Origin of the sequence: Aeromonas sp. A600620 (assembly GCF_029479985.1) — a bacterium.
GTDB lineage: Bacteria > Pseudomonadota > Gammaproteobacteria > Enterobacterales > Aeromonadaceae > Aeromonas > Aeromonas veronii_A.
In genome coordinates this window covers 1-56,814 of record NZ_JAAKXB010000017.1, presented here as the reverse complement: position 1 = coordinate 56,814, position 56,814 = coordinate 1, and the positions used below count along the sequence as shown (strand labels likewise).

50 protein-coding genes, 4 tRNA genes and 1 riboswitch (1 of these 55 only partly in view) are annotated in these 56,814 nt (G+C 60.2%); of the genes, 25 read left to right on the top strand and 29 right to left on the bottom strand.

The features are described from left to right. Window positions 1-2,990, top strand: partial view of a S41 family peptidase gene (locus G5533_RS18135; RefSeq protein WP_441255195.1) — the 3' portion only. The gene continues 190 nt to the left of window position 1, outside the view; the window shows 2,990 of its 3,180 coding nt (coding positions 191-3,180); the start codon falls outside the window, past its left edge; its stop codon occupies window positions 2,988-2,990. Between the two features lie 6 nt (window positions 2,991-2,996). Here G5533_RS18135 and G5533_RS18130 read toward each other — a convergent pair whose 3' ends face one another. Next, entirely contained in the window at window positions 2,997-4,289 is a 1,293-nt protein-coding gene (locus G5533_RS18130; RefSeq protein WP_441255194.1) for a ferredoxin reductase family protein, read from the bottom strand. A gap of 181 nt (window positions 4,290-4,470) precedes the next feature. Here G5533_RS18130 and G5533_RS18125 point away from each other — a divergent pair, with 181 nt between their 5' ends. Beyond that, window positions 4,471-4,830 carry a hypothetical protein gene (locus tag G5533_RS18125; RefSeq protein ID WP_421255256.1) on the top strand — a complete coding sequence of 120 codons (360 nt, stop codon included), beginning with the start codon at window positions 4,471-4,473 and terminating at the stop codon, window positions 4,828-4,830. A 99-nt stretch (window positions 4,831-4,929) separates the two neighbouring features. Here the strand turns inward: G5533_RS18125 and G5533_RS18120 are convergent, their stop codons facing one another. From G5533_RS18120 to G5533_RS18105, 4 genes are all read right to left on the bottom strand, one after another. Further along, window positions 4,930-5,979 (bottom strand): HlyD family secretion protein, encoded by a 1,050-nt coding sequence (locus G5533_RS18120; protein ID WP_216952122.1) that lies wholly within the window; start codon window positions 5,977-5,979, stop codon window positions 4,930-4,932. Beyond that, window positions 5,979-7,319, bottom strand: coding sequence for a glycosyltransferase family 2 protein (locus G5533_RS18115; RefSeq protein ID WP_421309660.1), 1,341 nt, complete (start codon window positions 7,317-7,319; stop codon window positions 5,979-5,981). Before G5533_RS18115 ends, G5533_RS18120 begins: the two co-directional genes overlap by 1 nt. Continuing rightward, window positions 7,312-8,655, bottom strand: coding sequence for a diguanylate cyclase domain-containing protein (locus G5533_RS18110; RefSeq protein WP_227341458.1), 1,344 nt, complete (start codon window positions 8,653-8,655; stop codon window positions 7,312-7,314). Before G5533_RS18110 ends, G5533_RS18115 begins: the two co-directional genes overlap by 8 nt. Window positions 8,656-9,276: 621 nt before the next feature. Then, window positions 9,277-11,121, bottom strand: coding sequence for a M3 family metallopeptidase (locus G5533_RS18105; RefSeq protein WP_441255193.1), 1,845 nt, complete (start codon window positions 11,119-11,121; stop codon window positions 9,277-9,279). 273 nt (window positions 11,122-11,394) lie between these two features. Here G5533_RS18105 and G5533_RS18100 point away from each other — a divergent pair, with 273 nt between their 5' ends. Continuing rightward, window positions 11,395-13,077, top strand: coding sequence for a methyl-accepting chemotaxis protein (locus G5533_RS18100; protein WP_216952126.1), 1,683 nt, complete (start codon window positions 11,395-11,397; stop codon window positions 13,075-13,077). Between the two features lie 265 nt (window positions 13,078-13,342). Further along, window positions 13,343-13,428: riboswitch (cyclic di-GMP riboswitch) on the top strand. Window positions 13,429-13,493: 65 nt separating this feature from the next. Continuing rightward, complete coding sequence (gene gbpA, locus G5533_RS18095) at window positions 13,494-14,915, top strand: N-acetylglucosamine-binding protein GbpA (protein ID WP_441255191.1); 1,422 nt, start codon at window positions 13,494-13,496, stop codon at window positions 14,913-14,915. Window positions 14,916-15,065: 150 nt separating this feature from the next. On the opposite strand, the gene G5533_RS18090 is transcribed toward gbpA, so the two are convergent. The 11 genes from G5533_RS18090 to G5533_RS18040 all read right to left on the bottom strand — a co-directional run bounded on the left by G5533_RS18090 (window position 15,066) and on the right by G5533_RS18040 (window position 25,272). Next, window positions 15,066-15,902 carry a transporter substrate-binding domain-containing protein gene (locus tag G5533_RS18090; RefSeq protein ID WP_257686871.1) on the bottom strand — a complete coding sequence of 279 codons (837 nt, stop codon included), beginning with the start codon at window positions 15,900-15,902 and terminating at the stop codon, window positions 15,066-15,068. Beyond that, the gene (locus G5533_RS18085) at window positions 15,899-16,660 is read right to left on the bottom strand and encodes an amino acid ABC transporter ATP-binding protein (RefSeq protein WP_441255189.1); all 762 of its coding nucleotides are present in this window, start codon (window positions 16,658-16,660) and stop codon (window positions 15,899-15,901) included. The genes G5533_RS18090 and G5533_RS18085 overlap by 4 nt, the downstream gene beginning before the upstream one ends. Beyond that, on the bottom strand, window positions 16,657-17,319 hold the full coding sequence (locus tag G5533_RS18080) for an amino acid ABC transporter permease (protein WP_159142968.1): 663 nt from the start codon (window positions 17,317-17,319) through the stop codon (window positions 16,657-16,659). Before G5533_RS18080 ends, G5533_RS18085 begins: the two co-directional genes overlap by 4 nt. 92 nt (window positions 17,320-17,411) lie before the next feature. Then, the gene (locus G5533_RS18075) at window positions 17,412-18,077 is read right to left on the bottom strand and encodes an amino acid ABC transporter permease (RefSeq protein ID WP_441255187.1); all 666 of its coding nucleotides are present in this window, start codon (window positions 18,075-18,077) and stop codon (window positions 17,412-17,414) included. After that, window positions 18,074-19,285, bottom strand: coding sequence for a threonine synthase (locus tag G5533_RS18070; RefSeq protein WP_040096709.1), 1,212 nt, complete (start codon window positions 19,283-19,285; stop codon window positions 18,074-18,076). Before G5533_RS18070 ends, G5533_RS18075 begins: the two co-directional genes overlap by 4 nt. A gap of 194 nt (window positions 19,286-19,479) precedes the next feature. Next, entirely contained in the window at window positions 19,480-20,427 is a 948-nt protein-coding gene (gene cbl / locus G5533_RS18065) for an HTH-type transcriptional regulator Cbl (RefSeq protein WP_216979557.1), read from the bottom strand. A 123-nt stretch (window positions 20,428-20,550) separates the two neighbouring features. Further along, complete coding sequence (locus G5533_RS18060) at window positions 20,551-21,618, bottom strand: sulfate/molybdate ABC transporter ATP-binding protein (protein ID WP_042030337.1); 1,068 nt, start codon at window positions 21,616-21,618, stop codon at window positions 20,551-20,553. 22 nt (window positions 21,619-21,640) lie between these two features. After that, window positions 21,641-22,531, bottom strand: a complete 891-nt coding sequence (gene cysW, locus G5533_RS18055) for a sulfate ABC transporter permease subunit CysW (protein ID WP_041209036.1) — start codon at window positions 22,529-22,531, stop codon at window positions 21,641-21,643. Next, the gene (gene cysT / locus G5533_RS18050; protein ID WP_441255186.1) at window positions 22,528-23,367 is read right to left on the bottom strand and encodes a sulfate ABC transporter permease subunit CysT; all 840 of its coding nucleotides are present in this window, start codon (window positions 23,365-23,367) and stop codon (window positions 22,528-22,530) included. Before cysT ends, cysW begins: the two co-directional genes overlap by 4 nt. Before the next feature lie 271 nt (window positions 23,368-23,638). Next, on the bottom strand, window positions 23,639-24,214 hold the full coding sequence (locus G5533_RS18045; protein WP_245148106.1) for an RBBP9/YdeN family alpha/beta hydrolase: 576 nt from the start codon (window positions 24,212-24,214) through the stop codon (window positions 23,639-23,641). A 56-nt stretch (window positions 24,215-24,270) separates the two neighbouring features. After that, complete coding sequence (locus tag G5533_RS18040) at window positions 24,271-25,272, bottom strand: sulfate ABC transporter substrate-binding protein (RefSeq protein WP_058056498.1); 1,002 nt, start codon at window positions 25,270-25,272, stop codon at window positions 24,271-24,273. Between the two features lie 217 nt (window positions 25,273-25,489). Between G5533_RS18040 and G5533_RS18035 the strand changes: the two genes are divergently transcribed. The 4 genes from G5533_RS18035 (at window position 25,490) to G5533_RS18020 (ending at window position 28,091) form a co-directional block, all read left to right on the top strand. Then, window positions 25,490-26,752 (top strand): MgtC/SapB family protein, encoded by a 1,263-nt coding sequence (locus tag G5533_RS18035; RefSeq protein WP_245148107.1) that lies wholly within the window; start codon window positions 25,490-25,492, stop codon window positions 26,750-26,752. 86 nt (window positions 26,753-26,838) lie between these two features. Then, the gene (locus G5533_RS18030) at window positions 26,839-27,429 is read left to right on the top strand and encodes a sugar O-acetyltransferase (protein WP_245148108.1); all 591 of its coding nucleotides are present in this window, start codon (window positions 26,839-26,841) and stop codon (window positions 27,427-27,429) included. Beyond that, a complete protein-coding gene (locus G5533_RS18025) occupies window positions 27,426-27,764 on the top strand; it encodes a DUF1294 domain-containing protein (protein ID WP_076494508.1) in 339 nt (112 codons plus the stop codon). Before G5533_RS18030 ends, G5533_RS18025 begins: the two co-directional genes overlap by 4 nt. A gap of 114 nt (window positions 27,765-27,878) precedes the next feature. Further along, entirely contained in the window at window positions 27,879-28,091 is a 213-nt protein-coding gene (locus G5533_RS18020) for a hypothetical protein (protein ID WP_040067337.1), read from the top strand. An 85-nt stretch (window positions 28,092-28,176) separates the two neighbouring features. Here G5533_RS18020 and yrfG read toward each other — a convergent pair whose 3' ends face one another. After that, window positions 28,177-28,857, bottom strand: a complete 681-nt coding sequence (yrfG, locus tag G5533_RS18015; protein ID WP_421255267.1) for a GMP/IMP nucleotidase — start codon at window positions 28,855-28,857, stop codon at window positions 28,177-28,179. Window positions 28,858-29,001: 144 nt separating this feature from the next. Here yrfG and nudE point away from each other — a divergent pair, with 144 nt between their 5' ends. The 3 genes from nudE (at window position 29,002) to G5533_RS18000 (ending at window position 32,169) form a co-directional block, all read left to right on the top strand. Next, window positions 29,002-29,610, top strand: a complete 609-nt coding sequence (nudE, locus tag G5533_RS18010) for an ADP compounds hydrolase NudE (RefSeq protein ID WP_168769989.1) — start codon at window positions 29,002-29,004, stop codon at window positions 29,608-29,610. A gap of 37 nt (window positions 29,611-29,647) precedes the next feature. After that, window positions 29,648-30,460 carry a 3'(2'),5'-bisphosphate nucleotidase CysQ gene (gene cysQ / locus G5533_RS18005; RefSeq protein ID WP_421255268.1) on the top strand — a complete coding sequence of 271 codons (813 nt, stop codon included), beginning with the start codon at window positions 29,648-29,650 and terminating at the stop codon, window positions 30,458-30,460. Window positions 30,461-30,897: 437 nt separating this feature from the next. After that, window positions 30,898-32,169 (top strand): aromatic amino acid transport family protein, encoded by a 1,272-nt coding sequence (locus G5533_RS18000; RefSeq protein ID WP_441255183.1) that lies wholly within the window; start codon window positions 30,898-30,900, stop codon window positions 32,167-32,169. Between the two features lie 68 nt (window positions 32,170-32,237). Here G5533_RS18000 and G5533_RS17995 read toward each other — a convergent pair whose 3' ends face one another. The 3 genes from G5533_RS17995 to metJ all read right to left on the bottom strand — a co-directional run bounded on the left by G5533_RS17995 (window position 32,238) and on the right by metJ (window position 33,748). Further along, the gene (locus tag G5533_RS17995) at window positions 32,238-32,576 is read right to left on the bottom strand and encodes a tRNA-binding protein (protein ID WP_441255181.1); all 339 of its coding nucleotides are present in this window, start codon (window positions 32,574-32,576) and stop codon (window positions 32,238-32,240) included. A gap of 84 nt (window positions 32,577-32,660) precedes the next feature. Next, window positions 32,661-33,383, bottom strand: coding sequence for a helix-turn-helix domain-containing protein (locus G5533_RS17990; RefSeq protein ID WP_441255180.1), 723 nt, complete (start codon window positions 33,381-33,383; stop codon window positions 32,661-32,663). A gap of 41 nt (window positions 33,384-33,424) precedes the next feature. Continuing rightward, on the bottom strand, window positions 33,425-33,748 hold the full coding sequence (gene metJ / locus G5533_RS17985) for a met regulon transcriptional regulator MetJ (RefSeq protein WP_005340251.1): 324 nt from the start codon (window positions 33,746-33,748) through the stop codon (window positions 33,425-33,427). Window positions 33,749-33,953: 205 nt separating this feature from the next. Here metJ and metB point away from each other — a divergent pair, with 205 nt between their 5' ends. Further along, on the top strand, window positions 33,954-35,126 hold the full coding sequence (gene metB, locus G5533_RS17980; protein WP_216952142.1) for a cystathionine gamma-synthase: 1,173 nt from the start codon (window positions 33,954-33,956) through the stop codon (window positions 35,124-35,126). Beyond that, complete coding sequence (locus tag G5533_RS17975; RefSeq protein WP_421255271.1) at window positions 35,126-37,582, top strand: bifunctional aspartate kinase/homoserine dehydrogenase II; 2,457 nt, start codon at window positions 35,126-35,128, stop codon at window positions 37,580-37,582. The genes metB and G5533_RS17975 overlap by 1 nt, the downstream gene beginning before the upstream one ends. Window positions 37,583-37,675: 93 nt before the next feature. Here the strand turns inward: G5533_RS17975 and G5533_RS17970 are convergent, their stop codons facing one another. Both G5533_RS17970 and G5533_RS17965 read right to left on the bottom strand, forming a co-directional pair. Next, on the bottom strand, window positions 37,676-38,941 hold the full coding sequence (locus G5533_RS17970) for an inorganic phosphate transporter (protein ID WP_441255178.1): 1,266 nt from the start codon (window positions 38,939-38,941) through the stop codon (window positions 37,676-37,678). A 25-nt stretch (window positions 38,942-38,966) separates the two neighbouring features. Beyond that, on the bottom strand, window positions 38,967-39,647 hold the full coding sequence (locus tag G5533_RS17965) for a TIGR00153 family protein (RefSeq protein ID WP_005340244.1): 681 nt from the start codon (window positions 39,645-39,647) through the stop codon (window positions 38,967-38,969). Between the two features lie 169 nt (window positions 39,648-39,816). On the opposite strand from G5533_RS17965, the gene G5533_RS17960 reads away from it, so the two are divergent. After that, the gene (locus tag G5533_RS17960) at window positions 39,817-40,785 is read left to right on the top strand and encodes a CYTH domain-containing protein (RefSeq protein WP_421255272.1); all 969 of its coding nucleotides are present in this window, start codon (window positions 39,817-39,819) and stop codon (window positions 40,783-40,785) included. Between the two features lie 78 nt (window positions 40,786-40,863). Here the strand turns inward: G5533_RS17960 and dapA are convergent, their stop codons facing one another. Then, a complete protein-coding gene (dapA, locus tag G5533_RS17955; RefSeq protein ID WP_005357833.1) occupies window positions 40,864-41,736 on the bottom strand; it encodes a 4-hydroxy-tetrahydrodipicolinate synthase in 873 nt (290 codons plus the stop codon). A 280-nt stretch (window positions 41,737-42,016) separates the two neighbouring features. On the opposite strand from dapA, the gene rsmC reads away from it, so the two are divergent. From rsmC to G5533_RS17920, 7 genes are all read left to right on the top strand, one after another. Further along, on the top strand, window positions 42,017-43,045 hold the full coding sequence (rsmC, locus tag G5533_RS17950; RefSeq protein WP_421209293.1) for a 16S rRNA (guanine(1207)-N(2))-methyltransferase RsmC: 1,029 nt from the start codon (window positions 42,017-42,019) through the stop codon (window positions 43,043-43,045). Between the two features lie 151 nt (window positions 43,046-43,196). Beyond that, entirely contained in the window at window positions 43,197-44,414 is a 1,218-nt protein-coding gene (gene glgC / locus G5533_RS17945; RefSeq protein WP_005340236.1) for a glucose-1-phosphate adenylyltransferase, read from the top strand. Continuing rightward, window positions 44,404-45,864 (top strand): glycogen synthase GlgA, encoded by a 1,461-nt coding sequence (glgA, locus tag G5533_RS17940; protein ID WP_421255273.1) that lies wholly within the window; start codon window positions 44,404-44,406, stop codon window positions 45,862-45,864. The genes glgC and glgA overlap by 11 nt, the downstream gene beginning before the upstream one ends. A gap of 128 nt (window positions 45,865-45,992) precedes the next feature. Continuing rightward, window positions 45,993-46,078: transfer RNA gene (locus tag G5533_RS17935), tRNA-Leu, on the top strand. 53 nt (window positions 46,079-46,131) lie between these two features. Beyond that, a tRNA-Leu gene (locus G5533_RS17930) sits at window positions 46,132-46,217 on the top strand. 71 nt (window positions 46,218-46,288) lie between these two features. Continuing rightward, window positions 46,289-46,374, top strand: a tRNA-Leu gene (locus tag G5533_RS17925). Window positions 46,375-46,483: 109 nt separating this feature from the next. Beyond that, window positions 46,484-46,756, top strand: a complete 273-nt coding sequence (locus G5533_RS17920) for a late competence development ComFB family protein (RefSeq protein ID WP_005343036.1) — start codon at window positions 46,484-46,486, stop codon at window positions 46,754-46,756. On the opposite strand, the gene G5533_RS17915 is transcribed toward G5533_RS17920, so the two are convergent. Continuing rightward, window positions 46,751-46,960 (bottom strand): hypothetical protein, encoded by a 210-nt coding sequence (locus G5533_RS17915; protein ID WP_005357820.1) that lies wholly within the window; start codon window positions 46,958-46,960, stop codon window positions 46,751-46,753. The two genes, G5533_RS17920 and G5533_RS17915, sit on opposite strands and share 6 nt — an antisense overlap. Before the next feature lie 301 nt (window positions 46,961-47,261). Between G5533_RS17915 and nhaC the strand changes: the two genes are divergently transcribed. Beyond that, window positions 47,262-48,671, top strand: coding sequence for a Na+/H+ antiporter NhaC (nhaC, locus tag G5533_RS17910; protein WP_005357819.1), 1,410 nt, complete (start codon window positions 47,262-47,264; stop codon window positions 48,669-48,671). Window positions 48,672-48,809: 138 nt separating this feature from the next. Here nhaC and erpA read toward each other — a convergent pair whose 3' ends face one another. The 3 genes from erpA to clcA form a co-directional block, all read right to left on the bottom strand. Further along, window positions 48,810-49,160 carry an iron-sulfur cluster insertion protein ErpA gene (erpA, locus tag G5533_RS17905; protein WP_005340225.1) on the bottom strand — a complete coding sequence of 117 codons (351 nt, stop codon included), beginning with the start codon at window positions 49,158-49,160 and terminating at the stop codon, window positions 48,810-48,812. Between the two features lie 87 nt (window positions 49,161-49,247). Further along, complete coding sequence (locus G5533_RS17900; RefSeq protein WP_201946964.1) at window positions 49,248-49,943, bottom strand: DUF6776 family protein; 696 nt, start codon at window positions 49,941-49,943, stop codon at window positions 49,248-49,250. Window positions 49,944-50,034: 91 nt separating this feature from the next. Continuing rightward, a complete protein-coding gene (gene clcA, locus G5533_RS17895; RefSeq protein WP_421255274.1) occupies window positions 50,035-51,423 on the bottom strand; it encodes a H(+)/Cl(-) exchange transporter ClcA in 1,389 nt (462 codons plus the stop codon). 244 nt (window positions 51,424-51,667) lie between these two features. Here clcA and hemL point away from each other — a divergent pair, with 244 nt between their 5' ends. Both hemL and G5533_RS17885 read left to right on the top strand, forming a co-directional pair. Then, the gene (hemL, locus tag G5533_RS17890) at window positions 51,668-52,954 is read left to right on the top strand and encodes a glutamate-1-semialdehyde 2,1-aminomutase (RefSeq protein ID WP_069554498.1); all 1,287 of its coding nucleotides are present in this window, start codon (window positions 51,668-51,670) and stop codon (window positions 52,952-52,954) included. Between the two features lie 217 nt (window positions 52,955-53,171). Continuing rightward, on the top strand, window positions 53,172-53,987 hold the full coding sequence (locus G5533_RS17885; RefSeq protein ID WP_441255174.1) for a hypothetical protein: 816 nt from the start codon (window positions 53,172-53,174) through the stop codon (window positions 53,985-53,987). On the opposite strand, the gene G5533_RS17880 is transcribed toward G5533_RS17885, so the two are convergent. Further along, window positions 53,902-54,804 (bottom strand): TSUP family transporter, encoded by a 903-nt coding sequence (locus G5533_RS17880; RefSeq protein ID WP_441255172.1) that lies wholly within the window; start codon window positions 54,802-54,804, stop codon window positions 53,902-53,904. The genes G5533_RS17885 and G5533_RS17880 overlap by 86 nt on opposite strands. Before the next feature lie 296 nt (window positions 54,805-55,100). Then, window positions 55,101-55,850, bottom strand: coding sequence for a DsbA family protein (locus tag G5533_RS17875; RefSeq protein ID WP_441255170.1), 750 nt, complete (start codon window positions 55,848-55,850; stop codon window positions 55,101-55,103). A gap of 197 nt (window positions 55,851-56,047) precedes the next feature. Between G5533_RS17875 and G5533_RS17870 the strand changes: the two genes are divergently transcribed. Then, window positions 56,048-56,135: transfer RNA gene (locus G5533_RS17870), tRNA-Ser, on the top strand. Window positions 56,136-56,814 lie beyond the last annotated feature (679 nt).

Below are 56,814 nucleotides of genomic sequence, written 5' to 3'. Positions count from 1 at the left end.
CCACGGCGCTCACCGGCAGCGACTACCTGAGCCAGCGGCCAATCTGGTCACCGGATGGCAAACAGCTCGCCTTAGCCGCCAATCTCTACGGCAACGAAGATGTGTTCGTGGTACCCGCCAACGGCGGCGAGATGGTGCGCCTCACCCGCGATTCGCGCACCGATCTGCCGCAAGCCTTCAGCGCCGATGGCAAACGGCTGCTGCTGAGTAGTCAGCGCCTGGGTGCGCCCGATGCCGACCATTTTGTCGCGGAAGGCTACCAATGGGGCGAGCTCTACTGGACCCCGATCACCGGCGGCACCTTGCAGGCCGATCTGCCGCTGCCTGCAACTCTCGCCCGCCCCCACGGGGAGCGGCTCGCCTATCAGATGCCCGCGGCGGATCAACCCTTTCGCAAGCATCAGCACTCGTTCGCGGTGCCCCGTCTCTGGCTGTTTGATGGCAAGCAGCACAAGCAGCTGACCGAAGATCGGGTGGCGGCCACCGATCCGGTCTGGAGCGACAAGGGAGATACCCTCTTTTACCTGAGCGAGCGCAGCGGCGATTTCAACGTCTGGCGCCGGGATCTCGCCAACGGCAAGGAGCAACAGCTGACCCACTATCAGGGCCATCCGGTGCGGGGGCTCAGCGCCTCTCGCAATGGCGATCTGGTCTGGTCATGGCTGGGTGAACTCTATCGCCTCGACGCCGGTAGCAGCGAGCCACGCAAGCTGACCCTCACCCCGCAAGTGGCGAGCGCGCCGGATGAGGCGAGCGAGGCCCTGACCCTGGCAGACGAAGCGCTGGTCAGCGAAGAGGCGGATGAGCTGATCCTGGTGAGCGAGGGCAACCTGTTTGCCGTCGACCCCGAGCGGGAGCGGGTGCGCCAGCTGACCCGCGATCCGAGCGAGCAGTCCAACCCCCTCTTCGCCGAGCAGGGCCGCGCCCTCATCTATCTGTCGGAGCAGCAGGGGCACGCCGCCCTCTATCGCCTGCGCAAGGGTGATCCGGAGCTGCTGTTCAGCGATCCCAGCACTCTGACCGAGAGTCTGCTGCTGGCCATTCCCGACAAGGGGATCAGCCGTCCGGTGCTCTCCCCCGACGGCAAGCAGCTCGCCTTCGTGGTGGATGGCCAGGCCATCCACCAGCTCGATCTGGCGAACAACAAGCAGCGGGAGCTGGTGCCTGCCAGCTTCAACCCATCGCGCCACGAGGCACATCTCGCCTTTGCCCCCGACTCACGCCATCTGGCGCTCACTTTCCGCCCCGATGCGGCAGAGCAGGAGATCGCGGTGATCGATACGGCCAATCCCAAGGCCAAACCGGTCAATGTCAGCCTCAACGGCTATCAGGATGGACAACCGGGCTGGAGTCAGGATGGCGCCATTCTCTACTGGCAATCGACCCGGTTTGGCGCACTGGGGCCCGATGGCGAACCCCTCGTCACCAACCTGCTCGGCATTTACAGCAGCCGCGCCGCCAGAGCCGATGCCATTGCCGAACTGGAGCCGCCGAAAGGGGGATACGGCTTTGAGAGCGATCGTCTCAACCATAGAGAAGCGCTGCTGCTGCAACCCACCGGCACCCTGCTCGCCAGCCGCATCATCGGCGACCAAGTGATCTATCTGGTGGAAGAGATGGGGGTCAACAGCGAGAGCGAGATCAAGGGCTACAGCCAGGATCTGCGCAAGGGCAAAACCAGCGAACTGTTTGGTGAGCAGCCCGGCCCAGCGCTGGCAAGCCTCAACCAGCAGGGCACCCTGGCTACCCTGGTGCGGGATGGGGAGATCACCCGGATCCATCTCGACTCCGGCGAGGCCACCAGCGCCCCCTTCGCCTTGCAACCCACCAGCCGCTGGCAGGAACGCATGACCGCCGCCTTCGATCAGATCGCCCGCCTAACCCGGGACGAGTTCTATCTGGACGATATGAACGGGGTGAACTGGGATAGCTATGTCGCCGCTTACCGCCGCCTGCTGCCGGGCATCGGCAACCCGCGGGACTTTGGCAACCTGCTGGCGGAGCTGGCTGGCGAGCTCAATGTCTCCCACACCTGGGGCAGCGGCCCCGCCCCCTTCCCGCGCATGGCGGACGAGACCGCCAGCCTTGGCGGCTACTGGCAGGATGGCGAGCCGGGGGTGATGCTCACCGCCCTGCTCTCTGGCGGCCCGCTGGATCAGGAGAGCGATATCGCCCCGGGCGCCCGCCTGCTCGCCATCAACGGCGTCCCGATTGCCAATCTGGCCGAGCTGGATCGGGCCCTCAACCATCAGGCCGGTGCCCGGCTTGCCCTCACCTTCCAGCAGGAGGGCAACAAGCAAACTGACGAGGTGGTGCTCACCGCCATCGACAAACAGCAGGAGTACCAGCTGCAACAGGATCGCTGGATTGAGAAACGGCGGGAGCTGGTGGCCAGGCTGAGCGGAGGACGGGTCGGCTACGTCTATCTGCCGGCAATGAATAGCGAGGTCTACGATGCGGTGGTGGCGGATGCCCTCGGCAGACAGCGCAATCGCGAGGCGCTGATCGTCGATGTCCGCTTCAACAGCGGCGGCTATCTCGCCAATACCCTGGTGGAGTTTCTGACCGGCAGCGGCAGCACCAAGGGAATGGCCAGCAGTTGGCCCCGTCAGGGCAAGGGGGAAACCGACGCCGCCACTCGCCAGTGGACCAAGCCCTCGGTGGTGCTGGTGAACGCTGGCAGCTACTCGGAAGGCTCCGCCTTCCCAGAGTACTACCGCGCCCTCAAGGTCGGCCCCATCGTCGGCGATCCGGTGCCCGGCACCGGCACCATGGTCTACAGCCACGACTCCCGGCTGATCCCGGGCCTCTCCTACGGCATTCCGACCCTGGGGCTGCGCAAACCGGACGGCTCCTTCTACGAGAATCAGGAGCTGATCCCGGATCTGCAGGTGCCCCTCACTCCCGCCGACATGGTGGCCGGGCGCGACCCGCAACTGGAGGCGGCAGTACAGGCCGCCCTCAAGCAGTTGCCAGCCAGCACCAAATAACTGCGCTCAACGAAAGCGAAACAGCTCGCGATGCAGATGCCCGTCCGGCAACAGCCGGGTCAGGGCATCTGCCATCCCCTCCGGCCCGCAAAACCACACCTGCTCAGGCGCATCCTGCGCGATGCGAGCCAGATCCAGTCGCCCGGCCGCCTTGTCCAGATGCAACTGATAGCGCACGCCGGTACGATGACAGAGCTCCGCCAACCGCCGATGGTAAACGGCCCCCGCCAGATCCGGCGCACACTGGATCAGGGTGATCCCCTCGCCCCGCTCGCCACGGGCAGCCAGCCCCTCCAGCCAGGCGACGAACGGCGTGATACCTATCCCGGCCCCCAGCCAGAGGGCTCGGCCTCCCCCTTGCGGGGCGACAAAGGCGCCATAGGGGCCGGTCACCACCACCCCATCCCCGACGCGAGCCTCTGCCACCAGCTGACGGGTATGATCCCCGAGCGCCCGTACCGCGATCACCAGCTGGCGCCGATCCGCCGACACCCGCACCAGGGTAAAGGGGTGCGGCCCCTCTTTGGCGTCAAATTCGAAAAAGGCAAACTGACCCGGGCGGTAATGGGCGAGCGGCCTCTCCAGCTGCATGGTCAGCTCGCAGGTGTGATCCGCCAGCCCCCGCACCGCAATGACACGGCCGGGATGGCGATCCCGCCCCCCCACTTGTCCCAGCAGGGAGTAGAGGGCCCCGATAACACCGATCCCGCCGATCAACCAGATCGCTACCCCCACCGGGGTCATGGCCCCAATCTGAGGCAGCAGGCAGAGCCCGTGTCCCCACCCCGCCAGATAGATGAGCGGCGCCAGCCGGTGGATCAGCCGAAAACGGCCATAACTCACCAGCGCCAGCAAGCTCACCACCACCAGCGCGATCAGCAGATAGAAACTCCACTCACCAAGGGTATTGCCAAGGGCATGGAGCGAGATGCCATTGCCTGTGCCAGCCCCAGCACCGCTGGCCCCACGCCGGGCGGGACGGCTCAGCCAACCCGCCGAGACCGCCCACTTGGGCGCCTCCACCACCAGCCAGTGGGCGGTCAGCGCCAATGCGCCACCGATGGCCGTCTGGCGGTGCCATCGCAACATCCGGTCCAGACCGCCACACCACACCTCAAACTGCGGCAGGCGCAACGCCAGCAACAGCGAAATGGCCATATAGGCCATCCCCAGCAGGCCGGTCAGTAACAACATCTCATGGCGCCAGGGCCACACCCCGTTGGCATCCCCCGCATAACCGAGCCACCAGACTCCGACCGCCAGCAGCGGCAACAGCCACCACACCCGTTTACTCGTCATAACATGCTCCCTGGTTCCATCGCGGCAGGGCCTCATCTCCCTGCTCATGGCACCATTGCACACCCGTCTGGTCACAAGACTTTGCCAGAGGGGGAAGCTTGCGTGGCAATGTGTGACAAACGGCAACAGCAGAGGGGCCCGCCGGCCCCTCTGGTCACCCTTGCTGACTGGCCCTCTCTTCATGGGGAATAGCGCAAAATCCACCTCTGCCGTGATTGACGACCCGCCTGCAAAAGGAATCAAATGGGGACGACACATATCTGCGGCGGAAAACCTGCTGCCCACTCTTCCGGACAAGGAGTCCCCCTTGCTTTCATCCACCGAACAACGCGTCTGCCCGAGTTGTCAGCGCGAAACCAACCATGTCGTGGTACTGGTCGACAAATCCTTTGGCCAGCAGCTGACACCGGCGCAAAAGCGCAAAGCCTTTATCAAGGACTTCATTACCGGCTGGGCCGCCGGCCCCTTTCTGGCCAACATGGAGCGCTTTGAACGACATGCCATCTGCGAGCATTGCGGAAATAAAGTCATTGATGAATGAAAAAGGGAGAGGCAATCGCGGGCTTCCATACACCAGCCACCTTTTATGGCCGAAACCCAAAAGAAGGCGTTGCGATTCAGGATCACAACGCCATAGACGTCAATCAAACAACACGGTCACCGGCAACCCTTCCACTTGCAGGTTCGGGGGTAATTTTTCATCCAGCGAGAGTGCGACCTTGAGGGTTGCTTTCTCCCCTTCAAACGGAGCGGCTAACTGAGCCGGCAACTTGTCCGCCAGCTCGACCTGTCTGGCGACCCTGGCAGCCAGACGCTCCCCGCTGGGCAGCTTGACGACAGCCTTGTGTCCAGGAGCCATTGAAGAGAGATATTTGGGCTGCACATAGGCTATCACCAGCGGGTCTTCTCGCTTCGAGATAAGTGCCAGAGGAGCCCCCGAGAATACCCAGTCCCCCTCCTGTACCAGCACATCTGAAACCTTGCCAGTCGCCGGAGCTCTTGGCTGTTGATGGTACGCCATCGCTTCCATCTCGGTCAGCTCCTGATCGAGCAAGTGACGAGCACTGGCTAGCGGTCCGGTCAGTTGGTCCTCACTGATTTGCAGTTCCTGCGCTATCTTCTCTGCCCTTGCCTTCTGCAGAGCTATGCGTGACTGAGTCCAATTCAGCAGGGCCGTTGCGTACTCTGCACTGGATACCAGCTTCTCTTTTTTATAACCGGCATACTCCTGATAGATGACCTCCTGCTCCCGGCTCCCCCGTTCGGCAATACCAATCTGTTCGTCCAGATTGCGCAAGATAGCCTGTTCAGCCTCAGCCTTGCTCAATTCGATGGCCGCTCTGCGCGCTTTTCGTTCCGCCATGTTGGCCTTGAGGGTTGGAGATTCGAACTGCATCAGGGCATCGCCTTGTGACACCCCCTGGCCGGGAGCCGTGTAGATGTGTCGAATAAAGCCATCCCCATTGGCAACAACCAGTTGCGGCTCGGTGGTAATGATTGCTGGCGCCTGGGTCAGCCACCACTCGCGCCCCAGATACCACAGCAGAATAATAACGGGACTGAATGCCAGTAACAGGATGAGATACCAGCGAGCCTTGAAGGCGACACGCTTGGCGGGGGCATACAATACCCGGATCCCTTCATCCGACGTGGCATCCTGCTTCTTGGGGGGATTGAATGTGACTTTCATCAGAATTTATTTCCTCGTTTTAATACCCACCAGGGGGCCATGCTGCTCTCTTCATGACCGCGTCGGAACATCTCATTCAACAGTGCGATGGCGCACCACAAGCGCATCAGCAAGGTGTACACCGGGTAAAGACACAACCATGGCAGCAGACGTAGATCTGCCTTCGGGCGTTCAGATATAGCCAGCAAAAACACGGCGAAATTAACCAGGGTAAGAAACAGGTAAACCAGATAGAGACAGATCATCAACGCAGCGACAAACTGCCCCGGATAGCTAAGCACCAACCACCAGCTATAACCCATGACCAGCAGGGGCAGCACCACGTTTTGCGCCACCCCGTAGATCAAGGTAAACAAAAAGGTCTTCCAGCCCAGAATACGCGGCGTCAGGGAGAGCTTGTGCTTGCGCAGATAGAGAAACAGCAGATCTCCATCCCAGCGTAAACGCTGCTTGGCAAGCGTGATCACGTCTGCGGGCGCATCGGTGTGACCGATGGCACGAGGGGCGAACCCTATCTTTAAAGCCGGATGGCGTTTGAGGTAATGCTTAATACGGACTGTCAGATCCAGATCTTCTGCGGTATGGGTATCCCACCCACCAATCTGGCGCAAAAAATCACGACGAAACGCACCGAAGGCTCCCGAGATATTGTTGATGAGGTTCCACTCGCTCAGTCCCGTCTTGCCCCCCTGCATGGAGATCATGTACTCAATGCTCTGCATCCGGGTCAGTACGCCATCGTTCAGATTTCGCACCCTTAATGCCCCTCCCACAGCAGGCACATCAGGATCATCGAAACAAGCCACGATCTCATCGATCATGTTGTTGTCAAAGGAGGTATCTCCGTCCGCGTTCATCACTATCTCGCCAGTCGCAGCGGAGAGACCGGCATTGAGAGTGGAGACCCGGCCTCCCCTCTGCCATTTCGGTAGCAGGACCAAACTTCTGTTCTCGCACCCCTCGAATTCACGAACACAATTGAGCGCAGCCTGATAGGTATGCGCGTTGGCCTTGGCGCCATCAATCACAGCAATGATTTCCATTTGACCGCGATAAAGCTGTTCCTTGAGCGTCAATATGGTGGAGCGGATCGCCTCACCTTCCCCATAACAGGTGATGATGCAAGACACTTTGGGACAGCGCCGAGATCGCGGCAGTTCAGATGCCATGGGAAGCTGGCGCGCATACCATTTCAGGATCCCGGTCAACGTCAGCGCCATCAGTGGCACCTCCATCAACAGCAACATGGGCAACAGCAACAGAATCATCCGGGGAGAAAACTGGAGGCTACCCAGTATCTCTATCAGGATGTAGTGCACCGTATTCATCCACTCATGCATCCGGGCTATCTCCATCCAGCCACTGGCCGAGCCATACCGCTGTATCGTCGCCCAACAGGGCGGGCAAAGGTTGTACTTTCACCGCCAGCGTCAGAGCATCCAGTCCTTCGATGAGATTCAATGCCTGAATGCGCTCCTGCAGAATGCGCCAGTCGTCGGCATCAGTATGCGGCAACAGCAATAACAATCGGTCATCGGCATACTGGCAAACGACATCGGTATCACGGAATAGAGCTTGCAAACGGCTGAGCAGAGCGGCCAGTCGCTGCTGAGTCTTTAGCATGCCCAACTCGGCCCGCAACTCAGCCAGATGCTCAACCCGAATAGCCAGCAAGGTATGGCAGCCACCATGGCGTTGCAGCAAGCTATTGTTCCATTGCAGCAACCAGGGGAAGTGCTCCATGGCCATAGGGGTACCCCAGGTCAACGGCAGATGCAGTTGTTGAGTTCCTTCCCGTGCGATGTGGCGGGCCAGCTTGCCGATGCGATATTCATAGATGGGCGCAACCACCAGATCATCGGGTTTGTGCGCCTGGCCACATTCATGGCAACGCGCCTGGACGGCAGCCTCCATAAAACGGGCATGGCATGACAAACAACGGAATTTCTCAAGGGGCCTGTCATAGTCAACACCGATGTGACGCAGAGTCGTGACGCACTTGGGACAACGCAGCACACCCTGTCGCATGAATGCATCCTGATCATCCACGTGCCCGCAGGTGAAGCAGTGCACAGCTGGCTTGGCCTGGATGGCGATATGAGCGCATTCGGGACACACATCGACAAAATTGAGATGTGCCGAGTTGCAACTGTGACAAAGACGTACCCGGTCCACCAGCTGCTCACTCTGCAATAAACGCTCTGCAACCAGCTGCGGGAGGGCATCCCCTGCTTCGCTGCCCAGCAGGCAATCCAGCAGGGGATAGCTGTACCCCTGACGGCAACCAGCCTGCCAACGTGGCAACAAGCGAAAATGGGAGCGAGGCCAGCTGTACCAAGCCAGCTTTTCCATGTCATCCGGATGCTCTCGAGGGGTCAACAACGCCAACCGTTCAAGCATGTCAGAGGCCCGTTCATCCAGCTGTGTCAGGAGACCGTCGGCCAACATGGGAGAGAGCGGGCTCTTCACAACACAAAATACCGGCTGCAAATAGCGTATCGGGTCACGCCGCACAGCCTGCAATACCCTGTCCTGCTCATCTGCAGGCAGGTTGAGCAGTAATACCGGCTGCTGCAATGGATCCCAGCAGGACAGATCGAGAAGTGGCAAGGCAACACGATCCACCGAGCCTCCCAGCAGCGCAATCTGACCGGGGTGTTCACTCGTGCTCATCATGGGGAAATAACCTCTTTCCATTCACTGACAAATAGATACCAAGCCAATAAAACGGACCCGCCTGTTGCCATGCATCGGCAGACTCAGGCAATGTCGCGAGATGCGCATTGCCCTGCACGGACAGCACAACAGCAGTGTCAACGTTATCGACGGATAGCATGAAGCAGGCGAACGCGCAGAAAGAGTTGAGAGCTGACGCCATTTTCATGTGCGGCTCAGCCATCTCGGGGGGAAGAGATCTGAAGCTTTCCGAGCCCGACTCACATCGGGGGTGGCAAGGTGGGCGATTTTGCAGTTGTGGACAATTTAGTCAACCCGGAAAGATGAGAATAACTAGCAGATAGTTGAATGGATCAATCTTTATGCACAAAGATGACTACAAAAAGCACTATTAACAGAAAAGACAAAAGAGCGTAACTCAGTGAATCTACTATCTTGCAGCCTGCAATTCCTATTCATGTTCATATGAATACATATCTGATGGCAAAATGCGGACCCAATCGGCAAGGCGACAAACTGTGTCGCGCACCTGCCAATAATATGGCAGCGTCTGCCACGGTTACGACAACGAATAACCATGAAAAGCACAGCTCCCGGCCTGATCACCGGGAGCTGTGCGGATTATTCGGCTGAAACCGGTTGGTAATGGTTGACGATCCACGCCTCGAAGTCGGCCAGCATGCGGGTTTCCGACTCGTTGTTGTCGGCGATAAGCTCGGCGCCGTGGACCACCCGGATATGGGCATCGAGCGGGCTTCCCTCGCCAGCCGCGGGGCGCTGCTGGGCTGCGGCCATGCAGGCTTGCGCCTGTTGCCACGCCTCAGCGGCGCTCAGGTTGCACGCCTCGGCCAGCGGCACGGCACTGAAGCCTTCACCAGTCAGGCTGCGCAGGGTCTCATCATGAGTCATGCCGTTGCCCGGCCCCCAGTAGTGGGCGGCCAGATCCGGCCCGATGCGCGGGTTGTCGGTGAGGTAGCCATCGCGCTTGAGGAAGTAAGCGCGGGTCTGCTCCACCGCCATCAGCGCCAGCAGGTAGCCGTGATAGGCGCAGGCCGACTCCTGATTAAGGAGGTGCGGAATGGCCAGCAGCGGGCGCGGGCTCTCGACACCGAGGATCTTGCGCTCCCACTTGCGGGCCAGCGCCAGCACAGCCTCGGGAGTACGTTCAGCCTCATCCATGGCGTAGAGATCCCGCTCGAAGTAGGCCACCAGCGCGATCTGACGTTCGTTAAAAGCGCGAAACGGCTGACGGGCGGCGATCATCTCCTTGATAAGCGCATCGGGGATCGCCTCTCCTGCCGCATTTCTGGCGTAGCGTTTGAGCCAGTCGGCATCGTCCAGCAGGCTGTCGCAGAACATCGACTGGGTCTCGGCATAAGCCATAGAGGTGGGCGGAAACTCCTGTGAGAAGCAGGGGGCATTGCCGGTGACATTGGCAAAATGCGCGGCGTGGCCCCCCTCGTGGAACAGGGTGTTGAGCCCGCTCCAGCCGCTGCCCACCTGCGCCGGATCGGCCAGGCTGGTGAAATTGACCACCGCAGGTATCCACTCCCCCTGCTGGAAGAAGCTCGGCACCGGGCCGTGGCAGAAGCCGTTCTCGTATTTCCCCTCCCGGGTCAGCAAGTCCAGGGTGAGGGTCGCCCCGCGATACTGGATGCCGAGACGACGGAAGCTCTCGACCCAATCCTTCAGCGCCCGCGAGAAGGGCACATAAGGATCGAGCTGGCGGGTTACATCACCACTGATGGCGTAGCGCAGGTTATGGGGCAGCAGGGCCGCCTCCCCCTTGGCCGCTTTCAGCTCGGCAAGGCTTTGCTGCAGCCGGGCGTCGGTGCGGGAAATGAAGTCGTCGAGGATGGCGAACAACTGCTCCGGGCTCATCTGCTCGTTCTTGCGCACCTTGTAGGCGAAGTAGTCGCGATAGCCCATGGCGCTGGCAAAGCGGTTGCGCAGCGCCACCACCTCGAGAAAACCATTGCCGACCACCCACTGCTCCAGGGTGTGGAACATGGCGAGCGCGCTCTGGCGCACCGCCTCGCTCGGGCTGGCGGCAAGGGAGGTACTGGCGGCGGGTAGGCTACCAGCCACCTGCTGGCCCTGCTCATCCAGCAGGGTCAGTTTCAGCCCCTTGCGGCGGGCGAACAGCGCCGCCTCGGCAGCCACCAGCTCATCCATCAGGGCGGCAGCGGCGGGATCTTCAATCACATTGCACTCGAAGAAGGCGATCCAGCCTTGCAGACCGCGCTTGATATCATCCTCGTCGGCCTGCGCCAGCATCTCCCGCAATTCGGGCAGACGGGCCGGATTGGCGCAAAAAGCCTTGTAGGCCTGCTCGGCCGCGGTAAAACCGGCCTGATCGTCGCTGGTACCCATATAGGTGGACCAGAAGAGATCCTCCTTGCGCCTGTGTACCTGCAGATAGTCGGCGTTGAGCTGGTTGAAGTAATTCCTGGCAATGGAACTCATAAATTCCCTCTTGTTATGGGGTCACCCGCAGCGGGGCCCACTCCATTTTTAGTGAAATGCCAAATGATTCACACTCTTTGGCAAAAATTGCGCAGGGATGCGCCTGAACACGCTACCAAAAAATGGGGAGTGCTGTCTGCTGGCTATACTGTTGTCAAAACGCTCATTTAAGGGCGCGCGACCACTGGTTAATAGTAAATAAGTTGTTACATCAAGCAATTGGCTGCCGCAGTAACGAGCCATAGAAAATCAACAGGGAATGAGGGTTTCGTCATGTTCAAGCTCGGTGATATCACCGTGAGCCGCAAATTGTTTTTGCTGCTCACGTTGGCGTTTGTCGGTTTTGTCTCGCTGCTGTTCATCTCGGCCAACGCGCTCCAGCGCAATCTGATGAGTGAGCGAGAGGCGCGGCTCAATGCGGTATTAAGCCAGGCCATGAGCCAGATCCAGTTTCTGGCCAGCACCCTGCCTATGGAGCAGGCGCAGCAAGAGGCACGCAAGCTGCTGACCAATATGCGCTTTGACGACAACAACTATCTGTTCGTGATCAATGAGAACCGCCAGATGCTGGTGCACCCCATCCGGCCGGAGCTGGTCGGCCAGACCATGGGGGAAGGAACAGGTGCCACCGCCGGGCAGTTCTGGCTGCAGATGGTCGATATTGCCAAGGGAGGCAAACAGGGCACCCTGCAATATGTCTGGAGCGGCCCATCGGGCGAAACTGCTGACAAGCTCTCCATGGTGTCAGGCTATCAACCCTGGGGCTGGATCCTCGGTTCCGGCATGCTGCTGCAGGATATCCAGCAGACCATCTGGGCCCAGTACATGAAGATGGGTAGCGCCACCGCCATTGTGACCCTGCTGATGGGGCTGCTGGGCTGGCGCATCACCCGCTCCATCGTCTCCCCCCTCAACCAGATCAACAACGCCATGCAACGGGTCGCCCAGGGGGATCTGGTGGTGAGCATCCCGGTACATGGCAAGGATGAGCTGGGCATGGTCGCCCGCTGTACCAATCAGAGTCTCGATGCCATTCGTCACGCCCTGCTGGAGGCCAGTCTGGGTGCCCGCAACGTGGCCGATGCAGCCCTGCGCATCGCCGCCTCCGCCGAGCAAACCAATCAGGCGGTGAGCAGCCAGCGGGATCAGCTGGCCCAGCTCGCCACAGCCATGAACGAGATGAGCGCCACCATCTCCGATGTGGCCGGGCATGCCGAAAATACCGCGCGGGATACCCAGGAAGCGACCGGAGAAGCTGGCCTCGGCAACCGTGACGTTCACGCCAGTGTGCACGGCATCAAGGCGCTGGCTACCGAGGTGGAGCAGGCCACCCTGCAGGTCAACCAGCTCAAAGAGGGGGTCATGCAGATCGGTGAAGTGACCGCCGTCATCAGCTCCATCTCGGATCAGACCAATCTGCTGGCTCTCAACGCCGCCATAGAGGCCGCCCGTGCTGGCGAGCAGGGGCGTGGCTTTGCCGTAGTCGCCGATGAAGTGCGCCAGCTGGCCAGTCGTACCCGCCAGTCCACCGAAGAGATCCAGAGCACCATCGCCCAGTTGCAGCAACGGGCCGTCACTGCTGCCAATGCCATGGATGCCAGCCGAAAACTGGCCGAAAGCAGCGTCAACCAGTCACAACAAGCGGGTCAGGATCTCACTCTGATCGTCAACCATATCCAGCATGTGAGCGACATGGCGACCCAGATCGCTACCGCCGCCGAACAGCAGAGCATGGTGGCCGAGGATATGAATCGCAACGTCAGCGGCATCAACGACTCGGCGCTCGAGATGTCCCAGTCCGCCTCGCAACTGGCGCAGGAGAGCGAACTGCTGGCCGGTCTCTCCCGCAGCCTGGATGAGCGGCTTGCGGTGTTCAAACTGGGCAAGGAGTCCAGCAAGACTCCTATGATGCCAACTCTACATCACTCCAATAGCGAGCAGCGCGCCCGCCATTGATGGCGTCAATCCGTGTCGCCTTGTCACTCGACCTGCCAGCTCGGCTGGCAGGTTTTTTTAAGCCGAAAAACGCGCAGCAAGCATGCATCTTATCGGCATATTCAACGGCATTCGACGCCATTCATAAACAAGAGAACAATTTAAAAACAGCCAGTTAGAACGTTTTTTGTGCCACCGGATTATGCATTTAAACATTCAACTTCAAATAATTAATCAATGCGGTGCACAATGCTGATGGCCGAACATTTGGCCCATCACTAACCATCTAGTCATTTGGCAAACTGACCGAAAGGTCGGGACGCAAAGCCTCCGGTCTACAGACGTTTTGTCCAGGATAGCGGGGTTGCCACACGCAAGTGTGCATCGGGGAACTCCCTGGCCAACTGACTGCCCACATCTATCGAACAGAGGAATGTATGGCAGCAAAAATCCAACTCAATCACATCGCGGCGGTGCTGGCCCTGCTGGCCAGCGGCAGCGCCCTGGCTCATGGCTACATCAGCCAGCCCGAGAGCCGCAACTACCTGTGCAAAACCGGCGGCAACAGCCAGTGTGGAGGCGTACAGTGGGAACCCCAGAGCGTGGAGGGGCCATCAGGCTTCCCGCAAACCGGCCCGCAGGATGGTCAAATCGCCTCGGCGGGCAGCCCGCGCTGGAGCGAGCTGAACATCCAGACCAGCGACCGCTGGACCAAGCGTGAAATACAGCCCGGCCCCTTCGCCATCAGCTGGACCTTCACCGCCAACCACGTCACCCGCAACTGGCGCTACTACCTCACCAAGCAGGACTGGAACCCCAATCAACCGCTCACTCGCGACTCGTTCGACCTGACCCCCTTCTGCGTCATCGACGGCAACATGGTGCAGCCGCCCAAGCAGGTGACCCATAACTGTGTCCTGCCGGAGCGCACCGGTTATCAGGTGATCCTCGGCGTGTGGGAAGTGGGCGACACCAGCAACAGCTTCTACAACATCATCGATGCCAAGTTCAAAGATGGTAGCCAGCCGCCGCTGGAGTGGAGCCAGGCCGGCACCATCTACCCCTCCATCGACCTCGCGGTGGGTGACAAGGCGATGACCCGGGTATTCGATGCCAACGGCGAGCGCCCCGATCTGCAGACCGTGCTGACCATCACCAATGCCGAGCAGGGCCAGAAGAACAACTGGGCCCATGCCCTCGCCGGCAAGCTCAACGCCGAGCAGAGCCTGATCCGCGCCGGTCAGCAAGGAGCCGATGGCCAGTTCAATCCGATCTACGGCATGAACCCCGTCTATCTGCATCGAGACAGCAAACTGGATCGAGTCGAGATTGATCTGCAACAGCTGCAGCCGCCGGTAGTGGACAGCATCAGCGTCAGCGGTCTGGCCAGCGACTATGTGCTGGACAACGGCAAGGCAACCCTCGATTTCACCGTCACCGCACAGGGCGATCTGGCCGTCACCAACACCCTCTATGACCACGGCGGCGTCGCCAAGGGTGAAAGCAGCGCTGACATCAAGGACAGCAGCCACACCTTCACCATGGCGCTGGAAGGGCTCAAGGCCGGTCACCACCAGCTGGTGATCAAGGCCACCCCGAAAACGGGCGGCGAGACCATTCAGCAGACCATGGATCTGATGTTCAAGGAGCAGAGCAGCGGCGAATACGACTTCGTCTTCCCGAACTCGCTCAAATCCTATGCCGCCGGCACCAAGGTGCAGCAGCCGAAAAATGGCAAGGTCTATCAGTGCAAGCCCTTCCCCTACAGCGGCTACTGCCAGCAGTGGACCACCACAGCCACCCAGTACGAGCCGGGCATCGGCTCCCACTGGCAGATGGCGTGGGATGAAGTGCACTAACCCACGCTTGGGCAAATAAAAAAGGGCGTCCTCTCTAGCAGGGGACGCCCGGAAAAATCAAACCTTGCGGTTTGCATACCAACGGAACCAAGACCTCACTCTTCACTTACTTCACACACTCAACACACTCTTCAAAACAGGGTTTGTCCATTAACCCTGCCATTTTCCTCCTTCGACAATCACATCATTCGGATCGGTATCAGGGCTCAGCTTGTCACGCACATACTGGTCATAGAGTTTCAGCAGGTACTTCTCTTCCCCCAGCTTGGCGAGACGGTCGTTGACCCAGTCACGCAGCTCGATATTGCCCTTCTTCACCGCCGGGGCGATGGGATCTTCCGAGCCCAGTTTTTCGGGCAGTACCCGATAGCCCGGGTTCTCCTTGGCCCAGCTGAACAGTACCAGGTTGTCCTGGGCATAGGCGTCGCCACGACCCTGCGCCAGCGCCTGCAGGGATTCAGTATTCTTCTCGAACTTGAGTACCTTCCACTCCGGGTGGTTGCGGGTCAGCCAGATGTCGGCAGTGGTGCCGGTGGTCACGATCAGGGTCTTGCTGGCCAGATCGTCGAGCTTCTTGGCCGGGCTCCCTTCCGGCACCAGCACCTGTACCGCGACTCGCAGGTTCGGGTTGGTGAAATCAACCACCTCCCGCCGCTCCGGGGTCACCGTCATATTGGCGAGGATCAGATCCACCTTGTCGCTCTGCAGGAAGGGGATGCGACTGGCTGGCTCCACCGCCACGAACTCGATCTTGTTCTCGTCCCCCAGCAGATCCTTGGCGAAGCGGCGGCCGAGGTCAGTATCAAAACCGACGTAGTTCCCCTTCTCGTCCACGTAGCCAAACGGCGGCTTATCGGTGAAGACGCCGACGATGAGCTTGTCCCGCGCCTTGATCTTGTCGAGGGAACCGTCCGCCGCATGGGCAGCGCTGCTGGCGATACCCAGTCCCAATAAGGCACTAAGCAGAACCGAGGTGATTTTTTTCATGCTGACTCCTTTCGTTTGATGACATTTGTATAAGAAAACTTGGCGAGGAACTGGCGCGCACGCTGGCTCCAGGGATTGTCAAAAAATTGGTGGGGGGCGGCCTGCTCCAGAATGTGGCCGCCATCCATGAAGACGATGCGATCCGCCACCGCCCGGGCGAAGGCCAGCTCGTGGGTGACGATAAGCAGGGTCATGCCGCTGCCGGCGAGATCGCGGATCACCTCCAGCACCTCCTGCACCATCTCGGGGTCGAGGGCGGCGGTTACCTCGTCAAACAGCATCACCTGCGGGTTCATGCACAGCGCCCGCACGATGGCGATGCGCTGCTGCTGACCACCGGAGAGCTGGCGCGGATAGTCATGGCGCCGCTCCCACAGGCCGATGCGGGTCAGCAGCTGCTCGGCTTGCAGCAGCGCCTCTGCTCGCTCCCGTTTTTGCACCTGAAGGGGGCCAAGCAGCACATTTTCCAGCACCGTCAGGTTGGGGAAGAGGTGATAGCTCTGGAACACCATGCCAATCCGCTGGCGCACCCGCTGCCAGTCGGTGGCACCATCCAGCAGCACACCATCGAAGCGGATCTCGCCACCCTGAATGGGCTCGAGCCCGTTGAGAGTGCGCAGCAATGTGCTCTTGCCGCAGCCGCTTGGCCCCAGGATGACGATCACCTCCCCGGCGCGCACGCTGAGGCTAATCCGATCCAGCACCAGATTCGGGCCGAACTGTTTACTGACAGAAGCGAGTTCAAGCAGAGGTGTCATACCGCATTACCCCATTGTTGCTCCAGCCTGCGCGAGGCGAGCGAGAGCGGATAGCAGACCAGAAAAAAGAACAGAAACAGCAGACCGTAAATAAGCAGCGAGCCATAGGTGCGCTCGATGATCTGCTGGCCCACCTTGATAACCTCCACCACCCCGATCAGCACCGCCAGCGAACTGGTCTTGATGATGCGGGTGTAGATGTTGATGGTCGGCGGCGTCAGCCGCTGCAACGCCTGCGGCAGCAACACATGGCGATAGAGTTGCCAGGTCGAGAGCCCGAGCGCCAACCCGGCCTCCTGCTGACCACGGGCGAGGGAGTTGAGGCCACCGCGCACCACCTCTCCCACCTCGCTGGCGCCCCAGAGGGCGAGTACCAGCACGGCGCACCAGAAGGCCGGAATATCGAGGCCGAAAAAGATCGGCAACCCGAAGAAAAAGAGATAGAGCCACACCAGCACCGGCACTACCCGAAACAGCTCGAGATAAAGCCGCAGCAGACCCCGCACCAACCGGCCGCCCTGTTGTGCCAACACGCCGTAAGCGATACCGCCGAGGGTGGCAAACAGGATGGCCAGCAGCGAGATGGCGAGGGTCTGGCCTGCGCCCACCGCCAGCAGTGGCAACGCCTGCGTCAGCTGCTCAGTAACGGAATTGACCATATTGAGCCCTCCTTTCCTGCGCCTCGGTGGCGAATGACTGCGGCAGCTGGAAGATAAGTGCCCACATCGGGATCCTCGCCTGCATTAGCGATTCAGTGACCGAACTGACCATGTTGCAGCCTCCTTTCAACGACGCGCAGAGCGAGGGAGAGCGGCAGAAAGATCAGCACGCACATCAAGGTCAGTACCGCCAGCATCTCGTAGGTCTTGTAGTAGAGGGCGATGTAATTCTTGGTGGTGTAGAGCAGCTCTGGCACCGCCACCGCCGAAGCCACGGTTGTCTCTTTGAGCAGAAAGATGAAGTTGGCAAACAGCGCGGGCAGGCTGGCGAGCCAGGCCTGGGGCAACTGCACGTGGCGCAGCAGTTGCCAGCGAGAAAGCCCGATGGCCCTGCCAGCCTCCAGCTGACTGGCGGGCACCGCCTGAATGCCCGCCCGCAGCGCCTCGGTCAGATAACCACCGCCGAGAAAGGTCATGGCAATCACCGCGGTAGTAAACCCGGAGAGCGACAAGCCGAGCGCAGGCAGCCCGAAATAGAGGAAGAAGAGCTGGATCAGCAGCGGCGTGTTGCGGGCCAGCTCGACATATCCGCGGATCAGGGCGCTGAGCGGCCGCTTGTTCAGGCTCAGCAGGGCGACGTTGAGCAAGGCGACCGCCAGCGAAGTGAGGATCACTATGGTTCCCAGCTGCAAGGTGACCCAGACCGCCTTGCCGAAGGCGGGCAGCGTTGTGACGATAAAGGGCAGATCCAGATTCATGCCGGGATCCTCCCGTCACGCTGCAGACGCTGGGGCAGCACAGTGATCGCATCCGGGTACTTGATGCCGGTACCGGTATTGAGCACCACGACCTGCTCTCCCCCACGGATCCAGCCAGCCTCGCGCAGTTGACGAGCAGCAGCAAACGCAGCGGCCCCCTCAGGGCAGACAAAACTGCCCTCGCGAGAGGCAAGCTGGCGGATCTCGCTCTGGATGGCCTTGTCATCCACCGCGATGGCGCAACCCTCGGTGCGATAGAGGGCGTCCAGCACCAGAAAATCTCCCAGTGCCTTGGGTACATTGATGCCGAAAGCCAGCGTTTGGGAGTCGGGCCAGAAGCTCGATTCGGTGGCTCTCTGTTGCCACGCCTGCACAATGGGCGCGCAGCCACTCGCCTGTACCGCGACCAGTCTGGGCAACGCGCCCTTGACCCAGCCCAGCTCCTGCAGCTCGCGCAGCGCCTTGTAGATACCGATGAGGCCGACCCCGCCACCGGTCGGATAGATGATCACATCCGGCAGGGTCCAGCCCAGCTGTTCGGCAATCTCCAGCCCCATGGTCTTCTTGCCCTCAATCCGGTAGGGCTCCTTCAGGGTTGAGGCGTCAAACAGGGATTGCTCCGCCACCGCCTGCGCCACCTGACGACCGGCATCGCTGATCAGGCCATCCACCAGATAGAGGCGGGAACCGGCGAGGGAGGTCTCCAGTCGGGTGATGGCGGGAGCTGCCTGCGGCATAACGATGGTGCTGCGCAGTCCGGCACGGGCACCGTAGAGCGCCCATGCAGCGCCTGCGTTGCCGTTGGTCGGCATGGCGAAGTGAGTGACGCCGAGTTCACGCGCGCGGGAGATGCCCACCGCTGCACCACGAGCCTTGAAGGAGCCGGTGGGGATGACGCTCTCATCCTTCATCCAGAGATCCGGAATACCGATCTGCTTGCCCAGCGTAGGCAGCCGTAGCAGTGGGGTGAATCCCTCCCCCAGCGTCACAACGTGGGCGGGATCCCGTACCGGCAGCAACTCGTGATAACGCCACAGGCTGGCCGGGCGCCCCAGCAATGCCGCCGGGTGCCATGCTCGCTTCAGCGCATCGAGATCGTAGCTGGCCAGCAGTGGCGCACCTGCCCGGCTCAGTTGCCAGGGCTGGTCAGCCTCATGGATCTCGCCACTCTTGCTGCAACGCAGATGTGATAGGTAGCTATACGGCATGCTTTATCCTGAATGGATCGACTTTGGTCAGTCACTTATTCCATCCTGCAACCCAAGTGCCGGATAACAAACAAAATTAACTGGAAATCCTAAGTGAAAAAATTCATATGAAGCCGTCTGTTTTCGCTGGCAATCTCATCTGCCAGCAACAAAGAAGGGGAGCCATTGGCTCCCCTTCTGTCGTCTATTCCGATTCAAATCTGGAAGTCGAGGGCGGGCTCGCTGCCCATGGCGCGGGCCTGAATATCCGCCAGCGCCAGCTCGGGGTTGCAGAGCTGGATAAACTGCCAGGCAAAGTTGTGCTGGAACTGCCCCTGCTTGAGGCCAATCCAGGCGGTGTGGGGGGCAAACAGATGGCTGCCGTCGAGCTGTACCAGCCCCTGATCACGCTGGGCGTCGAACGCCATATCAGCCAGTATGCCGACCCCCATCTCCAGCTCGACATAGGTCTTGATGACATCGGAGTCCTGCGCCGTCAGCAGGATCTGCGGCTCGATGCCAGCCGCAGCAAACGCCTCATCCACCCGCACCCGCCCGGTCAACCCGGCTTGATAGGTGACGATGGGCCAGTTGGCCAGCGCCGCCAGCGTCAGATCCCGCTCGCCAGTAAGCGGATGTTGCTCGGGCACCACGATATTGTGGTGCCAGCGGTAGTAGGGGAATGCCACTACCCCTTCGCTTTTGTCGAGCTGCTCGCTGCTGATGCCGATATCCACCTCACCGCTCTGCACCAGCCGCACTATCTCCTCCGGGCTGCCCTGACGCAGCTCCAGCTGCACCAGCGGAAACTGCTCGCGAAACGCCTTCACCACCCGCGGCAGGGCATAGCGGGCCTGGGTATGGGTGGTCGCCACCAGCAAGCGGCCCGAGTCGCGGTTGGCAAAGGTGCTGGCCAGTTTGCGGATATTGTTGGCGTCATTGAGAATGCGCTCGGCAATCACCAGCAACTCCTTGCCCGGCTCGGTCATGCCGAGCAGCCGCTTGCCGTAGCGGATGAACAACTCGATCCCCAGCTCCTCTTCCAGCTCGCGGATATGGCGACTCACCCCGGATTGCGAGGTAAAAAGGGCGTTGGCCACTTCGGTCAGGTTGTAATCCCGCCGCGCTGCCTCCCGGATAATTCGTAACTGCTGAAAATTCACCTTGTCGCCTCCTGCGAAGAGTGGGCGACACAATCTGGTCACCCCCTCATTTTTGTTATTTGGCCGGATCATGCCCCGGCAGAGCACCTGAACCCGGGCAGCCATGCCACCCGCAACAAAACATCAAATCTGGTAATCGGGATAGAACTGCGCCTGTCTGGCCACCAGCCGCACCCCCTGTCCCGGAGCAAACTGCTTGGCCGCCTCCTTGCTCAGCTCCGCTTCGTAGTGAGCCCCTTTGGTCTCGCCATCACCACGCAGCTCTACCCGAATGCGTGGCCCCATGGGCAGCAGACGGGTGATGGTGGCGCGGATCCCGCCCGGCGCATCGGCTGGCAGAATCTCCAGTTCATGGGGACGGACATAGGCGATAGCGGCACTGCCGTGAGCAAGATGGGAAGCCGACGGCCCGCCGAGCAGCTGCTCGCCGATGCCGAATCCCTGCTCCGCCACCCGACCGCGGAACTGATTCACACTGCCGAGGAAGCTGTGGACGAAGGAGCTGGCGGGCTGGTCGTAGACCTCGGCCGGGGTGCCAATCTGCTCGACCCGTCCGGCGTTCATCAGCACCACCCGATCCGCTACCTCCAGCGCCTCCTCCTGATCGTGGGTGACGAACAGGCTGGTGACGTGCAGCTCGTCGTGCAGCTCGCGCAGCCAGCGGCGCAGCTCCTTGCGCACCTGCGCATCGAGGGCGCCGAAGGGCTCGTCCAAGAGCAACACCTTGGGCTGCACCGCCAGCGCGCGGGCCAACGCAACCCGCTGACGCTGACCGCCGGAGAGCTGGGTCGGATAGCGCTCGGCCACGTGGCTGAGTTGCACCAGATCCAGCAGCTCCTTGACCCGGGCGCGAATGGCCGCCTCGGCCGGGCGCTCGCTGCGCGGTTTGACCCTAAGGCCAAACGCTACGTTTTCAAACACCGTCATGTGGCGAAACAGGGCGTAGTGCTGGAACACGAAGCCGACGTTGCGCTCACGCACATGGAGATCCGAGGCGTCCTCACCACGGATGATGACGCTGCCACTGTCGGCCTGCTCCAGCCCGGCGATGATCCGCAGCAGGGTGGTCTTGCCGCAACCGGAGGGGCCGAGCAGCGCCACCAGCTCACCGTCGTGAAAGTCGAGGTTGATGTCTGCCAGCGCCGCGTACTGATTGAAATGCTTGTTGAGTTGTTGAACCTGAATGCTCATGGCTGCCTCTTTAAAACGGTGATCAGTGAGATTTGGTGGGCTGGGCACGCAGCCGGGCCAACAGGGTTTCACCCAGCAGGGTGAAGATCCCGAACAGAGCCAAGAGACTGGCCACAGCAAAGGCGGCGCCGGTCTGGTACTCGTTGTAGAGGATCTCGATATGCAGCGGCAGGGTATTGGTCTGGCCGCGAATATGACCGGAAACCACTGACACGGCGCCAAACTCCCCCACCGCACGGGCGGTACAGAGCAGCAGGCCGTACATCAGGCTCCAGCGAATGCCGGGCAGGGTGACGCGCCAGAACATCTGCAGGCCGCTCGCCCCCAGCATGATGGCTGCCTCCTCCTCTTCCGGGCCGCGCGCCTCCATCTGGGGCAGCAGCTCGCGCACCACGAAGGGCACGGTAATGAAGGTGGTGGCCAGGATGATCCCCGGGGTGGCGAAGATGATCTTGATGTCATGTTCGCTCAGCCAGTCACCGAACCAGCCGCGGCTGCCGAACATCAACACCAGCATCAGACCGGCGATCACCGGCGACACCGAGAAGGGCAGATCGATGATGGTGATGAGCAGCTGGCGACCGGGGAAGCGGAAACGGGCGATGGCCCAGGCCGCGGCAATCCCGAACAGCAGATTGAGGGGAACGGCGCAGAGGGTCACCAGTGCGGTCAGACCGAGGGCGCTCAGGGCATCCGGCTCGCTGATGGCGTGCCAGAAGAAGACCAACCCGGGGCTCAGCGCCTGAATAAAGACGGTGGCCAACGGCAGCAGCAACAGGGCGGCAAACCAGCCGAGACCCACCGTGATGAGCAGCCATTTGACCCACTGGGGCTCGCGGATCACGGTCGGAGCCTTGCGCACGGGAGCAACCTCCACAGGGGCGACTTCAAGGGCGAGTGTCGATGCGTTCATATCCGGCTCCCTCCGATACGAGACCAGCTCCAGGCCTGCAACTTGTTGATTAGCAGTAACAAAATGAATGAGATCAGCAGCATCACCACGGCAATGGCAGAGGCGCCGGCATAGTCGTACTCCTCCAGATGGCTCATGATCATCAGCGGTGCGATTTCCGAAACCATCGGCAGGTTGCCGGCGATGAAGATGACGGAGCCGTACTCCCCCACTGCACGGGCAAACGCCAACGCAAAACCGGTGAGCAGGGCAGGCACCAGGGTCGGCCAGAGCACCCGCAGAAAGGTCTGCCAGCGATCGGCGCCGAGGCTGGCGGCCGCCTCCTCTTGCTCGGTTTCAGCCTCCCGCAGCACCGGCTGCAGGGTACGCACCACAAACGGCAATCCGATAAAGGTGAGTGTGATGACCACCCCGATAGGGTTGTAGGCGAGCTGGATGCCGAGCGGCGCCAGCAACTGGCCGATCCAGCCGTTGGGGGCGAAGATGGCGCACAGGGCGATGCCGGAAACGGCGGTCGGCATGGCGAATGGCAGGTCGATCAACGCATCCACCAGTCGACGACCGGGGAAGGTGTAGCGCACCAGGATCCAGGCCAGGATCAGGCCGAACAGGCTGTTGAGCAGCGCCGCGACAAAGGCCGCACCGAAGCTCAGGCGAAAGGAGGCGAGCACCCGGGGTGAACCGATCACCTGCCAGAACTCGGCGGCGGTCAGGTTGTTGATCGCAAACAGCACCAGGGCCGAGAGCGGCAACAGCACCAGCAGGCCCAGATAGAGCAGGCTGAACCCCAGGGTGGGGCCAAAACCGGGCAGGACAGAATAAGAACCAAATCGCATAACACATCCATCTGTTATGAAGAATTTTCGATATGGTGATTCTGCTCACTCCCCTCATCGGCAACAAACATCAATTGCGACTTTGCTAATCACTTTTTTGTCTAACCGCAGAGTCACAAGGCTCTTGGCGCACTCCAAATAAAAAAAGGTCTTTTATATAAATAAAAGACCTAAGAAATGGAGCAATACGGAGCGGAGCATTCAAAGAACGGGGGCATGGAGTAGCCAGCGAACAGCGCGCCCGACAACCCTCCAACCACTTCACAGATACCTAGCGAAAGCCCAATACGACCGGCCGGGGCGATGTGGCCTTGACCGGTGCCACTACCAGCTCACCACGGCGGTAGAGAGCCCCCAGCAAATGCAGCCCCTGATGCCAATCCCCATGACCTGACTGGGCATTGATATGGCCCGCCTCACCGGCATCGAACAGCGGCACCTGCCACTGACGGCTCCAGTATTCGGCCCGTTCAAAGCTCATCCAGGGATCATTGCGGCTGGCCACCAGCTGGGCCGATACCTGCAGCGGCCCGGCCAAGGCCTCATCCGCAATGCCAAAACGGGCAGGATCGGCGGGCGCCACCAGAAAGATCGAGGCCACCTTCTCCGGCTGCAAGCGGGCCGCCGCGATGGCGGTCAGGGCGCCGAAGGAGTGAGCCACCAGATGGACCCGGCTGCGGCGACGTTTCAGCTTGCTCGCCAGCTTGGCACTCCAGACCCTGAGGTCCGGCTTGTCCCACGGTAGCCCGGTCATCCGCTGCCATTGGGGAAAATGATCGTGCCAGCGGCTCTGCCAGTGATCCGGCCCACTGTTGTGCAGACCGGGAACCAGGAGGATCTTGTTCATCTTGGTGCTCCTATCGGCTGGCACAGGGGCCAGTTCAGTGATGGATAACGAAGCTATCAACGACCCGGCTGATAGATCTGGTCAAACAGACCGCCCTGGGCGAAGTGTTTCTTCTGGGCTTTCTCCCAATCCCCTTCCAGATCCTTGACGGTAAAGAAGGCAAGCTGCGGGAACTGGGCTGCCGTCTCCTTCAGGATCGCCGGGTTGCTGGGGCGATAGTGATGTTTGGCGACGATATGCTGCCCCTCGTCAGAGTAGAGATAATCGAGATAGGCCTTGGCCACAGCTTCGGTACCGTGCTTCTTGGCCACCTTGTCCACCACCGCGACCGGCGGCTCCGCCAGAATGGAGACCGAAGGCACCACCAGCTCGAACTTGTCGCTGGCACCCGCCTGACCAAGCACCAGCAGGGCTTCGTTCTCCCACGCCAGCAGCACGTCACCGAGACCGCGCTCGGTAAAGCTGGTGGTGGCACCGCGGGCGCCTGAGTCCAGCACCTTCACGTTCTTGAATAGATCGCCAACAAACTGCTTGGCCCCCTCTTCACTGCCGCTCTTCTTCAGGGCATAGCCCCAGGCGGCCAGATAGTTCCAGCGTGCCCCGCCGGAGGTCTTGGGGTTGGGAGTCACGATGGCGACATCCTTGCGCACCAGATCATCCCAATCCTTGATCTGCTTGGGATTGCCCTTGCGCACCAGGAAGACAATGGTGGAGGTATAGGGCGAGGCGTTGTTGCCGAGGCGACTCTGCCAGTCGGCAGCGGTCAGCCCCTCCTTGGCGATGGCGTTGACATCGTAGGCCAGCGCCAGCGATACCACGTCGGCCTCCAGTCCATCCACCACAGCGCGGGCCTGCTTGCCGGAGCCACCGTGAGACTGGCTCACCACCACGTCGTCGCCGGTTTTGGCCTTCCACTCCTTGGCAAAGGCGGCGTTGTACTCCTGAAACAGCTCGCGGGTCGGATCGTAAGAGACGTTGAGCAGGCGGATCTCGGCGGCATTGGCCTGACCAAATGCCAGCAGAGAGAGCAGGGTCAGGGCGGTCATTCGCAGTTTCATGGTGATTCTCCATATCTTGTTGGGTTGAGAACAGCATGCCGTGGAGTTGTTATGCCCAGAAGAAAGAAATAACTCTTTGCTTATCTCTTTTGCTCATATCAGGCAGCCACACGCCACAAGGAGCCAGACGCAGACTCTGTGAGCCACGCCCCTCTGTGACCTCAAGCGCTGTGCCATCATGGGAACAAGGCAGGCAGATGACGAAAAGGAAGTCGTTATGTGGATCAATGCAGAACCCGTCAACGGTGCCCTGGTCTCGCTGGCCATCGGCCTCATCATCGGGCTGGAGCGGGGCTGGCAGGTGCGCCAGCTGGGGGATAACCAGCGCATCGCCGGGATGCGTACCTACGGCCTTATCGGCCTGCTTGGCGGGGTGTGCGGTTTACTGCTGCCGACTCTGGGCCCCTGGCTACCGTTGCTCGGCCTGCTGGCGGTGGTGATCGGTTGCGGCCTCTCGGTCTGGCTGGCCCAGCGCTGGCAAGGGGAGTTTGGTCTCACCAGCTCGGTAGCCATGCTGCTCACCTATTTGCTGGGGCTGATGTCGGTACTGCTGAGCCCGAGCGAGGCGGTGGCCTGCGCCGTGCTGGCCGCCCTGTTGATGGGTTTGAAGGGACAGATCCAGCAGGGGATGCTGTTTCTCAGCGAGACCGAATTCCACGCTACCCTGCGCTTTCTGCTTATCTCGCTGGTGCTGCTGCCGGTGCTGCCCAACGAGGAGATGGGCCCCCTCGACGCCTTCAACCCCTTCAAGATCTGGCTGATGGTGGTGGTGATCGCCGGCATCTCGTTTTGTGGCCACTTCGCGGTACGCCTGCTCGGCACCCGCGCCGGACTGGTGCTCACCAGCATACTGGCGGGATTGGCCTCCTCCACCGCCCTTACCCTGCAGTTCGCCCGTCTCAACAAGGAGCAGGGCGGGCTGGAGCGACTGCTGGCCACCGGCATCCTGCTGGCAGGGGCCACCATGTGGCTGCGGCTGCTGGTACTGGTACTGCTGATTCACAGCGAACTGGCGATGCGCCTCATCGCCCCCCTGTTGCTGCTGGCCACCACAGTCTACGGCTTTGCCTTCTGGTTCTGGCGCCAGCGCGAGGAGCTAACTGACGGCCCGGTACAGCCGGAAACCAGCAACCCGCTCGATCTGTCCACCGCCATCAAGTTCGGCCTGCTGCTGGCGCTGATCGGCTTTATGGCAACTCTGCTGCAAGACAAGGTGGGCAACTCCGGGGTCTATCTGCTGTCGCTGGTGTCGGGGATCACCGATGTGGACGCCATCACGCTGTCGCTCTCCCAGCTTTCCCACAAGGAGCTGGCGCTGGAGGTGGCGGCCCGCGGCATCCTGCTGGCCGGTCTGGTCAACTCGCTGGTGAAGGGGCTGCTGGCCCTCGGCATCGGCGGGCGCAGTCTCGGGCTGCGGGTATTGCTCCCCTACTTCGTCTCGGCCCTGCTGATCCTGCCCCTCGTCTGGCCCACAGGTTGACGGGGATCACCTGCAACAAGTGACAGACTGACGGCGCCCCTGACAGTCACGTATACTGCCTGCTCTTGCAGCATGAGGAGGTAGCAATGGCGAGCGACTGGGACAAGGTACTGGCAGGCGGGGCGCTGGATGACCAGAGCGAGGAGATAGCGAACGACCGGATCCGCGGTCAGGCGCTGCTGGCCAAACTCAACAGTTCATCGGCGGGCGATGCCCCTCTGCGCCAGCAGATCTGCCGCGAGCTGTTCGGCCACTGCCCCGACTCCTGCTGGATCAGCACGCCATTTACCTGCGAGTTTGGCCGCAACATCCATATCGGCGAGAAGACCTTCTTCAACTTCAACGTCACCATTCTCGACGTGGGCGAAGTGCACATCGGCAGCCATGTGCTGCTGGCCCCCAACGTGCAGATCTACACCGCCACCCACACCATGAACTATCTGGAACGACGCAACTGGACTGCCTACAACAAGCCAGTGCGGATCGGTGACGACTGCTGGATTGGCGGCGGCGCCATCATCTGCCCCGGCGTCACCATAGGGCCGCGCTCCATCATTGGCGCCGGCGCCGTGGTCACCCGCGACATCCCGGCCGACTCGGTGGCGGTGGGCAATCCGGCCAGGGTGATCCGCACCCTCAAGCAGGACGAGGAGCGCTGCTGGGAGCTGGCCCAGTGATGGCGCTGGCACTGCTGCCACTGGGCGCAGCCCTCTGGCTCGGCCTCGGCGAGCAGCAGTGGTGGCCGCTGGCCGTGTTGCTCACCATGAGCCTGCTCACGGTGGCCGCCTACGCCTGGGACAAGCGGCAGGCAGTGCGCGGCGAGTGGCGCATTCCCGAATCGAGGCTCCATCTGCTGGAGCTGTGCGGCGGCTGGCCGGGCGCACTGGTGGCCCGCCAGTGGTTGCGTCACAAGACCCAGAAGCGCAGCTACCGGCTGGTCTTCTGGTTTATCGTGCTGCTGCACCTCACACTGTGGGCGCTCTGGGTCGGGCGGCCACTCTGGCAGCAATAGCCAACTGCATCACAAAGGCGAAACGGGACCCATTGCGGCCAATTGGCGGCTGTGAGAAAACAGAACAGATCCCATCAGCGTTTTCGCCGTTTATAGACGACAAGGAGTCGTGACATGACCATGTGGACAGGCATCGTCCTGATCGTATTTATCAGCCTATTGTTCGGATACCTCGGCAAGCGAGCTCGCTACCAGATGGGGGATGCCCGCATCACCGATCGCCTCGGCAAGCAGGATATGATCATAAGAGAGCTACAGGAGCGGATCGCCAATCTGGAGGCGATCGTCATCGAGGAAGAGAAACGGCGCCCGTTTCGGGAGCTGTGATTTTTCGCCATCAGGCGTCAGATAACCAAAATTCAAATCAAAGAAAGAGGGCTGCATGATGCAGCCCTCTCTCGTTTCAGCAAATTCAGATTGCCAGCGGCAGCAACTCCGCATAATCGCGGATCGCCGGAAAAGCGGTGATGTTCTGCTCCGGCTTGCAGCTGTCCGGATTCTGGATCGCCAGCTGATAGCCGATACCGTAGTCGGCGGCAGCCCGCAGGATCCGCTCGCTATCATCCACAAACAGGGTACGGGCCGGATCGAACGCCAGCCGCTGTGCCAGCGCCTGCCAGCAGTACTGGCTCTCCTTCGACCAGCCCAGCTCGTGGGTACTCACCATCAAATCCAGATGATCGCTTAGTCCCAACTGCGCATCCTTCACCGACAGGCTGGCAGGGTGGGCATTGGTAAAGAGCACCAACTGCTTGCCCGCGGCGCGCAGCTCGGCCAGAAAGGGGATGGCGTGAGGACGCCACTGGATCTTCGCCAGCAGCTCCTGCTTGAGGGCACGAATATCGAGCCCCAGGGTCTCGCTCCAGTAATCCACGCAGTACCAGTTGAGGGTGCCGTTGACGGCGTGATAGTGGACGTCGATCTGCGCTTTGGCTTCATCCAGCGGCAGACCGAGCCGCTCGGCGTAACGCTCCGGCACCAGCTGCTGCCAGAGGTGGTTGTCAAAATGCAGATCGATCAGGGTGCCATCCATATCGAGCAAGACGGTATCTATCTGGTGCCAGGGCAAGGTGGTAGCGCGGGAGTGTGGCATCGGGCCTCTTGATCGCTGATCTCGGAAAACGGGGCGGCAGTATAACGGATTTTTCCTCCCCCTTTGCCATCCCTGGCCCGTGGTGTTCGGTGTGAGAGTCGTTTACTCTTGAAGCACGATTTTTTAACGAGCAGCCAGCGTCCGATGAGCGACCCTCACAAGAGCAAACCCGAGCACATCTCAGCCGACCAACTGGATCATCCCAAGAGCAAACCGGAGATCCTCAAGGCCGATATCGTGGCCGAGAGTCGGCTGTTCAGAGTGGAGTCCCTCCACCTCAAATTCTCCAACGGCGAAGAGCGGGTCTACGAGCGGATGCGCGGCGGCAACCGGGGCGCCGTCATGGTGGTGCCGCTGTTCGATGCCCACACCCTGCTGCTGGTGCGCGAATATGCCGCCGGCACCCACTCCTACGAGCTGGGCTTTCCCAAGGGGCTGATCGACCCGGGCGAAGATGCCTTCGAGGCGGGCAACCGGGAGCTGATGGAGGAGGCGGGGTTTGGCGCCAACAGCCTGACCCTACTCAAACAGGTGTCGCTGGCCCCCGGTTACTTCTCCAGCCGGATGGACATTTTACTGGCCCGGGATCTCTTCCCCGAACAGCGGATCGGCGATGAACCCGAACCGCTGGAGGTGATCCCCTGGCCCCTCAACCGGATCGATGAATTGCTGGCGCGACCCGACTTCACCGAGTCGCGCAGCATCAGTGCCCTGCTACTGGCCCAGAAGTGGCTGGCCGAGCAGGCAGAGTAGCCCGCAGACGGGCAGTTAACAGACAGAGGATAACGAGATGCAGGAGTTGTTGGCCTGGGTGCCGGGGGTCAAGGAGATTGCCCGCGAAGCCGGAAGGATCCTTCACGACATCTATCATGGCGGTCAGTTCGAGCGTCAGCTGAAGGAGGATACGACCCCGGTCACCAGTGCCGATCTTGCTGCCGATGCCTACCTCAAACAGGCACTGTCGGCGCTCACTCCCCACGTTCCCGTGCTGACCGAAGAGGCGGCCGACATCCCCTTCAGCCAGCGATCCAACTGGCGGCAGTACTGGCTAGTGGATCCTCTCGACGGTACAGGTGAGTTCATCGCGGGTAGCGGCGACTTCGCCACCCTGATCGCCCTGGTGCGGGACAATGTGCCGGTGCTCGGGGTCATCTACGCCCCCGAGTCCAACGTGCTCTACTGGGCGGTGCGCGGCTACGGCGCCTTCAAGGAGGTGAATGGCGAGGTACTGCCCATCAGCGCCATGCATCACGAGCATGACCAGCCCGACTCACTGGTGGTGGCCATCAGCCGCCGCCAGAAGCTGGAAAACCTCACCCGCCGTCTCAACCCGGCCATCAACTACGAGCTGATCCCGCTCGGCTCCAGCTCCCTCAAATCCTGTCTGGTGGCGGAAGGGGCGGCCGATTGCTACGTGCGGCTCGGCCCCACCGGCGAGTGGGACACCGCCGCCGCCCAGTGCATCGTCGAGGCAGCCGGTGGCCGTATCCTCAGCCTGGCGTTGCAGCCACTCAGTTACAACGAAACCGAATCGCTGGAGAACCCTGACTTTATCGTGATGGGGGATCCGGATCTCGCCTGGGGCAACATTCTTGCCCACTAGACGAGTAGCGATATCATCACTCCAGACATGCAGGCGGCCCGATGGCCGCCTGCTTTTTCAGAGTCGTTGTCCGGTGTGATGGCCGGTGTGATCCGCTGGCCAAAGCGCGCTTGCACAGCGTGATACGCTGGCAAAGAAGCGAAATGATAGTGAAACATCACAATCGGTCGGCGAGAAATGGTACGATTTTTCACGTAATTCTGAAAACACCTGATTAGCCAAAATAAAAAAATGATAGTAGATTAAATTTTGGTTTTATATTTCACATAAATCACAAATATCAGTTTTGTTCCATTCTGTGAACCAGATTCCATTCCCAATCTCGCTGGCTAAACCCCGCAATGGCAGTGATATGTTTCAGTCTCGCTTTTTGAGAATTAAATCCCGATAAACCACAATAAGCTCAGATTAAAACACTAGCAAAAAGTGAATTAGTAATGAGTTTATCTGTAGAGGCTACAAAGGAGCTATCCGGTTCCTGCTCCACCACTGCCAGCACCACCCGCTGGCGCCGTCACGACACCCACTGGGTCATCAGCCTGTTTGGCACCGCGGTTGGCGCCGGCATCCTGTTCCTGCCTATCAATCTGGGTCTGGGCGGCATCTGGCCTCTCGTCATCGTCGCGGTACTGGCAGGCCCCATGACCTTCCTCGCCCACCGCGGGCTGGCGCGCTTCGTGCTCTCATCGTCACGCCCCCACGCCGACTTCACTGAAGTGGCAGAGGAGCATTTCGGCAAGATGGCCGGTCGTCTCATCTCGGCGCTCTACTTCCTCTCCATCTTCCCGATCCTGCTCATCTACGGGGTCGGGCTGACCAACACGGTGGAGAGCTTTATGGTCAACCAGCTCGGCATGGCGACCCCGGCTCGGGTGATGCTCTCCGGCGTGCTGGTGTTTGCCATGATCGCCGTGATGCTGGCGGGTGAGAAAGCAATGCTGCGTGCCTTCGCCTTTATGGTCTATCCGCTGGCGGCCATTCTGGCGGCCCTCTCCTGCTACCTCATTCCCCAGTGGCAGTGGCCGGAAGTAACCGCGTTTGAGGGGGTCAGCTTCCTCAACACCGTCTGGCTGGCGCTGCCGGTCACCGTGTTCGCCTTCAGCCACGCCGCCGCCATCTCCGGCTTTGCCAACGTGCAGCGCCGTGAATATGACGAGCAGGCGGAAGCCAAGAGCGGCCTGATCCTGCGCAACACCACAGTGATGCTGGTGGGCTTCGTGCTGTTCTTCGTCTTCTCCTGCGTGCTGAGCCTCTCGCCAGCCCAGCTGGCTGAAGCCAAGGCCCAGAACGTCTCTGTGCTCTCCTATCTCGCCAACATCACCGACAACCCGGTGATCGTGACTCTGGGGCCGCTCATCGCCTTTATCGCCATCAGCTCCTCCTTCCTCGGCCACTTCCTCGGTGCCCGTGAAAGCCTGAAAAGCCTGATCGCCAAGCCCACCGGCCTGCCGCTGGCCAAGGCGGACAAAGTCGGCATCGCCCTGATGTTCTTCGCCATCTGGGGTGCCGCCGTCATCAATCCGGGCATTCTGGGGCTGATGGAGACCCTCTCCGGCCCGGTTATCGCCATGATCCTGTTCATCATGCCGGTGATTGCCATCTACAAGGTGGAGGCGCTGGCCCGCTTCCGTCACGGCTGGACCAACGGCTTTATCCTGCTGACCGGTTCGCTGGCGGTATCGGCGCTGATCTTCAGCCTGTTGAAGTAACGGCGAGCAACAAGCAAAAAGAGAGGCGACCCCAGGGTCGCCTCTCTTGTCTCTGTTCAGATGTGAACTCAGCCCAGCCTGGCGCCGTTCTCCACCGCCTGCTCGGGAATGGCCATCACCACGGCGCCATCCGGCCGGTAGAAACCGGTCAGCAGAAACTCCGACTGAAACGGGCCGATCTGCTTGGTCGGGAAGTTGACTACGGCGATGATCTGGCGGCCCACCAGCTGCTCTGGCTGGTAGAGGGCGGTGATCTGGGCGCTGCTCTTGCGGATCCCCAGTTCGGGGCCAAAATCCGCCCACACCTTGTAGGCCGGTTTGCGCGCCTCGGGGAACGGCTCGACCCACACCAGAGTGCCCACCCTCAGCTCCACCACCTCGAAATCCTGCCAGCTAATCGTCTCCATTACGGCTCCTGTTTATCGTGCACCTTGCATGACCCGCAGCATGGCCCAAAGAGAGCATCCCGTCTTCGGCGATCAGCCGTTTCGTTACGGCAGGCGGCCGTTTTGCTGGCGCCAGAGGGACGGAGTGAGCCCGGTCTCACTCAGGAAGCGCTCGCTGAAGGCCCCCTGATTCTGGTAACCGCAGCGGCTGGCAATCTCGCCAACGGGCAGTTGCGTACCGGCAAGCAGGGTTCGCGCCAGCGCCATGCGCCGACTGCGAATGTAGTGGGAGACGCTCACCCCCAGCTGCTGGCGAAAGGCGAGCTTGAACTGGCTCTGGCCAAGGCAGGCGATGGCGGCGAGTTGTTGATTGGTCAGCGGGGCGGCGAGGTTGGCCTCGATATGGCGCTGCACCTTGAGGATGCGGGCGGCAAGACGCGGGGTGGCAGTGCTCTGCATCCCCTGCCCTTCAGCCAGCAGGGAGAGCCACACCTGCTCCATGCCCGCCACCTGCCGCCCTTCGGCCACCATGCGGTGCAGAAAAGCGAGGTAGTGACGCTGGGGCTCATCCAGCTCGATAAAGGGGTGAGCTGCCAGATCTCCGGGCAGCCAGTCGCTCTCCTGCACCAAAAACGAAAGCGCAGGATCGGCGGCGTAGTCGTGTCGCTCGCCGGGGGCGATGACGCAGGCAGAACCGGGGGCAAGCCTGCGCCCCCGGCCCTGCACCTCGATCTCGAGGGGGCCATCGAGGGGGATCACCAGTTGGGCAAAGTCGTGGCTATGGCTGCAGACGTGGTGATGATAGTGGCGCAGGCTGAAGCGGGACATGGCAGATAGCAATGACGCGGCCAGGGCCGCGTCATTGGGGGTTATTCCTTGTCGAAATCTTCGATCTCTTTGCCCAGCGCTTCCATGATGGCGCGCGCTTCGGCCGGGACACTGTCCGGTTGATCCTTGCGCAAGTCTTCGTCGCAAGGGAGCGGCTGGCCGGTGAAAGCGTGCAGGAAGGCCTCACAGAGCAGCTCGCTGTTGGTCGCATGACGCAGGTTGTTCACCTGACGGCGGGTGCGCTCATCGGTCAACACTTTCAACACCTTGAGCGGGATCGAGACGGTAATCTTCTTGACCTGTTCGCTCTTCTTACCGTGTTCCGCGTAGGGGCTGACGTAGTCGCCGTTCCACTCTGTTCCCATGACTCACCTGTTCTCATTTAGCCGTGAGCGCGGATTTTAACCCTTAAGGAAATTAATGGCAATCCAACAGCAAAGCCATTTAGACGTCTGGAAGTGTTGACGGCTTTTTTAAGCTGGCGTAGTGTGGTTGACCATGAGCCCGCAATGGCGGGATGGCGCGTGGCAGCAAGATGCCGGCGTGTAAAGAGACATCAAGGAGAGTGATATGACCCACAAGGCCACCCTAGCGGTTCGCACCGGGATTGAGACAGACCAGCAACACGGTGCCGTGGTGCCCCCCATCTACCTCTCCAGCAACTACACCTTTGCCGACTTTGGCGAGCCCCGTCAATACGATTATGCCCGCTCCGGCAATCCGACCCGCACCAATCTGGCGAACGCGCTGGCGGCGCTGGAAGGGGGCGCTGGCGCCGTGGTCACCGGCACCGGCATGGGCGCCGTCCATCTGGTCACCACAGCACTGCTCAAGGCTGGGGATCTGCTTATTGCCCCTCACGACTGTTACGGCGGCACCTGGCGCCTGTTCGAGTATCTGGCGGCCAAGGGCCACTACCGGGTGCAGTTTGTCGATCAGGGGGATGAGGCCGCACTGGCCGCCGCGCTGGCGCAAAAACCTGCGCTGGTATGGGTCGAAACCCCCTCCAACCCGCTGCTGCGGGTGGTGGATATCAGCGCCATCGCCAGCGCCGCCCACGAGGTGGGTGCACAGGTAGTGGTGGACAACACCTTCCTCTCCCCCCTGCTGCAACAGCCGCTCGCACTTGGTGCCGATGTGGTGGTGCACTCCACCACCAAGTACATCAACGGTCACTCAGACGTGGTGGGCGGGGTGGCGATTGCCAAGGAGGCCGCACTGGCCGAGTCGCTGGTGTGGTGGGCCAACTGTCTGGGGCTCACCTCCGGGGCATTCGATTCCTACCTCACCCTGCGCGGCCTGCGCACTCTGGCCCCCAGATTGCGCACCCATCAGGAGAACACCGATCGCATCCTCGCCTTCCTGCAACAGCAGCCGCTGGTGAAACGCATCTATCACCCCAGCCTGCCGAGCCATCCGGGCCACGATATTGCGCGCCGTCAACAGTCCGGCTTCGGCGCCATGCTAAGTTTTGAACTCGATTGCAGCGAGGCAGGCATTCGCGCCTTCCTCGCGGCCCTCGCCCTCTTCTCGGTGGCCGAGTCTCTCGGCGGAGTGGAGAGTCTGGTGGCCCATCCGGCCAGCATGACTCACAGGGCCATGACCCCGGTCGCGCAGCAGGCAGCAGGTATCAGCGCCCAGCTGCTGCGGTTGTCGGTCGGTATTGAACACGGTGAAGATCTGGTGGCCGATCTGGCACAGGCTTTTGCACAGGCGCAGCAGGCAGAACAGGTAGCGAAGTAATGGAACAGCAGCAACAAGGAGAGATCGCGGTGGCAACAGAAGCAGGCTTGAAGCGACGTCACGTCCACAAATTCGGTGGCAGCAGTCTGGCGGATCCGGTCTGTTATCGCCGGGTCGCCAGCATCGTTGAACAACAGGTGGGTGGGGATGAACTGATCGTAGTCTCCGCCGCCGGCAAGACCACCAACCGCCTGATCCAGCTGGTGGAGCTGGCCGAAGCAGGTGATGAAGCCGCTGGTGAAGCTATCTCCGCCCTTCACGCCTATCAGCAGGGGCTGATCGACGGCCTGCTGGAAGGTGAACTGCAGCTCGATCTGAGCAAGCAGCTGGCCGACGACATGCAGCTGATCGCCAAGACGCTTGAGGGGCAGTTTGACCGCTTCGCCCGCAACGGCCTGCTCGCCTTTGGCGAGGTGTGGTCGGCGCGCCTGCTGGCTGCCCTGCTCACCAGCCGCGGCGACAAGGCTATCTGGCTCGATGCCCGCAGCTTCCTGCGTGCCGAGGATGGTGCTCTGGTCAAGGTGGATACCGCCCTCTCCAGTGAACTGCTCAAGGCGCGGCTGGCGGAGCATGCCGGTCGCATCGTGGTAACCGGCTTTATCGCCGCCGACATGGAGGGGCGCTCCCTGCTGCTCGGTCGCAATGGATCCGACTACAGCGCCAGCCTGTTGGCACTGCTGGCGGACGGCGAATCCACCACCATCTGGAGCGACGTGGCCGGGGTCTACAGCGCCGACCCGCGTCGGGTGAAAGAAGCGCGTCTGCTGGAACGCCTGAGCCTCGCGGAAGCCAACGAGCTGGCCCGTCTTGGCTCCTCGGTGCTGCACTCGCGCACCCTGCAACCTGTGGCCGACAGCCGCCAGCGCCTCACTTTGCGCTGCAGCTACAACCCGGATGAGGGCTGCACCCATATCCTGCGCCGCGCCCCCCGCTCCGGCGGCGCCCGCATCGTCTCCTCGGTGGATCAGATCGCCCTAATCGAGCTGAAGGTGCTGCCGCAGACCAACTATGAGCAGACGGTGGCCACCATCGAGGCCCATCTGGCCCGTCACCGCCTCAACCCGCTCACCCTGCAGCGCCAGCCGGATCGCCGGATCCTGCGCCTCGCCTACACCCTCGAGGTGGCACAAGGCGCCTTCGAGCTGCTGCGCGACTTCCAACTGCAAGGGAACTTCACCGGCCTCATCCAGAAAGAGGGGTACAGTCTGGTGGCGCTGGTCGGCGCCGGTGTCACCGACAACGCGGAGCAGTGTCACCGCTTCTATCAGCTGCTGGCAGATCAACCGCTGGAGTTCGTACAGGTGGCCCGAGATGGCCTGAGTCTGGTGGCGGTGCTGCGCCAAGTGGTGCTGGAACCGCTGCTCATCGCCCTGCACAGCGCCCTCTTCAGCCGCCCGACCCGGGTTGGACTGGTGGTGTTCGGCAAGGGCAATATCGGCGGCCACTGGCTCAGCCTCTATGCCCGCGAAAAGGCACGGCTGGAACATGAACTCAATCTGGCGCTCACCCTCTACGGGGTGTTCAGCTCGGAAGGGGGCCTGCTGGATGAAGAGGGACTCAACCCCCTCAAGGTACAGGACAACTTCAATCCCAAACCGCTGATCTGGCCGGAGTTGCTCTCCCAGCTTGAGCAGCACGGCTTCGATGCGCTGATTGCGCTGGACATGACCGCCAGCGAAACGGTGAGCCGCTACTATCCGGATTTTGCCCAGCTCGGCATTCACATCATCGCCGCCAACAAGTTTGCCGGTGCCGCCGACAGCGAGTTCTACCAGCGCATCAAGCAGACCTGTCGCGACCATCAGGTACAGTGGCGCTACAACGCCACCGTGGGTGCCGGGTTGCCAATCCAGTCCAGCATCCAGATGCTGCGCCAGAGCGGCGACCGCATTCAGGGGGTCTCCGGCATCTTCTCCGGCACCCTCTCCTGGCTGTTCCAGCAGTATGACGGCACTCGCCCCTTCTCCGAGCTGGTGGACGAGGCGTGGCAGCACGGTCTGACCGAGCCGGATCCCCGCGAAGATCTCTCCGGTCAGGATGTGCGGCGCAAGCTGCTTATTCTGGCGCGGGAAGCGGGCTTCGAGCTCGACTCCGCCGATATCGAGCTGGAGAATCTGGTGCCCGTTACGCTGCGCAAGGTGACCACCGATCAGTTTATGGACAGACTGAAAGAGCTGGATGGCCCGATCCAGACCGCCTTCGAAGGGGCCAAGCGCCTCGGCAAGGTACTGCGCTACGTGGCCCGCTTCGAGCATGACGGCAAGGCGCGGGTCGGACTGGAGGCGCTGGAGCCCCACCACCCGTTCGCCAACCTCTTGCCGTGCGACAACATCTTCGCCATCGAGAGCGACAGCTACCGCACCAACCCGCTGGTGATCCAGGGGCCGGGGGCGGGTCGGGAAGTGACCGCCGCCGCTATCCAGTACGATCTGTGGCAGATCTGCGCCAGCCTCTAAGGCAGATTGCAAAGGGAGCAGCACCTCAGCTCCCGCGCACAATAAAAAAAGCCCGAGTCGATGACTCGGGCTTTTTGCTGAATGCCGCTTCGATTAGGAGAAGCAGGCCTGCAGCACGTAGAAGATGGCGATAGCCAGAATGGCACCTGCAGGCAGGGTGATGATCCAGGAGACCACGATGTTGCGCAGTACCCCCAGATTCAGCGCCGCAATACCGCGCGCCAGACCGACACCCATCACAGCACCGACCAGGGTCTGGGTGGTGGAGATGGGCAGACCGGTACCGGAGGCAATCACCACGGTCGCGGCAGTCGCCAGCTGGGCAGCAAAACCACGGCTCGGGGTCAGGTGAGTGATGCCGGTACCGACCGTCGCCATCACCTTCTCGCCCATAGTCGCCAGACCGATCACGATACCGATACCGCCGAGGGGTAGGATCCACCAGGCAATGGCTGCCTGACTGGAAATCTCGCCACCGGAAGCCACGATCGAGGCCACCGCAGAGAGCGGGCCAATGGCGTTGGCCACATCGTTGGAGCCGTGGGCAAAGGCCATGGCACAGGCAGTGATCACCATCAGGATGCCGAACACCTTCTCCACGTTGGCGAAGTGCATCTTGCAGTCATCCTGCGGGTTGTACTTCTGGCCGCGAATGTAGATCCAGCCGGCAAACGCCACTGCGATGGAGATGGCAATCGAAAGCAGAATGCCCTCGCCATCGCTCAGGTGCAGACCGACGTGGGTCAGCCCCTTCTTGATGGTCACCAGACAGATCACCAGCGCAGTCAGGAACATGTAGAACGGCACATAGCGCTTGGCGTTGTTCAGGGGATCATCGGTGTTGAAGATAAGCTTCTGCACGCTGATGAACATGAAGTAGGCGATGACACCGGAGATGGCCGGGGTGATGACCCAGGAGCCGACGATGCCGCCAAACTTGCTCCACTGCACCGCTTCCGGGCCAATGCTCACCACAGCGAAACCGACGATGGCGCCGATGATGGAGTGAGTGGTCGAGACAGGCCAGCCGAAGTAGGAGGCGAGGATCAACCAGGCGCCTGCCGCCAGCAGGGAGGCGATCATGCCGAGCACCAGCAGATCCGGGCTATCGACAAACGCATTGCTGTCGATGATGCCGTTACGGATGGTGGCCGTCACTTCGCCACCGGCCAGATAGGCACCGGCAAATTCGAAGATCATGGCAATGATGATCGCCTGACGAATGGTCAGGGATTTGGTGCCGACCGATGTGCCCATGGCATTGGCCACGTCATTCGCGCCAATGCCCCAAGCCATCAAAAAGCCGAACAAGGCCGCCACGAGCACCAGAGTGGTGCCGTAATTCGCGATAATGTCCATTAGTAGTGTTTACCCAGTCAGTCGATTACGAACGAGCCAGCATCAGTTCCAGACGGGCGCCTACGCGCTCAGCCTGATCTGCCAGGTCACCTACCCATTCGAGGATCTTGTAAAGGAACATCACATCGATCGGATTGTAATTGTGCTCAACCGCTTGCAGCTGTTGGCGCAGTCCGATCTGCATGGTGTCTGTATCGTCCTCGATCAGATCCAGCTGGTGGATCATCTCGGCAACCATTTCCACTTCCCGTCCTTTGAAGCCGGTCTCGAGCAGCTCGTCGAGCTCCCCGATCGCTTTCTCGGCCTGAGCGGTCGCATCAATACAACGTTTGAGGTAAGCCATGAAATCCGTCCGCATTTCAGCGGGGAACTCCATGCGACGGCCAAGCATGCGGCCGGAGATATCCTTGGCACGGTTGGCAATCTTGTCTTGCTGGGTCAACAGCTCCAGCAGGTCGGTACGTGCAACCGGCAGGAACAGGCCGCGAGGCAGTTTCAGACGGATTTCACGCTTGAGGGTATCTGCCTCTTTTTCCAGCTGGGCGATCTGCTGCCGGATCTTCTCGGCATCTTCCCAACGGTCTTCGGCAACGGCGTCAAAGAAAGGAACCAACTGCTGGGAGCACTGGTGAACCTTGACGATATGCTTCTGCAGCGGCTTGATGGGGGACTTGGCAAAAAGCCCCAAAATAGTATTTACTGGCATGGCCAAACCTGTGTCGGTGAAAAAACACTCGATACGATTTTATGAGGCGCGCATGGTAACCGAACTGCGCCCTCAATTAAACCGCGAATTAATCTAGTCGTCTCGCGGGCATTATATCCCCGCGACCCGAATCCTGCCCCCCAAAGTTGTCTGCCAGCCCGGAATGACTATGCAAACTGAGATCGAGATAAAGTTTTTTGTCGCCCGCGACATTCAAGCCGAGTTATCCAACCTGCTGAATTCTCTTGAGATTAAAGAATCGTCACAACAGCAGCTAGGCAACGTCTATTTCGATACGCCGACCCAGGCTCTACGCCAACTGGATATGGGGTTGCGCATTCGCCGCTGCGACGCCTTCGCCGAACAGACCATCAAATGCCGCGGCCAGGTGGTGGGCGGCCTGCACGCCAGACCCGAGTACAACGCTCCCGTGAGCGGCGATCTGCCGACCCTCTCGGCCTTTCCCGATGAGATTTGGCCAACCCTGAGCGAGCGCGACCACATTCAGCAGCAGCTGGTCGCCCAGTTTCGCACCGACTTCCTGCGCCGCCACTGGCTGATCGCCTTCGAGGGGGCCGAGATTGAGCTGGCCTGGGATCAGGGAGAGATCGTCGGCAGTCAAGGCAGCACCACCATCAACGAGCTGGAACTGGAGCTCAAATCAGGCGCTACCGCGGCGCTGTTTGCACTGGCCCAACGCCTCGCCGGGATCGGCGGGCTGCGCCTTGGCGCCCAATCCAAGGCCCAGCGCGGCTATCGACTGGCTGGTCTTGGCAAACCGCTGGCCCTGCAGGCGCTGGTCGAACATGAAGGTATGGATGGCACAACGGGGGTAAGCGAGGGGCTGGGTCACTGGCAGCACCACGAGCAGCTCTGGCTGGAGCATCCTCAGGATAAAGGCATTCAACAGCAGGCACTCGCGGCCCTGTGCCAGGGGATCGATCTGGTCGCCCGCACTGCGGCCGCGCTGCCACAACCCGCACCTTGGCTGCCAGCTCTGACCAGCCTGCACGCCCATCTGCAAGCCCAATCGGACGAGCAAAACGAGTGGCCTGCCGAACTGGCCGATCTCTTCCTCTATCCGGCGTATGTCGAGTTGCAGCTGGCCATCGCCGCCTGGCTGCATCACGCAGCCTGAGTGGTGCGATGTCGTAAATAAAGGCCAGAAACAAAAGCCAAAAACAAAACGGGTGAGCCTTGGCTCACCCGTTTTGCATTACAGCAGGTTGAGCTGCTGCATGGCGCTGCGAATGCGCTCGCGAGTCGCCTCCGACAGCGGCATCACCGGCAGGCGACACTCCTCGCTGCAGAAACCGAGCAGGGAAGCGGCATATTTGGCACCGGCCGGGCTCGGCTCGGCAAACATCGCCTGATGAAGCGGAATCAGCTGGTCTTGCAGTTCACGCGCTTCTTGCCACTTGCCGGCCAGCGTGAGGTTCTGCACCTCGGCCACCAGCTTGGGGGCCACGTTGGCGGTCACAGAGATACAGCCCTGACCACCGCCGATGTTGTAGGCCACAGCCGTGGCATCTTCACCGGATAGCCAGGCGAAAGGCTTTTTGATCAGCTGGCGTTCGGTCCAGGGGCGCGCCAGATCGCCAGTGGCGTCTTTCACCCCGGCAATACGCGGCAGTTCCGCCAGACGGGCCAGGGTCGCGGGTTGCACGTCAACGATGGCGCGCGGCGGGATGTTGTAGACGATGATCGGCTTGGCGGTGGCATCGTGTACCGCCTTGAAGTGGTGGTAGAGCCCCTCCTGATTGGGACGGTTGTAGTAACCGGCTACATGCAGAGTGGCATCAGCCCCCACCCGCTCGGCATGGAGGGTGTACTCGATGGCTTCGACCGGATTGTTGGAGCCCGCTCCGGCAATCACCGGAATGCGACCAGCGACCTGTTTGACCACCAGCTCCACCACCCGGCAGTGCTCGTCATGGGTCAGGGTCGGGCTTTCACCCGTGGTGCCCACCGGCACAATGCCGTGAGTACCCTGCTCGATATGCCACTCAACCAGACGCAGCAGCGCCTCTTCATCCAGCTTTCCCTGTCGAAACGGGGTGATCAACGCAACGATTGAACCTTGAAACATGGGATCTCCTTCTCCTAAATGACGCGCATATGGCAATAAAAAACCCCGGTACGATGTGCGCAACCGGGGTTTGAAGCTTCTCAGGGATGAGAGGTTACGCGCGAACGTCGGCAGGCCCGAATTTCAGGCTTTTTTTGTGCTTTCGTTTCAACCCGTTGAACCGCATTTCGTCATCTCTGGTCAAAAAATGGTGTCTGGGCATATTTCGGGAACACGGCATAAATGTCAAGGCGAAAGGGGCTATGTATAATGGCCGCCCAAAATTGCGTGGAGAGACCCGATGAGCAGCCCAATCAGTGCCGTCAGCCAGATGCTGGAACGAAACCAAGCCCTCTTTGTCGGCAAGCGGCTACTTGTCTGTGGCGCGCTGGAGGATGACTACCCCCGCCAGCTGGTGAGCCTGGCCCGGACCCTGACCGTCTTTACCACCGATTACTGCTACTACCGCAGCCAGCAGGCCGCCCTCGGCGAGGCTATCCTGTTCGACCACCAGCTCGGCGGCGCCCCGCGCTTCGATGCCCTGTTACTGCTGATGCCCAAGGCCAAGGCCGAGGCACAATATCTGCTGGCCATGATGACCCCCTTGCTGGAAGCGGGTGCCGACCTGTTCCTCGCCGGTGAAAACCGCGGCGGCATCAATGGCGCCGACAAGCTACTGGTCCCCTATGGCGAAAAGCCGATCAAGCGCGATTCGGCCCGCCGCTGCTCCCTCTATCATGGTGAGCTCTGCAAACCGGTCGCCCCGTTCGATCTGGATAGCTGGTTTGGCCGCTATCAGTGCAAGGCCGGTGATACCGAACTGACCGTGCTGGCGCTGCCCGGCGTCTTCAGCGCCGCCGAGCTGGATCTCGGCACCCAGATGCTGCTGGCCGCCGTACCGCCGATGAAGGGCGAACTGCTCGATTTTGGCTGCGGCGCCGGGGTGATTGGGTCCGTGCTGGCCAAGCGCAATCCGGATCTGCAGGTCAACATGGTGGATATCAGCGCGCTGGCGCTCGAATCGAGCCGCCGCACCCTGGCGATCAACGGTCTGAAGGGCAAGGTCACCGCTTCCGATGTCTATTCGGATGTCTCCACCCGTTTCCAGCACATCGTCTCCAACCCGCCATTCCATGCGGGTCTCAAAACCTTCTATGCGGCGACCGAGCAGTTCCTGGCCAAGGCGCCGGAATTTTTGCTGCCAAATGGTTCGCTGACCATTGTTGCCAACGCCTTCTTGCGCTACCAGCCTATACTGGAGACACACTTCAAACGGACTGAAGTGATCAGCAGTGATGCCAAATTCAAGGTCTATCTGAGCAAAATGTAAATAAGTGTAAGCAGCACAATAAAACAGCTAGAGAGCGCCATCCGGCATCTGATAAGGTATTAAGCACACGATAAAAACCACCCCTTTAGGGGTGTTTTTATACCGAACATTGAAAACCTTTTCATGTTGTTAATTCAGGGAGAGAAATACGATGGCAGGCATTTTGACCATGATCCTGGCTGGTGGCGAAGGTACTCGCCTGCAGCCTCTGACCACCACCCGCAGCAAGCCTTCCGTCCCCTTCGGTGGCAGCTACCGGCTAATCGACTTTGTCCTCAACAACTTCGTCAACGCCGACTTTCTGCGCATCTATGTACTGACCCAATTCAAATCCCAGTCCCTTTACCTGCACATGAAGAAGGGGTGGAATATCGTCGGCATCACCGACCGCTTTATCGATCCCATCCCGGCCCAGATGCGGATGGGCAAACGCTGGTATGACGGCACCGCTGACGCCATTTATCAGAACCTCGGCTTTATCGAGCGGGCCGAACCGGATCACGTCTGCATCTTCGGCTCCGACCACATCTACAAGATGGATGTGAGCCAGATGGTCACCTTCCACAAGCAGAAGAACGCCGCCATGACGGTCGCGGCCCTGCGCATGCCCATCGAAGAGGCGAGCGCCTTCGGGGTGATCGAGGTGGATACCGAAGGGCGGATGATCGGCTTTCAGGAAAAGCCGAAGCAGCCCAAGCACATTCCCGGCGATCCGACCCAGGCGCTGGTCTCCATGGGCAACTACATCTTCGAGACCGATGCCCTCTGCCGCGAGTTGAAGCGGGATGCCGCCGAGGAGAACTCCAGCCACGACTTTGGCAAGGATGTGATCCCGAGCCTCTACCCGCGTGCCCCCGTCTATGTCTATGACTACAGCACCAACGTCATCCCCGGCGAGAAACCGCACGTCTACTGGCGGGATGTGGGCACCCTCGACTCGTATTGGCAAGCGCACATGGACCTGGTGGCCGACAATCCTCCCTTCTCCCTCTATAACCGCAAGTGGCCCCTACACACCCACTATCCAGCGCTGCCACCGGCCACCTTCATCGACAGCGACGAGTGCAAGGTGAAGATCGCCAACTCGCTGATCTCCGCCGGTTGCTTCATTCAGGGCAGCCAGATCCAGCGATCCATCCTCGGTTTCCGCTGCAATATCGGCGCGTGCAGCCATATCAGTGAGTCCGTGCTGCTGGGGGATGTGAAGATTGGTGAAGGCTGCTCCATCCGGCGCGCGATCATTGATAAAAATGTTGAAATTGCACCCGGCACCGTTATCGGTGAAAATCTCGACCACGATAGAGAGCGATTTACCGTATCCGAAGGCGGTATCGTGGTGGTACCTAAGGGAGCAAGAGTTGGCTATTAACCCACTGAAAATCCTGTTTGTTGCCTCGGAGGTTGAGGGGCTGGTCAAGACCGGGGGCCTGGCCGATGTCGCCAGAGCCCTGCCGATGTACCTGGCCCAGAAGGGGCATGATGTCAGGATCATGCTCCCCTTCTACAAGACGATAAAGCGACGGGATGAGGCCAGACTGGTCGCTTCTCGCTGGTTGCCAACCCATCCGGGACTGCCGGATATCGGTTATCGCATCTACCAGATGGAGCTGGATGGCGTCTGCGTCTATCTGCTCGATTGCCCGCAATATTTCGATCGTCCCCAGCTCTACGCCGAGAACAATCAGGCCTATCCGGATAATGGCGAGCGCTTTGCCTTCTTCTCTGCCGCGGCCCTCCATGCCTGCGAGCAGCTTGGCTTTGCCCCGGATATCGCCCACTGCAATGACTGGCACACCGGCCTGCTGCCACTGCTGCTAAAAACCCGCCACGCCCACAACCCCTTCTTCCAGCAGACCCGCAGCGTGATCAGCATTCACAATGCGGCGTTTCAGGGGGTGTTTGGCCGCGAGCAGTTCTGGGCCATGCCCGAGATCGCCGACTACGAACGCCGCATCAACTACGACTACGGCCACGTCAATCTGCTCAAATGCGGGGTGCTCTACGCCGACAAGATCAATGCGGTCAGCCCCAACTATGCCCAGGAGCTGCTGACTCACCTCGGCGCCCACGGCATGGCGCATATCTTCCAGCAACGGGCCGCGGATCTCTGTGGCATCCTCAACGGCTGCGATTACAAGGACTGGGATCCGGAGTTCGACGAATTCCTGCCTGCGACCTACAGCATCGACAACATGGCTGGCAAACAGATCTGCAAAGAGAGCCTGCAACAGGAGGCGGGGCTGGCCGTGGCGGACTTGCCCATCTACGGCATGGTTTGCCGCCTGACCGAGCAGAAGGGCGTTCCCCTGCTGCTCCCTGCGCTGGAGAAATTCCTCCACCATCAGGTACAAGTGGTGATCGTCGGCTCTGGCGATCCTGCGCTCGCCACGCAACTGCAAACCATGGCCCGGGATTATCCGGGCAAGCTCGCCTTCATCAACACCTATGACGATCGACTGGCTCATCTGGTCGAAGCCGGTGCCGACTTCTTCCTGATGCCCTCGCTGTTCGAGCCTTGCGGCCTCAACCAGATGTACAGTCTCGCCTATGGCACCCTGCCACTGGTGCGCGCCGTGGGTGGTCTGAAAGATACCGTGGTGGATTGGGATGCCGATACCGAGCATGCCACCGGCTTCTGCTTTAACGATCCGACTGCCGCCATCCTGCTCGATACCATGCGCCGCAGCCTGCTCTATTTCCTGCAGGACAAAGAGCGTTTTGCCAAGGTACAGCGCAATGCCATGAGCACCCGCTTCAACTGGCCTGACTCGGTCACCCAGTATGAACGGATGTATCAGAGCGCATTGGGCCGTTACTGAATGCCAAACGTCAGCTGATTGCTGAAGTTTTGTACCCTTGGCGCCACTTTGGGCGTCAACAGCGAAAAAAGTCCCCTTTGGCTGTTGACGCTCCCCCAAAACTCTATAGAATCCCCCTCCGCAGTGATGCGAAGGTGGCGGAATTGGTAGACGCGCTAGCTTCAGGTGTTAGTGTCCCACGGATGTGAGGGTTCGAGTCCCTCTCTTCGCACCAATACTGCCATGCTGATTCAGCAGCATGTAAATCCAACTAGAAAACCCGAATGTGCGAAGGTGGCGGAATTGGTAGACGCGCTAGCTTCAGGTGTTAGTGCCCCCCGGGTGTGAGGGTTCGAGTCCCTCTCTTCGCACCATGATTCTGACATGTAAACACAGAGCAATGCGCTCCAACCGCATTTAAAAACCAGCTGGAGAAAATCAGTGTGCGAAGGTGGCGGAATTGGTAGACGCGCTAGCTTCAGGTGTTAGTGTCCCACGGATGTGAGGGTTCGAGTCCCTCTCTTCGCACCATTCATTACGCAAAAGGCCCATCACGAAAGTGATGGGCCTTTTGTTTTTACTCCTTGTTATGGCTATGCTTTTGACGACTGCCCGCTCATCGTCATGCCAAGGAACGCATATGATACTGGATACCGACATTCACAACTTTTACGAACATCTGGTGCTCAAGGAGATTGAGAAACAGGGGCTGCAGCAAAAACTCAACAGCGATCAGATGGCCGACCTCTGCTGCCTCACCCTCAACCAGCTTCCGGCCCACTATATTCGACACAATGTCGACATGATCTACTTCCTGACCGACGCCAAGCGCACCGAAATGGAAAAGCTGGTGGTCGAATCGCTCAAGGTGGCACAGCAGAAGATCAAGCAGGCTCCCGTCAAAAGCTCATAACCAGGGCTGCTGCCAGAGCAGGGTAACGATACCGGTCAACCCGGCCACTGGCAGCAAGATCAAGGCGGGCCGCAATCCGGGCTCCAGCATCACCCAGGCAGCCAGCAGAAAACCGGCACTCCAGGTGCCGTACTCTTTATCCTGACCCCATGCGAGTACGGCCACCGCCACCAGCAACATCATCCCCCGCAATATCCAGCGCATTGTTTTCTCCCCAATCAACAATTGATAATAATTATCATCTTCATCTGATGGGGATGCAAGTGGCGTCACAGGCAAGCTTCGTATGTGCCCCTTTGTGTCAACAGGCCGCTCAAAAACGGGTTATGAGATCAACTAATTTGTGATTTTTTCAATCAAATGTGCATTTTTGCCAATTTGATGGGGCTTTAACCCGCCGGGTTTGTGGTAGATTGCGGCCTCTTTTTGGGTTGCCTCCTCGGGATCGATGTATCCACAGGACGAGAGGGAGTGACCTTGGCGAGCAAGAGTTTAGGAAGTATCTATGCAAAACCAACAAAACCACATCCGACTACCGGGCATGGCACAGGTGTTTGCCTGTCTGGCCATTTTCCTGGCCCTGGCATTCTCGTTCACCAGCGTGCTCGATCTGCCGATCCAGCTGGCGTTGTTCATCGCCTGGTTCGTCATTATGGGGCTTGGCATCAAACTCGGCCACGATTACAAATCCCTGGAACAGGCAGCCGTTGACGGCGTTGCCAAGGGAATGGGGGCCATCCTGATCTTGGTCTCCGTCGGTGCTCTGGTCGGCACCTGGATTGCCGGTGGCATAGTCCCCAGCATCATCTACTTCGGCCTCAAGGTGATTCACCCGTCCATCTTCCTGCTGGCGACCCTGATCATCTGCTCCCTGACCTCGCTGGCCACCGGCACCTCCTGGGGCTCTGCCGCCACCGCCGGTATCGCCATGATGGGGATCGGCCACAGCCTCGGCGTGCCTGCGCCGCTGGTAGCCGGTGCCGTGCTCTCCGGCGTCTATTTTGGTGACAAGCTCTCTCCGCTCTCCGACTCAGTAGTGCTGGCTTCGACCATGTCCAACGTCGACGTGGTGGAGCATATCAAGGGGATGCTGCCTATCAGCCTGCTCTCCTATGTCATCACCGCCGTGCTGTTCACCGTGGTGGGCATGCAGTATTCGGGTAATGTCAGCCTGGAGCAGGTCAATCTGGTGATGGAGGCTCTCGACAACCAGTTCAACATCACCCCGCTGGCCATAGTCCCCGTGGTGCTGGTGCTGGGTCTGCTGGCCAACCGCAAGCCCGCCTTCCCGGTGATCAGCTTCGGCGCCCTGCTGGGCCTGATCTGGGCCATCGCCTTCCAGGGCATGGATCCGGTCAAAGCGATGCACTCAGCTTATAGTCCGTTTGCCATCACCTCCGGCATCGATTTTATCGACAACATTCTCGGTCGCGGCGGCATGGAGTCCATGCTGGGCTCGGTCGCGGTCATCATCTTCGGTCTCGGGTTTGGCGGCCTGCTGGAGAAGGTTGGCATTCTGGAAGTGATCGCCAGCGCCTTCGAGAAGCGCATCAATAGCGTCGGCAGCCTGACCAGCCACACCATCGGCACCGCGTTTCTGGCCAACGTGTTCGGCTCAGCCATGTATGTGTCGCTGATCCTGACCCCCAAGATCATGGCCAAGAACTACGACCGACTGGGACTGGCGCGCAAGAACCTCTCTCGCAACGCCGAGTTTGGCGGCACCCTCACCTGCGGCATGGTGCCCTGGAGCGACAATGGCATCTTCATGGCCGGGGTACTGGGAGTGGCCACCCTCGACTACCTCCCCTACATGTGGCTGAGCTTCACCTGCATCATTGTGACCATCACCCTCGCCTACATGGGCAAGGCGGTGAACCGGATCCCGCTGGTCGCGGCGGCAAGCTCCCGCTAAGCCATCCTGCAAACAACAAAGGCGCCATCAAGGCGCCTTTGTTGTTTCAGAGAAATGCTGTTTGATGGAGCACACTGATCACCACAAACAAAAACAGCCCTCGTTGCCGAGAGCCGTTTCATCAGACCGATACGCCGATCAGATGGAGAAGCTGGAGCCACAGCCACAGGTCGTGGTGGCATTGGGGTTGGTCACGGTAAAGCGTGAACCTTCCAGACCCTCGGTGTAATCCACACTGCCGCCTACCAGATATTGCAGGCTCATGGGATCGATCACCATGGTGACGCCATTCTTCTCGACTACGGTGTCCCCGTCGTTGATCTTCTCATCAAAGGTAAAGCCATACTGGAAACCGGAGCAGCCCCCACCCGTGATGTATACCCGCAGCTTCAGCTCGGGATTCTCTTCCTCGGTGATCAGGTTCTTCACCTTGTTGGCCGCCGCATCCGTCATCTGGATGGGCAGCGGGGCTTCTGCTACTGCACTCATTACTGACCTCACAACCATTAGATCCACAAACATGGAAACCGCGAAATTATCCAATACCCGACCATTCAGTTCAAGTATTCACCACGTTTAACCGGCCGCGGGAACCGGAGCAGGCGGTGTGGCGACCAGCGGCTTGATCACCTCGCCCCACTCAACCAGCAGCTCTTGCGCTGGTTGCCTGCCATCCTTGTTGATGGTGACACGGATCCGATCCGGCACAAAGCCTTCCGGCAACTGCCAATTCCCTTCCAGCAGCTGGAAATAACGCAGGGCATAACGCCACTCGCTCACCTTCATTCCGAGATCGCGACCGGTCAGCGTCTTCGGCTTATCAGCCAGGCTCCCCTCAACCCGGATCTGCACCTGACCACGAAACAGCTCCCGCTTTTTGGCGGGCTGGGTCAGGGCGAGACGATAGTGGTAGCGACCGGGAATGCTGGTCTCCTGCAAGGTCAGGTTATCGATCACCACCCCCACCTGTTCGCCGGTGGGGCGCATGATCCGCTCGAAAAAGGCCAGCTGGCGCTTGAGCTCCTGCACCTGCGCCTCCTGACTCTTCAAGGTGGTCTGCAACTGCTCGAAGGCCGCTTTTTGGGTCGCCAGCCGGGTATCTTTCACCCCCAATTCGGTCTTGAGCTGGCCGATGGCCTTGCCCTGACGATCCAGCGTCTCCTGCTGCACCACCAACAGGCTGCTCTGGGCCAGCTCCTGGCGGTTACCGACAAAGTAACCGATGAGCCCGCCAACGGCTAACACGACCAATAACTTCAATAGATTGGACATAGCCCCTCATCCCGTTATCACGCCATTTACGGCAGCGCCTCTCCCTTCACTATACCGCCCGGACCGGGGTCACTGGCGATAAAGGGAAAAATTAACTGGCCGTGGCGCTGCCATCACCCCGCTTTTGACGCGCGGCGAGCCGTAAAGTTCGCTCTAGGATCTGGGAATAGATCGGTCGGCCACCCAGCCACTGGGCAACCAGAGTCGCACCGACTGTGGTGATCATCATCGGCAGGATCAGCTGATAGTTGTCGGTCATCTCGGTGACCAGCACGATGCCCGTGATGGGAGCACGCACTGTGGCAGCAAACAGCGCCCCCATTCCGGCGATGGCAAAGGCGCCGGGCTCGATGCCAAGCTCCGGAAACGCCGCATGAAACAGATGGCCGAACACCACGCCAAACAGAGTGCCCAACGCCAGGGTCGGCGCAAACACCCCGCCCGGGGCACCGGAACAGAAGCAGATGAGGGTCGCGACCAGCCGCACCGAGAAGATGAGGAACAGGCTCGCCATCGCATACTCATCCCCCATCAGATGGGGAATAAGCTCGGTGCCGCCCCCCGTCACCGAGGGGGCAAACAGCGACAGCACCCCAAAGGTCCCGGCGACCAGCATGCCGATGGCCACGAAACGGTGGCGCTTGTTCTGATGCAACGCCAGATAGCCATCCTGACAGGCCAGCACCAACTTGTTGAAGACAAAACCGAGCACCCCGAAAGTGGCCCCCATAAAGAGGAACAGCCAGAGCGCCTTGAGGGCTGGCGCATCGTAGTGGGGCAAGGTGATCACCGCTCCCTGCCCTTTCATGTTCTGCAACATCAAGGTCGCCATGATGGCGGAGATCCCCACCGCCTTGATGGCCAGAAAGGAGTAGCGGAATTGCGGTCGCATCTCCTCCATCACGAACAGGATGCCCGCCAGCGGCGCATTGAAGGCAGCAGCCAGACCGCCCGCCGCACCGGCGGCCAACAGGGCATGGCCATGTTCCTTGGGCAGCCGGAAGATATCCGCCACCATCTTGCCGAGGTTGCCGCCGATCTGTACCGAAGGTCCCTCCCGCCCCAGCACCATACCGGAGCTCAGGGTGCAGATGCCACCGAAGAACTTGACCGGCAACACCCGCCACCACCGCACCGGGCGCAGATCATCCATCGCCCCCTCGATCTCGGGAATGCCGGAACCGCCCGCTTCCGGGGCAAAGGTATGAGTGAGGAAGTAGCCGACAAATCCCAGCAAGGCGCTGAAGCCAAAGCCGAGCAGACCGAGCTGCCACCAGGGACGGTCGGCCAGCAAGGCAATGCGTTGCTCTGCCAGCCAGTGGACTCCCGATTCGAACAGGCCGCACACCAGTCCGGCCAGGGTGCCGACCAGCGCCGCCAGCAACAGAACCAGCAAGGGCATCTTGTCTTGCCGGATAATGCGGGAAAGCGGCCCCCGCGCAGAGGTATCGGCTTCAGAGGAGAGAGCTTGTTGCGCCATCTTGTTACACCAACTTGGAAAAACCATATCGTCAGCTAGCTGAGATCAGGATCACCCGGCGCGTTGCTCGGCTGCCCAGGGCTGGGGCTTTCTGCTATAGTCGGCCCGTTAAATTTTTGTCACGGGAGCAGACCGAGAGTCCGGGTGGCGAGAGCGCAAAGCATACTCCTGATGCTCCGACCTGCCGAGTCTCAATCGGCTGCAATCCCTTGTGTGACGACCAAAATCCCATTAAGGATGATCCATGTCAAAATCAGATCAGCTGTTTGAACAGGCCCGCCAGACCATTCCGGGTGGCGTCAACTCACCGGTACGCGCCTTCAATGGGGTCGGCGGCACGCCCCGCTTCATCGATCACGCCGATGGCGCCTACCTCTATGATGTGGATGGTCAGGCCTATGTGGATTACATCGGCTCCTGGGGCCCCATGCTGCTGGGTCACAACCACCCCGCCATCAAAGCCGCCGTCATCAAGGCCGTTGAGAAGGGGCTGAGCTACGGTGCGCCGACCGAGATCGAAGTGCTGATGGCCGAGAAAGTCCGCCAGATCGTCCCCTCCATGGAGCAGGTTCGGATGGTCAACTCCGGCACCGAAGCCACCATGAGCGCCATCCGTCTGGCCCGCGGCTACACCGGCCGCGACAAGATCGTCAAATTCGAGGGCTGCTACCACGGCCACGCCGACTCCCTGCTGGTCAAGGCCGGTTCCGGCGCCCTGACCCTGGGTCAACCGAACAGCCCGGGCGTTCCGGCCGATTTCGCCAAGCACACCCTGACCTGCGTCTTCAACGATCTGGATTCGGTGCGTGAAGCCTTCACCCAGTACGGCAGCGAAATTGCCTGTATCATCGTCGAGCCGGTCGCAGGCAACATGAACTGCATCCCGCCGGTCCCCGGCTTCCTGGAAGGGCTGCGCGCCATCTGTGACGAGTTCGGTGCCCTGCTGATCCTGGACGAGGTGATGACCGGCTTCCGCGTCTCCCTGCGCGGTGCTCAGGGTCACTACAACATCGACCCGGATCTCACCACCCTCGGCAAGATCATCGGTGCCGGCATGCCTGTGGGCGCCTTCGGCGGCAAGAAGAAGGTGATGCAACACATCGCACCGACCGGCCCTGTCTATCAGGCGGGTACTCTCTCCGGTAACCCGGTGGCCATGGCAGCCGGTCTGACCATGCTGGATCTGCTGCTGGAGCCGGGTCTCTATGAGCAGCTGAGCGCCAAGACCGCGCGGGTTGCAGAAGGGCTGAAAGCGGCCGCCACCAAACACGGCATCCCGCTCGCCATCAACTATGTGGGCGGCATGTTCGGCTTCTTCTTCACCGACGAGCCCGAAATCACCCGCTACGAGCAGGTCACTCGCTGCGATATGGAACGCTTCAAGCGCTTCTACCATCTGATGCTGGAAGAGGGTGTCTATCTGGCGCCGAGCGCCTACGAGGCGGGCTTCCTGTCACTGGCTCACGGCGACAAGGAGATCGAACATACCCTGGCTGCCGCCGAGCGCAGCTTCGCCAAGCTGGCTGGCTAAATCGCCACTGGTTGTCGCAAAGGGCCCGTCACGGGCCCTTTTCTATTACAGAGACTCCATCACCACACAGGGCGGCAATACGCCCATTTCTGGTGCATTACCCCCTCATCATCCACCGATTTGTCATCCTCTGGTGCAACTTGCCCCGCCATCCCTGTCATAAAGCAGGCCCACTATTTGCACATTCACCACAAGAGCCCACGTCACCGAGGTCCATATGGCAGAGATGAGCCCCATCGATGTGCTGCGGCGCTATCAGGAGTATCAGGAGGAGTTGACCCCGCTACTGCAGGGGCTGCTCAGCGCCCCCCTTGTCTCGCTCAAGGGGTATCCCTTTGTGGTCAGCATTGACCACTATCAGGGGCCGATGTGCATCCAGCCTGCGGCACCGGCCGCCCATAACCGGTTGCACCTCATCGTGCAGGGGCAAGGACGGGAGATCACCGTCTGTCTGAATCAGCTGATTGGCTGGTTGATGGGAGACAGGGAGCGCCGCCGCGCCATGCCCTGGTTCAAGGCGGTCTATGTGGTGCTCAGCATGGCGCTGTTTTTGATCGTCGCCACCCTGATCTGGCACGGGCTGGAGCAGCTCTACCAGCTATTGTGCGGCGAGCAGCAGAACCAGCTCGGCGCCTTTAGCGCCATCATCTTCCTGACGCTGGCACTGGCGGTGTTCGATCTGGGCAAGACCATTCTGGAAGAGGAGGTACTGCTGCATAAGGATATCTTCCGCCACAGCGCCATTCGCCGCACCATCACCCGCTTTATCGCTGCCATTCTGATCGCGGTCTCCATCGAGGGGCTGTTGCTGCTGTTCAAAGGCTCGCTCGGCCAGAACGAGCTGCTCTGGCCAGCGGTCGGAGTGATGGGGTGTGCGGTGGGTTTGCTGCTGGCGCTTGGCCTCTATGTTTTTCTGGGGGCCAAGGCCGAAGCGGCACTGGTACAGGCTAGCCTGCGCTCTCCACCGTCAGTTGCACAGGGGAGCGACGCACCGCCCGCCAGGAAGCGTACATGGTCCAGGAGGTATAGATGACGATAAAGGCAACCAACCACTTCAGCATCTCCATATCCATGGATTTGACCAGCATGGCTGCCAGCACCACACCGATGGGGCCGAAGATGGCCACCGCCAGCACGGCTTTGGCATCGAACGCCCCTTTGCGGATAAAGGTGCCTGCGGAGAAGACGCTAAGCACGGCGGTGGAGCCCATCATGATCGGAAACGCCGCCAGCGGGTTCATCCCCAGCAGATAAACCAGCGTCATGCAGGGGGCAAACAGGCCGATACCGACATTCATCAGTACCCCGAAGATGAAATTGCCAAGCAGGGCAATCGCCAACTTGTAGCCGCTGAGCCCCATCGCATCGCCGCCTACAGGGAAAAGCCCCAGCAGACCGGCAAAGATAAGCCCTGCGACGACCAGTAAGGAGATAGCCATCACCAGCCGGATGGTCTGCCGATCAAACGAGGCCACATGGCGAGCGCCCCAGGCCGCGCCAGCTGCGGCGGCCATCATCATGCTGATCAGCGTCAGCGGATCCACCGCGACTGCGCCGACAAAGATCAGCGACTGAGTCACGGTTGGCAGCACGCACTGCCCATTGAGGGTACCCGGCAGCACTCGATCATCGATCAGCTTGAACTGCTTGTAGCAGGCGGTCTTTACCGCAAAGCTACCCACCCCAAGGGTATCGAGAAAGTTGGCAACCCCACCGATCAACGCCACCGGCCAGAAGGGGGTCGCCTCAAAGGATCCACTCTGCTTCTTCCGCCAGCAGGCTTGCACCAGCATAAAGATGAATACGAGGCCTCCGGCTATAAAAACCAGCCGTAAAATATCAACTAACATAGGGGTTTCTCCTGCAACGGGCGGCGATTCTAAGGCAAGCAGCAGAAAAAATCTTGACCGGAATTAAGCAATGCTCACGACACACCTCTGCGAGGCAAAATATTTATCAATAGACTCCGAACGACTCTGCTAATACTTGTTACTGAGGCCAACAGGCCGGGTCCTGAGCACGTTGTTATGGTCCTTTCGCGACGACCACTTGTGCCAAAGGACATAATAAAAAAGAGGGCCGGTAGTGATACCGACCCTCTTTCTGTATCTGGCCGGGGCGCTGGGCCCTCGACCATAACAACTGCTTATTGAATACTCTTGCCGGCACGCACGTCCTTGATAAACCCCTTCAGGCTGGCCAGATCACGGGGGGCACCGCGCAGGATCTGATCACCGATGATGAAGGCCGGGGTACCGGAGATACCGAGCGCTTCAGCCAGCGCACGGTTGGTACCGAGGTTCTGGTCAATGCTGCCATCCTTGATCTTGGCCTCCACCTTGCTCCAGTCTACACCGGCCGCCACAGCCAACTGCTTGACCTGTGCTTCATCAGCGAGCGGGCCCTGATGGCTATAGAGCTTCTCGTGGAACGCCTGGTACTTGTCAGGCTGACCCAGCTGGACCGCCAGCGCAGCACGGGCGGCGAAGTAGGAGGACTCGCTCAGAATGGGGAACTGCTTGTAGATGTAACGGATATCGTTATCTTCCGCCATCAGCTGCTTGACCAGCGGATGGGCCCGCTTGCAGTAACCGCAGTTGTAATCAAAAAACTCCACAATGGTCAGCGACGCCTTCGGATTCCCCATCTCGGGATCCTGATTGGCATAAAGCTGCTTGGAGTGAGCCTTGATCAGCGCCTTGTCACTCTCGGCCTGCTGGCTCTCCTGCTTGGCACGCAGGGCATTGGACATCTCGACCAGGATCTCGGGATTCTTGACCAGATAGTCGCGAACGATTTGCTCGACATCGCTTTTGGTCAGCTCGCTTGCATGTACCGGCGTCGCCAGCAGGGTCACGCCAGCCAGCGCGCAAAACAGGGCATTTTTAATAGTCATAACGTTATCTTGCAGAGGATATGATAGAGGCCACTATAGTGGTTGAGTCTGTTTTCAAGTCAAGCTATCTGGCCAAAAAAGCGCTTGATGAGCCATGATTGCCACTTTTTCATGTCATTTAGCGCAATTAACCAGCAATCAAACCGGACAGGGATTTACAAGCCGGATCAGCATGGTAATATTCGCCGCACTGTTGCGGAGGGGTGGCAGAGCGGCTGAATGCACCGGTCTTGAAAACCGGCGATGGGCGACCATCCGTGGGTTCAAATCCCACCTCCTCCGCCATTCATACCGAGCCCATGCAACCATGTTGCGTGGGCTTTTTATTTGCCTCCGATTTGTCATTCCTCATAGATCTCAACACATTAGCCTTCTTCAGCGCCCCCATTAATTTTCCCACCTGCAGGCTCAATAGCCACCACAAGATCCCCTACCAACATCTAACCTCTGCGTTCCTGCGGGTATCCCTTCCCAATTCCTTATTATCCCAAACAACAAGGACCCAAAGCAGCAACCACTGCGCCTGCGTGTTAGCACAGCCAACACACTCTCTGGCATAACGTCAGTGGGCGACTAACAAAATCATGGACAAACAGAGGGCTCAAAAAGAAAGACTTCAGCTAACACAGGACGCAGATGCCCAGGAAAGATCGCAAGCAAGAGATCGTAGCGTACGGGCGAGCATAGGATTCGTGGATCATGACTACGCCAGAGCCGCCATACAGAGCGACAGCGGTTCAGTGAAGAAAGAGTACCAAGCGGAACATCAGGCTATTTGTGGAACCAGAAAGCAGCTCCGAGTAACAATAAGAACAGAGGAAAGGAGATAGGGCCGGTAAAAAATCAGGCTACCTTCTGAGTTTCAGGTAATAAAAAACCCCGCTCGATGAGCGGGGTTCTTAAATTGGGTGCCTGGCAGTGTCCTACTCTCGCATGGCGAATGCCACACTACCATCGGCGCTAC

Bases quoted from the DNA above. Each gene is read 5' to 3' on its own strand.
- G5533_RS18130 (WP_441255194.1), bottom strand. From the start codon at position 4,289: ATGACGAGTAAACGGGTGTGGTGGCTGTTGCCGCTGCTGGCGGTCGGA.
- G5533_RS18125 (WP_421255256.1), top strand. From the start codon at position 4,471: ATGGGGAATAGCGCAAAATCCACCTCTGCCGTGATTGACGACCCGCCT.
- G5533_RS18120 (WP_216952122.1), bottom strand. From the start codon at position 5,979: ATGAAAGTCACATTCAATCCCCCCAAGAAGCAGGATGCCACGTCGGAT.
- G5533_RS18115 (WP_421309660.1), bottom strand. From the start codon at position 7,319: ATGCATGAGTGGATGAATACGGTGCACTACATCCTGATAGAGATACTG.
- G5533_RS18110 (WP_227341458.1), bottom strand. From the start codon at position 8,655: ATGATGAGCACGAGTGAACACCCCGGTCAGATTGCGCTGCTGGGAGGC.
- G5533_RS18105 (WP_441255193.1), bottom strand. From the start codon at position 11,121: ATGAGTTCCATTGCCAGGAATTACTTCAACCAGCTCAACGCCGACTAT.
- G5533_RS18100 (WP_216952126.1), top strand. From the start codon at position 11,395: ATGTTCAAGCTCGGTGATATCACCGTGAGCCGCAAATTGTTTTTGCTG.
- gbpA (WP_441255191.1), top strand. From the start codon at position 13,494: ATGGCAGCAAAAATCCAACTCAATCACATCGCGGCGGTGCTGGCCCTG.
- G5533_RS18090 (WP_257686871.1), bottom strand. From the start codon at position 15,902: ATGAAAAAAATCACCTCGGTTCTGCTTAGTGCCTTATTGGGACTGGGT.
- G5533_RS18085 (WP_441255189.1), bottom strand. From the start codon at position 16,660: ATGACACCTCTGCTTGAACTCGCTTCTGTCAGTAAACAGTTCGGCCCG.
- G5533_RS18080 (WP_159142968.1), bottom strand. From the start codon at position 17,319: ATGGTCAATTCCGTTACTGAGCAGCTGACGCAGGCGTTGCCACTGCTG.
- G5533_RS18075 (WP_441255187.1), bottom strand. From the start codon at position 18,077: ATGAATCTGGATCTGCCCTTTATCGTCACAACGCTGCCCGCCTTCGGC.
- G5533_RS18070 (WP_040096709.1), bottom strand. From the start codon at position 19,285: ATGCCGTATAGCTACCTATCACATCTGCGTTGCAGCAAGAGTGGCGAG.
- G5533_RS18060 (WP_042030337.1), bottom strand. From the start codon at position 21,618: ATGAGCATTCAGGTTCAACAACTCAACAAGCATTTCAATCAGTACGCG.
- cysW (WP_041209036.1), bottom strand. From the start codon at position 22,531: ATGAACGCATCGACACTCGCCCTTGAAGTCGCCCCTGTGGAGGTTGCT.
- cysT (WP_441255186.1), bottom strand. From the start codon at position 23,367: ATGCGATTTGGTTCTTATTCTGTCCTGCCCGGTTTTGGCCCCACCCTG.
- G5533_RS18045 (WP_245148106.1), bottom strand. From the start codon at position 24,214: ATGAACAAGATCCTCCTGGTTCCCGGTCTGCACAACAGTGGGCCGGAT.
- G5533_RS18040 (WP_058056498.1), bottom strand. From the start codon at position 25,272: ATGAAACTGCGAATGACCGCCCTGACCCTGCTCTCTCTGCTGGCATTT.
- G5533_RS18035 (WP_245148107.1), top strand. From the start codon at position 25,490: ATGTGGATCAATGCAGAACCCGTCAACGGTGCCCTGGTCTCGCTGGCC.
- G5533_RS18030 (WP_245148108.1), top strand. From the start codon at position 26,839: ATGGCGAGCGACTGGGACAAGGTACTGGCAGGCGGGGCGCTGGATGAC.
- G5533_RS18020 (WP_040067337.1), top strand. From the start codon at position 27,879: ATGACCATGTGGACAGGCATCGTCCTGATCGTATTTATCAGCCTATTG.
- yrfG (WP_421255267.1), bottom strand. From the start codon at position 28,857: ATGCCACACTCCCGCGCTACCACCTTGCCCTGGCACCAGATAGATACC.
- nudE (WP_168769989.1), top strand. From the start codon at position 29,002: ATGAGCGACCCTCACAAGAGCAAACCCGAGCACATCTCAGCCGACCAA.
- cysQ (WP_421255268.1), top strand. From the start codon at position 29,648: ATGCAGGAGTTGTTGGCCTGGGTGCCGGGGGTCAAGGAGATTGCCCGC.
- G5533_RS18000 (WP_441255183.1), top strand. From the start codon at position 30,898: ATGAGTTTATCTGTAGAGGCTACAAAGGAGCTATCCGGTTCCTGCTCC.
- G5533_RS17995 (WP_441255181.1), bottom strand. From the start codon at position 32,576: ATGGAGACGATTAGCTGGCAGGATTTCGAGGTGGTGGAGCTGAGGGTG.
- G5533_RS17990 (WP_441255180.1), bottom strand. From the start codon at position 33,383: ATGTCCCGCTTCAGCCTGCGCCACTATCATCACCACGTCTGCAGCCAT.
- metJ (WP_005340251.1), bottom strand. From the start codon at position 33,748: ATGGGAACAGAGTGGAACGGCGACTACGTCAGCCCCTACGCGGAACAC.
- metB (WP_216952142.1), top strand. From the start codon at position 33,954: ATGACCCACAAGGCCACCCTAGCGGTTCGCACCGGGATTGAGACAGAC.
- G5533_RS17975 (WP_421255271.1), top strand. From the start codon at position 35,126: ATGGAACAGCAGCAACAAGGAGAGATCGCGGTGGCAACAGAAGCAGGC.
- G5533_RS17970 (WP_441255178.1), bottom strand. From the start codon at position 38,941: ATGGACATTATCGCGAATTACGGCACCACTCTGGTGCTCGTGGCGGCC.
- G5533_RS17965 (WP_005340244.1), bottom strand. From the start codon at position 39,647: ATGCCAGTAAATACTATTTTGGGGCTTTTTGCCAAGTCCCCCATCAAG.
- G5533_RS17960 (WP_421255272.1), top strand. From the start codon at position 39,817: ATGCAAACTGAGATCGAGATAAAGTTTTTTGTCGCCCGCGACATTCAA.
- dapA (WP_005357833.1), bottom strand. From the start codon at position 41,736: ATGTTTCAAGGTTCAATCGTTGCGTTGATCACCCCGTTTCGACAGGGA.
- rsmC (WP_421209293.1), top strand. From the start codon at position 42,017: ATGAGCAGCCCAATCAGTGCCGTCAGCCAGATGCTGGAACGAAACCAA.
- glgC (WP_005340236.1), top strand. From the start codon at position 43,197: ATGGCAGGCATTTTGACCATGATCCTGGCTGGTGGCGAAGGTACTCGC.
- G5533_RS17920 (WP_005343036.1), top strand. From the start codon at position 46,484: ATGATACTGGATACCGACATTCACAACTTTTACGAACATCTGGTGCTC.
- G5533_RS17915 (WP_005357820.1), bottom strand. From the start codon at position 46,960: ATGCGCTGGATATTGCGGGGGATGATGTTGCTGGTGGCGGTGGCCGTA.
- nhaC (WP_005357819.1), top strand. From the start codon at position 47,262: ATGCAAAACCAACAAAACCACATCCGACTACCGGGCATGGCACAGGTG.
- erpA (WP_005340225.1), bottom strand. From the start codon at position 49,160: ATGAGTGCAGTAGCAGAAGCCCCGCTGCCCATCCAGATGACGGATGCG.
- G5533_RS17900 (WP_201946964.1), bottom strand. From the start codon at position 49,943: ATGTCCAATCTATTGAAGTTATTGGTCGTGTTAGCCGTTGGCGGGCTC.
- clcA (WP_421255274.1), bottom strand. From the start codon at position 51,423: ATGGCGCAACAAGCTCTCTCCTCTGAAGCCGATACCTCTGCGCGGGGG.
- hemL (WP_069554498.1), top strand. From the start codon at position 51,668: ATGTCAAAATCAGATCAGCTGTTTGAACAGGCCCGCCAGACCATTCCG.
- G5533_RS17885 (WP_441255174.1), top strand. From the start codon at position 53,172: ATGGCAGAGATGAGCCCCATCGATGTGCTGCGGCGCTATCAGGAGTAT.
- G5533_RS17880 (WP_441255172.1), bottom strand. From the start codon at position 54,804: ATGTTAGTTGATATTTTACGGCTGGTTTTTATAGCCGGAGGCCTCGTA.
- G5533_RS17875 (WP_441255170.1), bottom strand. From the start codon at position 55,850: ATGACTATTAAAAATGCCCTGTTTTGCGCGCTGGCTGGCGTGACCCTG.